Origin of the sequence: Paenibacillus sedimenti, from assembly GCF_014534655.1 — a bacterium.
Lineage (GTDB): Bacteria > Bacillota > Bacilli > Paenibacillales > NBRC-103111 > Paenibacillus_E > Paenibacillus_E sedimenti.
This window is the reverse complement of the sequence record NZ_JACVVD010000017.1, coordinates 1-57,671: the sequence shown is the minus strand read 5'-3', so window position 1 is coordinate 57,671 and position 57,671 is coordinate 1. Positions and strand designations below refer to the sequence as shown.

At 48.4% G+C, this 57,671-nt stretch carries 52 protein-coding genes, 1 pseudogene and 1 riboswitch (1 of these 54 running past the window's edge); of the genes and pseudogenes, 20 read left to right on the top strand and 33 right to left on the bottom strand.

The genetic code is table 11. The features are described 5' to 3' along the window. Nucleotides 1-60, top strand: the 3' end of a protein-coding gene (cysC, locus tag ICC18_RS29615) for an adenylyl-sulfate kinase (RefSeq protein ID WP_188178026.1). Its footprint begins 555 nt before the window's first position; 60 of the gene's 615 nt are visible here — the last part of the coding sequence; its start codon lies off the left edge, out of view; its stop codon occupies nt 58-60. Between the two features lie 45 nt (nt 61-105). On the opposite strand, the gene fsa is transcribed toward cysC, so the two are convergent. Next, nucleotides 106-762, bottom strand: coding sequence for a fructose-6-phosphate aldolase (fsa, locus tag ICC18_RS29610; RefSeq protein ID WP_188178025.1), 657 nt, complete (start codon nt 760-762; stop codon nt 106-108). A gap of 34 nt (nt 763-796) precedes the next feature. Then, nucleotides 797-2,824, bottom strand: a complete 2,028-nt coding sequence (gene tkt / locus ICC18_RS29605; protein ID WP_188178024.1) for a transketolase — start codon at nt 2,822-2,824, stop codon at nt 797-799. Nucleotides 2,825-2,939: 115 nt separating this feature from the next. Here tkt and ICC18_RS29600 point away from each other — a divergent pair, with 115 nt between their 5' ends. Continuing rightward, nucleotides 2,940-3,827, top strand: coding sequence for a LysR family transcriptional regulator (locus ICC18_RS29600; RefSeq protein ID WP_188178023.1), 888 nt, complete (start codon nt 2,940-2,942; stop codon nt 3,825-3,827). Nucleotides 3,828-3,926: 99 nt separating this feature from the next. On the opposite strand, the gene ICC18_RS29595 is transcribed toward ICC18_RS29600, so the two are convergent. From ICC18_RS29595 to ICC18_RS29580, 4 genes are all read right to left on the bottom strand, one after another. Further along, complete coding sequence (locus tag ICC18_RS29595) at nt 3,927-5,177, bottom strand: ATP-binding protein (RefSeq protein WP_188178022.1); 1,251 nt, start codon at nt 5,175-5,177, stop codon at nt 3,927-3,929. 154 nt (nt 5,178-5,331) lie between these two features. Beyond that, nucleotides 5,332-7,473 carry a polyphosphate kinase 1 gene (ppk1, locus tag ICC18_RS29590; protein ID WP_188178021.1) on the bottom strand — a complete coding sequence of 714 codons (2,142 nt, stop codon included), beginning with the start codon at nt 7,471-7,473 and terminating at the stop codon, nt 5,332-5,334. Nucleotides 7,474-7,563: 90 nt separating this feature from the next. After that, nucleotides 7,564-7,926 (bottom strand): glycine zipper domain-containing protein, encoded by a 363-nt coding sequence (locus ICC18_RS29585; protein WP_188178020.1) that lies wholly within the window; start codon nt 7,924-7,926, stop codon nt 7,564-7,566. 116 nt (nt 7,927-8,042) lie between these two features. Continuing rightward, nucleotides 8,043-8,228, bottom strand: a complete 186-nt coding sequence (locus ICC18_RS29580; protein WP_188178019.1) for a hypothetical protein — start codon at nt 8,226-8,228, stop codon at nt 8,043-8,045. Between the two features lie 171 nt (nt 8,229-8,399). Between ICC18_RS29580 and ICC18_RS29575 the strand changes: the two genes are divergently transcribed. From ICC18_RS29575 to ICC18_RS29565, 3 genes are read left to right on the top strand one after another with little or no spacing between them, the layout of a single operon-like run. Further along, nucleotides 8,400-13,079, top strand: a complete 4,680-nt coding sequence (locus ICC18_RS29575; protein ID WP_188178018.1) for a cation-translocating P-type ATPase — start codon at nt 8,400-8,402, stop codon at nt 13,077-13,079. Between the two features lie 45 nt (nt 13,080-13,124). Beyond that, a complete protein-coding gene (locus tag ICC18_RS29570) occupies nt 13,125-13,385 on the top strand; it encodes a DUF5132 domain-containing protein (protein WP_188178017.1) in 261 nt (86 codons plus the stop codon). 28 nt (nt 13,386-13,413) lie between these two features. Then, nucleotides 13,414-13,635: a hypothetical protein gene (locus ICC18_RS29565; protein ID WP_223192983.1), complete on the top strand. Its 222-nt coding sequence runs from the start codon at nt 13,414-13,416 to the stop codon at nt 13,633-13,635. A 299-nt stretch (nt 13,636-13,934) separates the two neighbouring features. Here ICC18_RS29565 and ICC18_RS29560 read toward each other — a convergent pair whose 3' ends face one another. The 9 genes from ICC18_RS29560 to ICC18_RS29520 all read right to left on the bottom strand — a co-directional run bounded on the left by ICC18_RS29560 (nt 13,935) and on the right by ICC18_RS29520 (nt 22,814). Beyond that, complete coding sequence (locus tag ICC18_RS29560; RefSeq protein ID WP_188178015.1) at nt 13,935-15,332, bottom strand: WG repeat-containing protein; 1,398 nt, start codon at nt 15,330-15,332, stop codon at nt 13,935-13,937. 119 nt (nt 15,333-15,451) lie between these two features. Further along, the gene (locus ICC18_RS29555; protein WP_188178014.1) at nt 15,452-16,255 is read right to left on the bottom strand and encodes an ABC transporter ATP-binding protein; all 804 of its coding nucleotides are present in this window, start codon (nt 16,253-16,255) and stop codon (nt 15,452-15,454) included. After that, entirely contained in the window at nt 16,252-17,088 is an 837-nt protein-coding gene (locus ICC18_RS29550; protein WP_188178013.1) for an ABC transporter ATP-binding protein, read from the bottom strand. Before ICC18_RS29550 ends, ICC18_RS29555 begins: the two co-directional genes overlap by 4 nt. Continuing rightward, complete coding sequence (locus ICC18_RS29545; RefSeq protein ID WP_188178012.1) at nt 17,006-17,884, bottom strand: ABC transporter permease; 879 nt, start codon at nt 17,882-17,884, stop codon at nt 17,006-17,008. The genes ICC18_RS29550 and ICC18_RS29545 overlap by 83 nt, the downstream gene beginning before the upstream one ends. Nucleotide 17,885: 1 nt before the next feature. Further along, entirely contained in the window at nt 17,886-18,839 is a 954-nt protein-coding gene (gene nikB / locus ICC18_RS29540; RefSeq protein WP_188178011.1) for a nickel ABC transporter permease, read from the bottom strand. Further along, nucleotides 18,836-20,443, bottom strand: coding sequence for a nickel ABC transporter substrate-binding protein (gene nikA, locus ICC18_RS29535; protein WP_188178010.1), 1,608 nt, complete (start codon nt 20,441-20,443; stop codon nt 18,836-18,838). The genes nikB and nikA overlap by 4 nt, the downstream gene beginning before the upstream one ends. Before the next feature lie 22 nt (nt 20,444-20,465). Then, nucleotides 20,466-21,158 carry a class I SAM-dependent methyltransferase gene (locus tag ICC18_RS29530; protein WP_188178009.1) on the bottom strand — a complete coding sequence of 231 codons (693 nt, stop codon included), beginning with the start codon at nt 21,156-21,158 and terminating at the stop codon, nt 20,466-20,468. Nucleotides 21,159-21,301: 143 nt separating this feature from the next. Beyond that, nucleotides 21,302-22,186 carry a DMT family transporter gene (locus ICC18_RS29525; protein ID WP_223192991.1) on the bottom strand — a complete coding sequence of 295 codons (885 nt, stop codon included), beginning with the start codon at nt 22,184-22,186 and terminating at the stop codon, nt 21,302-21,304. Between the two features lie 49 nt (nt 22,187-22,235). Further along, a complete protein-coding gene (locus tag ICC18_RS29520; RefSeq protein WP_188178008.1) occupies nt 22,236-22,814 on the bottom strand; it encodes a thioredoxin family protein in 579 nt (192 codons plus the stop codon). A gap of 136 nt (nt 22,815-22,950) precedes the next feature. Between ICC18_RS29520 and ICC18_RS29515 the strand changes: the two genes are divergently transcribed. Next, on the top strand, nt 22,951-23,475 hold the full coding sequence (locus ICC18_RS29515) for a hypothetical protein (RefSeq protein WP_188178007.1): 525 nt from the start codon (nt 22,951-22,953) through the stop codon (nt 23,473-23,475). Nucleotides 23,476-23,531: 56 nt separating this feature from the next. On the opposite strand, the gene ICC18_RS29510 is transcribed toward ICC18_RS29515, so the two are convergent. Further along, complete coding sequence (locus tag ICC18_RS29510; RefSeq protein ID WP_188178006.1) at nt 23,532-26,891, bottom strand: OmpL47-type beta-barrel domain-containing protein; 3,360 nt, start codon at nt 26,889-26,891, stop codon at nt 23,532-23,534. Between the two features lie 354 nt (nt 26,892-27,245). On the opposite strand from ICC18_RS29510, the gene ICC18_RS29505 reads away from it, so the two are divergent. Continuing rightward, nucleotides 27,246-27,980 (top strand): hypothetical protein, encoded by a 735-nt coding sequence (locus ICC18_RS29505; protein WP_188178005.1) that lies wholly within the window; start codon nt 27,246-27,248, stop codon nt 27,978-27,980. Between the two features lie 105 nt (nt 27,981-28,085). Here ICC18_RS29505 and ICC18_RS29500 read toward each other — a convergent pair whose 3' ends face one another. Both ICC18_RS29500 and ICC18_RS29495 read right to left on the bottom strand, forming a co-directional pair. Further along, entirely contained in the window at nt 28,086-28,682 is a 597-nt protein-coding gene (locus ICC18_RS29500) for an SRPBCC domain-containing protein (protein ID WP_223192990.1), read from the bottom strand. 62 nt (nt 28,683-28,744) lie between these two features. Further along, complete coding sequence (locus ICC18_RS29495) at nt 28,745-29,332, bottom strand: TetR/AcrR family transcriptional regulator (RefSeq protein WP_188178004.1); 588 nt, start codon at nt 29,330-29,332, stop codon at nt 28,745-28,747. Nucleotides 29,333-29,514: 182 nt separating this feature from the next. Between ICC18_RS29495 and ICC18_RS29490 the strand changes: the two genes are divergently transcribed. After that, a complete protein-coding gene (locus tag ICC18_RS29490) occupies nt 29,515-30,390 on the top strand; it encodes a hypothetical protein (protein ID WP_188178003.1) in 876 nt (291 codons plus the stop codon). Here ICC18_RS29490 and ICC18_RS29485 read toward each other — a convergent pair. The 5 genes from ICC18_RS29485 to ICC18_RS29465 form a co-directional block, all read right to left on the bottom strand. Then, nucleotides 30,387-32,651, bottom strand: a complete 2,265-nt coding sequence (locus ICC18_RS29485) for a hypothetical protein (protein ID WP_188178002.1) — start codon at nt 32,649-32,651, stop codon at nt 30,387-30,389. The two genes, ICC18_RS29490 and ICC18_RS29485, sit on opposite strands and share 4 nt — an antisense overlap. A 15-nt stretch (nt 32,652-32,666) precedes the next feature. After that, nucleotides 32,667-34,343: a hypothetical protein gene (locus tag ICC18_RS29480; RefSeq protein ID WP_188178001.1), complete on the bottom strand. Its 1,677-nt coding sequence runs from the start codon at nt 34,341-34,343 to the stop codon at nt 32,667-32,669. Nucleotides 34,344-34,416: 73 nt separating this feature from the next. After that, nucleotides 34,417-34,848, bottom strand: a complete 432-nt coding sequence (locus ICC18_RS29475) for a divergent PAP2 family protein (protein WP_188178000.1) — start codon at nt 34,846-34,848, stop codon at nt 34,417-34,419. A gap of 18 nt (nt 34,849-34,866) precedes the next feature. Next, nucleotides 34,867-35,220, bottom strand: a complete 354-nt coding sequence (locus tag ICC18_RS29470; protein ID WP_188177999.1) for an SMR family transporter — start codon at nt 35,218-35,220, stop codon at nt 34,867-34,869. A 19-nt stretch (nt 35,221-35,239) separates the two neighbouring features. Beyond that, entirely contained in the window at nt 35,240-36,151 is a 912-nt protein-coding gene (locus ICC18_RS29465; RefSeq protein WP_188177998.1) for a decaprenyl-phosphate phosphoribosyltransferase, read from the bottom strand. Nucleotides 36,152-36,302: 151 nt separating this feature from the next. Here ICC18_RS29465 and ICC18_RS29460 point away from each other — a divergent pair, with 151 nt between their 5' ends. Beyond that, the gene (locus ICC18_RS29460) at nt 36,303-36,647 is read left to right on the top strand and encodes a hypothetical protein (protein WP_188177997.1); all 345 of its coding nucleotides are present in this window, start codon (nt 36,303-36,305) and stop codon (nt 36,645-36,647) included. Nucleotides 36,648-36,649: 2 nt separating this feature from the next. Beyond that, nucleotides 36,650-38,479, top strand: coding sequence for a glutamine--fructose-6-phosphate transaminase (isomerizing) (glmS, locus tag ICC18_RS29455; protein ID WP_188177996.1), 1,830 nt, complete (start codon nt 36,650-36,652; stop codon nt 38,477-38,479). Nucleotide 38,480: 1 nt separating this feature from the next. Here glmS and ICC18_RS29450 read toward each other — a convergent pair whose 3' ends face one another. Next, nucleotides 38,481-39,272, bottom strand: coding sequence for a nucleotidyltransferase domain-containing protein (locus ICC18_RS29450; protein ID WP_188177995.1), 792 nt, complete (start codon nt 39,270-39,272; stop codon nt 38,481-38,483). Nucleotides 39,273-39,418: 146 nt separating this feature from the next. Between ICC18_RS29450 and ICC18_RS29445 the strand changes: the two genes are divergently transcribed. From ICC18_RS29445 to ICC18_RS29430, 4 genes are read left to right on the top strand one after another with little or no spacing between them, the layout of a single operon-like run. Next, complete coding sequence (locus ICC18_RS29445; RefSeq protein WP_188177994.1) at nt 39,419-40,615, top strand: HEAT repeat domain-containing protein; 1,197 nt, start codon at nt 39,419-39,421, stop codon at nt 40,613-40,615. Nucleotides 40,616-40,628: 13 nt separating this feature from the next. Beyond that, complete coding sequence (locus ICC18_RS29440; protein ID WP_188177993.1) at nt 40,629-42,083, top strand: glycosyltransferase family 2 protein; 1,455 nt, start codon at nt 40,629-40,631, stop codon at nt 42,081-42,083. A 43-nt stretch (nt 42,084-42,126) separates the two neighbouring features. Beyond that, the gene (locus tag ICC18_RS29435; protein ID WP_188177992.1) at nt 42,127-42,924 is read left to right on the top strand and encodes a response regulator transcription factor; all 798 of its coding nucleotides are present in this window, start codon (nt 42,127-42,129) and stop codon (nt 42,922-42,924) included. Nucleotides 42,925-42,955: 31 nt separating this feature from the next. Next, nucleotides 42,956-45,181 carry a hypothetical protein gene (locus ICC18_RS29430; RefSeq protein WP_223192982.1) on the top strand — a complete coding sequence of 742 codons (2,226 nt, stop codon included), beginning with the start codon at nt 42,956-42,958 and terminating at the stop codon, nt 45,179-45,181. 69 nt (nt 45,182-45,250) lie between these two features. On the opposite strand, the gene ICC18_RS29425 is transcribed toward ICC18_RS29430, so the two are convergent. From ICC18_RS29425 to ICC18_RS29400, 6 genes are all read right to left on the bottom strand, one after another. Then, on the bottom strand, nt 45,251-45,586 hold the full coding sequence (locus tag ICC18_RS29425; protein ID WP_188177991.1) for a helix-turn-helix domain-containing protein: 336 nt from the start codon (nt 45,584-45,586) through the stop codon (nt 45,251-45,253). A gap of 269 nt (nt 45,587-45,855) precedes the next feature. Continuing rightward, entirely contained in the window at nt 45,856-46,008 is a 153-nt protein-coding gene (locus ICC18_RS29420; RefSeq protein ID WP_188177990.1) for an anti-repressor SinI family protein, read from the bottom strand. A 385-nt stretch (nt 46,009-46,393) separates the two neighbouring features. Further along, nucleotides 46,394-47,761, bottom strand: coding sequence for a phosphoglucosamine mutase (glmM, locus tag ICC18_RS29415; protein ID WP_188177989.1), 1,368 nt, complete (start codon nt 47,759-47,761; stop codon nt 46,394-46,396). Further along, the gene (gene glmU / locus ICC18_RS29410) at nt 47,761-49,164 is read right to left on the bottom strand and encodes a bifunctional UDP-N-acetylglucosamine diphosphorylase/glucosamine-1-phosphate N-acetyltransferase GlmU (protein WP_188177988.1); all 1,404 of its coding nucleotides are present in this window, start codon (nt 49,162-49,164) and stop codon (nt 47,761-47,763) included. Before glmU ends, glmM begins: the two co-directional genes overlap by 1 nt. Nucleotides 49,165-49,224: 60 nt before the next feature. Further along, nucleotides 49,225-50,154, bottom strand: coding sequence for a hypothetical protein (locus ICC18_RS29405; protein ID WP_188177987.1), 930 nt, complete (start codon nt 50,152-50,154; stop codon nt 49,225-49,227). A gap of 271 nt (nt 50,155-50,425) precedes the next feature. Beyond that, nucleotides 50,426-51,241, bottom strand: coding sequence for an SDR family oxidoreductase (locus ICC18_RS29400; protein WP_188177986.1), 816 nt, complete (start codon nt 51,239-51,241; stop codon nt 50,426-50,428). A 214-nt stretch (nt 51,242-51,455) separates the two neighbouring features. Here ICC18_RS29400 and ICC18_RS29395 point away from each other — a divergent pair, with 214 nt between their 5' ends. After that, complete coding sequence (locus ICC18_RS29395; protein ID WP_188177985.1) at nt 51,456-52,403, top strand: FkbM family methyltransferase; 948 nt, start codon at nt 51,456-51,458, stop codon at nt 52,401-52,403. Between the two features lie 100 nt (nt 52,404-52,503). Further along, nucleotides 52,504-52,587, top strand: a riboswitch (cyclic di-GMP riboswitch). Between the two features lie 75 nt (nt 52,588-52,662). Then, nucleotides 52,663-52,833 (top strand): hypothetical protein, encoded by a 171-nt coding sequence (locus ICC18_RS29390; RefSeq protein WP_188177984.1) that lies wholly within the window; start codon nt 52,663-52,665, stop codon nt 52,831-52,833. Between the two features lie 107 nt (nt 52,834-52,940). Here the strand turns inward: ICC18_RS29390 and ICC18_RS29385 are convergent, their stop codons facing one another. Then, nucleotides 52,941-53,267, bottom strand: coding sequence for a hypothetical protein (locus ICC18_RS29385; protein WP_188177983.1), 327 nt, complete (start codon nt 53,265-53,267; stop codon nt 52,941-52,943). A gap of 65 nt (nt 53,268-53,332) precedes the next feature. Beyond that, on the bottom strand, nt 53,333-53,464 hold the full coding sequence (locus ICC18_RS34420; RefSeq protein ID WP_262495905.1) for a hypothetical protein: 132 nt from the start codon (nt 53,462-53,464) through the stop codon (nt 53,333-53,335). Nucleotides 53,465-53,537: 73 nt separating this feature from the next. Between ICC18_RS34420 and ICC18_RS29380 the strand changes: the two are divergent. Beyond that, nucleotides 53,538-54,459 (top strand): annotated as a pseudogene (locus ICC18_RS29380) (aldo/keto reductase). A gap of 120 nt (nt 54,460-54,579) precedes the next feature. Continuing rightward, on the top strand, nt 54,580-55,242 hold the full coding sequence (locus tag ICC18_RS29375) for an oxidoreductase (RefSeq protein WP_188177982.1): 663 nt from the start codon (nt 54,580-54,582) through the stop codon (nt 55,240-55,242). 60 nt (nt 55,243-55,302) lie between these two features. Here ICC18_RS29375 and ICC18_RS29370 read toward each other — a convergent pair whose 3' ends face one another. Further along, nucleotides 55,303-55,647 (bottom strand): hypothetical protein, encoded by a 345-nt coding sequence (locus ICC18_RS29370; RefSeq protein ID WP_188177981.1) that lies wholly within the window; start codon nt 55,645-55,647, stop codon nt 55,303-55,305. Nucleotides 55,648-56,252: 605 nt separating this feature from the next. Here ICC18_RS29370 and ICC18_RS29365 point away from each other — a divergent pair. Further along, nucleotides 56,253-56,726: a hypothetical protein gene (locus tag ICC18_RS29365; protein WP_188177980.1), complete on the top strand. Its 474-nt coding sequence runs from the start codon at nt 56,253-56,255 to the stop codon at nt 56,724-56,726. Then, complete coding sequence (locus tag ICC18_RS29360) at nt 56,723-57,259, top strand: hypothetical protein (protein WP_188177979.1); 537 nt, start codon at nt 56,723-56,725, stop codon at nt 57,257-57,259. The genes ICC18_RS29365 and ICC18_RS29360 overlap by 4 nt, the downstream gene beginning before the upstream one ends. Nucleotides 57,260-57,671: the final 412 nt, after the last annotated feature.

The window sequence follows — 57,671 nt, the reverse complement described above, 5'->3', positions numbered from 1 at the left end:
ATAGAATCCGCTGAACAGATCATGCAGTATTTACGAACTTATCAATATTTACAGGATTAGCGCGTGAAAAAAAGACCCGCCTTTTACAGGCGAGCCCTCATTCTTTTAAAAACTATTTTGCTTCGCGCCTTCCCAATCCGCCAAAAATCTTTCGATTCCGGCATCGGTTAATGGGTGCTTAATCATGGATTCAATAACTTTATAAGGTACCGTTGCAATATGAGACCCGGCCAGAGCCGCTTCAATCACGTGAGCTGAATGACGCACGCTTGCTGCAATAATTTCTGACTTAATGCCATGTACTTGGAAAATCTGGCTGATTTCTTTGATCAAATTCATGCCGATCTGGTTGATATCATCGAGACGGCCGATGAATGGGGACACGTATGTCGCTCCTGCACGGGCAGCCAGCAGTGCCTGCGTAGAGCTGAAAATCAAGGTCACATTCGTCGGGATACCCAGTTTGCTAAATACGTTAGTTGCCTTCAAACCGTCAGCCGTCATCGGAAGCTTGATCACGATGCTTGAACCAAGTTCAGCAAGCTTCTTACCCTGCTCGATCATTTCATCGGCTTTTAAAGAAATGACTTCCGCACTGATCGGCACTTCACCGACAATGGAGACAATCTCCTTCACGGTTTCGAAGAAGTCTCTTCCCTCTTTCGCGATCAGCGAGGGGTTAGTTGTAACGCCAGCAACAACGCCAAGCTCGTGCGCTTTGCGGATTTCCTCTACATTAGCTGTGTCGATAAACAATTTCATTTCGTATCCCTGCCTTTTCTCCCGTTATGGGCCGTTATTGGAAATACTTCTGTCTGATTTGTTGTACGATCGCTTCTGCTGTAAAACCATACTCGCGAATCACTTTATCGGCTTTCGCTGATGCTCCGAATTTACGGATTCCGACGACGAAGCCCTCGCCGCCTGTGATATCATCCCATCCGGCAGGGTAAGCCATCTCCAGCACCACGTTCGCTTTCACGTGCGGCAAAAGGATGGATTGCTGTACATCAGGTGGCTGCTGCTCGAACAGTTCACGGCTTGGCATCGAGATCACGCGAGCTCTAATTCCATCTTGAGCCAATTGTTTCTGAACGTCAAGCGCCAAACTGACTTCAGAGCCGGTTGCGATCAGCTGAACGTCAGGCTGAGCGCCTTCGGCAGCATCGGACAAGACGTATGCGCCGTACTTGATGTTGGCAAAAGCGAGCGTATCCGTGCCCGGAAGCACCGGCAAGTTCTGGCGGGAGAGCGCGAACACAAACGGACCTTCCTTCGCTTGCATCACGTACTCCCAAGCTGCCGCCGTTTCGTTGGCATCCGCCGGACGGAACAACGTCAGATCCGGGATCATCCGCAAGGAGGGGATCTGCTCGATCGGCTGGTGCGTCGGTCCGTCTTCGCCGACTGCGATGCTGTCGTGCGTGAACACATACGCGACAGGCTGCTTCATCAGTGCGGACAAGCGAATCGCGCCGCGCAGGTAGTCGCTGAACACGAGGAACGTGCCGCCGAAGGCGCGCAAACCGCCGTGCAGCAGCATGCCGTTCAACGCTGCGCCCATCGCGAATTCGCGAACGCCGAACCAGAAGTTGCGGCCGCTATAGTTGGCGGCGCTGAAGTTCCCGGCGTCGTTCAGCATCGTCATGTTGGAGCTCGCCAAGTCGGCGGAGCCTCCAACGAGATAAGGCACGCGCCGAGCCAGCGCGTTCAGCACTTTCCCGGACGCGGTGCGCGTCGAGACCGCGCCGCTATCAGCGCCGAAGCGTGGCACATCGGCGTTCCAATCCGCAGGCAGCTCGCCGCGCGCAGCGAGCTCGAACTGCTTGGCTAGCTCAGGATAAGCTTGCCCGTACTCATTCCACAGCTGCTCCCAGCTATGTTCGGCTTCCGCGCCCTGCTGCTTATAGCGGGCGAAGTGCTCTACAACCTCAGCCGGCACGTAGAAATCCGGCTCCGTCGGCCAACCGAGCGCCTGCTTGGTCAGCAGCAGCTCTTCCTTGCCGAGCGGACTGCCGTGCGTGCCGCCGTGACCGCCTTTGCCGGCTTTGTTCGGACTGCCGTAGCCGATCGTTGTTTTGATCTCGATCAGGGTCGGACGGCCCGGATCCGCCTTCCCTTCCGCGATCGCTGCGGAGATCGCGTCGACGTTGTTTTGCTCCTCAACGCGTAAATACTGCCACCCGTACGATTCAAAGCGTGTCCGTACATTCTCGGAAAACGACATGTTCAGCTCGCCATCCAGCGAGATGTCATTCGAATCGTAGAGCACGATAAGCTTGCCGAGCTTCAGATGGCCTGCAAGCGAAGCGGCTTCGCTCGATACGCCTTCCATCAAGTCGCCGTCACCGCAGATCGAATACGTATAGTGATCGACGATCGGGAAGCCTTCCCGGTTGTACACCGAAGCCTGATGCGCTTCGGCCATCGCCATGCCGACTGCCATCGCTACGCCTTGACCGAGAGGTCCAGTCGTCGCTTCTACGCCCGCCGTGTGACCATACTCGGGATGTCCCGGCGTACGGCTGCCCCACTGGCGGAACTCCTTGATATCGTCCAGCGATACGTCGTACCCGCTTAAGTGCAGCAAGCTGTAAAGCAGCATCGAGCCATGCCCGGCCGAGAGGACAAAACGGTCGCGGTCTGCCCACTTTGGGTTGACCGGGTTATGTTTAAGATGCCGCGTCCAGAGCGCGTACGCCATCGGTGCCGCCCCCATCGGCATGCCCGGATGACCCATCTGCGCCTTCTCGACCGCATCGATTGTAAGCGTTCTAATCGTATTAATGCTCAGTTCTTCAATAGAAACCGTCGTCTGATTCAAAATAAGTTCGCCTCCATCAATTCGTTTGTGTTCGCCCTATCTACCCTTTATTATAAGGATAGCCAGTGCATTCAAATAATTGATAGTTTCGATACTCGCTATAGAAGGTGTCTATATGATTAACTTTGAGCTTTATAAAGTTTTTTACCTGACCGCTAAATCCGGCAGCTTGTCCAAAGCTGCAAAAGAACTCTTCATCACCCAACCGAGCGTATCCCACTCCATTAAGCTGCTTGAGGACAATCTTGGACTTCAGCTGTTCGCCCGGACGTCCAAAGGCGTTGAACTCACGAAGGAAGGCGCTGTCCTGTATTCCTATATCGAACAAGCTTACAATTTCATCTCTCTAGCGGAGGTGAAATTGAGCGAGCTCCGTAATTTCTCCAGCGGAGAAATTAAAATCGGCGGCAGCGACTCCCTTTGCAAACATTACTTATTGCCGTTCTTGGAATCGTTCCACGAACAATTCCCGCATGTGCAAATCAACCTCGTGAACGGCACAACGCCGGAAATCGTGAAGCAGCTGAAGGAAGGCAAGATCGATATGGGCATCGTACGGACGCCGATACTTGATGATCAGCTGCAAGTCCGCGAAGGCATCACGATTCAGGATTGCTTTGTCACGGGGCCAAAGTATCGTGAGCTCAGTAAACATCGCGTATCACTCTCCAAGCTGTTGAGCTACCCGATCATTCTGTTTTCGCGGAACAGCAGCTCGCGTAAATTCATCACCCGCTTATTCCAGGAGCACGGGCTCATCCTGGAGCCCGAAATCGAGCTCGGCAGCGTCGATCTCCTCATCGAATTTGCCAAAATCGGCTTCGGCGTCTCTTTCGTTACCAAAGAATTCGTCGCCAAGGAGCTGGAAGAAGGCACCTTATTTGAAGTGAAGCTGGATGTCGTTATTCCCTCTACCAAAATCGGCATTATTACGCTGAAAAATATGCCGCTCTCTAATAGCGCGGCGGCTTTTGTAGCGAAGCTGGAGAAACCGGCAGATTGAAACTGTCATGCCTCGCGGGTTGAGGCAGGCGTCAGCCAGCTTTCGAACCGCTCGATCAGCTCCTCCCGACGGCTCATAGAAAATCGGTAATCTTGGAGGTCAGACCATCATTTCCAGGGAAATCTCGTGCGTCGTCCCTTTTCCTTTTTCACTTGTGACCTCGATCTTTCCGTGCATCTTGCGAATGATACTGAAGGAAACCATCGTACCCAGGCCTGTCCCCTTATCTTTGGTCGAATAATAGGGAGTCCCCAGCCGATTGATTTGTTCCGCGGTCATGCCCACACCCGTATCGGCTATCGATATCAAGACGTACTTGTTTATTTTACGAAGCGTGAAAGTTAAATGCCCTCCGTCCGGCATGGCTTCAATGCTGTTTTTTCCAATATTGATGAGTGCCTGACGCAGTTTAAATTTGTCGCCGAGAATATAAAGCTGTTCCTCAGGCATTTGTTTGATGATTTGCACATTTTGATAGTTGGCATAGGAGATCAGGACGTTCGTCACATAATCGATTTCTTGGGCCACATGAATTTCTTCTATTTTTTCGGGATCCGGTTTGGCGAAGGTTAAATAATCAGAAATGATTTGCTGCGCCCGATCCAGCTCATCCAAACATATTTTTTGGTAGTAGCGCCTGTTCTCTTTCGATAGATCGTCCTTGCCCATTAATTGAATGAAGCCTCTGACCGAAGTTAACGGATTCCTGACCTCATGAGCGACGGATGCGGCAATTTCGCTGACGATTTTGATCTTCTCGCTCTTCATAATTTCTTCGCGCAAGCGGGAGTTTTTCTTGAAAACCTCCAAAATATAAACAAAAATGCCTGATACGAAGCATTGAAACAATATGATTTCAATCAATGTGTTCCTTGCCATAGAGCCTAGGTTATTGGTCAGGTACGAATATGTAATGAACGAACCTACACGAATAATGAAATAGACGAGTACTGATGAAAATATTTTTTGATACAAAGTAAAAGCCGGAAACTTTCTTATAAACCAGAGGATCGCAATAAAAGTAGGAACGATCGAGAAGAAATATTCCACGGAATTAAGACTTCCAAGGATGAAACGGTAGACCATTAAACAGGCATATAGCAAAATCGAGACATAAACGCCCCCGTATAATGACCCGATAGCCAGCGGAACAGCGCGGAAATCAAACGTAGATTGATTAATAACAACAGGAAAAGACATCGTCAAAATGAGCGCAGCACAAAAAAGGACAAACGTGAAAGCCCGATTATATAGTTGCGTTCGATCTGCTTTGATTACATTCGCATACAAAGTTATCGGTAGGAAAACTAGGAATAAATTCAGCAGTAAATCTCTGTAGTCGTTGATCATTTCTCCATAAATCCCCCTGCTCGATACCTTTATTACACCTACAGTACCATTAAATAATAAAAGTCTGCCAGATAAAATTTTATTTGGCAGACTAATTTCCAATTACTGGAAGCTAAATTTCTTCTTGACTTCGGAATCGACATCTTTAATTCCTTCAATGATAAATAACCGGCTTATGATTGTCATGTTCTATATAATTTTCTAGAGGTACGGCAATTTCCTCATCTTTCATTGGAATAGCAGAACTACTATATTTCACCATAACTAGATCCTTGGCCTCCAACTGGCTGCGGCAAGATAGCTTTTGATTGTCTACCCTTATATAGCTGCCATCGGGCAGTAGTTGCCGAGCCTTTACATTATCATCAAGCAGCAGCATTAAATAGTGAATGAGAATTGATTTTTGCCGATGATCTAAAATCGGGCACATCAATTCAATTCGGTGATCCAGATTTCTTGTCATCCAGTCGCTGCTTGATACCCATACTTGAGGGGAACCCGCATTCTTAAAATAAAAAACGCGGGAATGTTCCAAAAAACGATCTACAATGCTGCGAACGGCAATATTATCGCTTAAACCTGGGATCCCGGGACGTAAAGTGCATATGCCGCGAACAATCAGATCAATGCGAACTCCTGCTTGGGAAGCAGCATATAGCTGATCCGTAACCTCTTGATTAGCCAGAGCGTTCACTTTGACAATAATTCTTGCCGCTTTTCCTAAAGAAGCATTCTCTGATTCGCGCCTAATTAAACTAAATAACCGCTGTTTTAAGTGTGTCGGAGCAACGTCCAGGTAGTGCCAACTTCTCGGGATGTAAAATCCTGTTATCTTGTTGAATACATTAGCAACATCTTCACATATATCCGGATCGGATGTGAAAAGCCCTATATCTGTGAACAATCGTGCGGATACTTCATTATAATTTCCTGATGCTACGTGAATATATCGATTCAAAGAATCCGCTTCCCTGCGTACAACCAACGTCATTTTGCAATGAATTTTCAAACCTGCTAACCCATACACAACATGACATCCGGCTCTCTCCAATTCTTTAGCCCATTCAATATTTCTCGCTTCATCAAAACGGGCTTTCAATTCAACAATCACGGTAACTTGTTTACCCGCTTCTGCTGCACGGATAAGTGCCTGAATAATCCTCGAATCGCCATTTACCCGGTATAAAGTCATTTTAATGGCCAAAACATCCGGATCGGCGGCCGATTGCCCGATAAAATCAGTTACGGCTTCAAATGATTCGTACGGATGATAAACAACAACATCCCTCTTCCGGAGTACGGAAAAAAAATCGTCTGTATGTGAAAATTCCCGGGGATACATCGGCTCAAATTTCGGATACTTGAGATGTTCATAACCCGTTATCGAGCTTGCAAATTGCATGTAGAAACTCAAATCCACTGGTCCTTCAGCTGTAATCAGCAGATGATGATCGATTTCCAGTTCGTTTTTAATAAGCTCTAGCGCAGCAAGATCAAAACCCTTTTCGATCTCCAATCGAACCGGAGTCCCCCGCTTTCTCTTTCGTAGCACCTTTTCCATTTCATCAAGAAGATCATCCGATCCTTCCTCATCCACCACCAAATCGGCATTGCGGGTTAAGCGAAATGAATGGAAAGCAACAGGCGAATACAGATTAAATAAGGTATGCATATGTCCCTTTATCAAATCTTCGAGCAGAATAAAGTATCGCTTTTTACTGTCTATTTGGGAAGAGACTTCGATAAATCGCGATAAATTAGCTGGAATTTCAACCAGGGCAACATGTGTTTCCATATCCGATATATCGGCAGATTGCTTAAGAACAACAGCTAAATAAACGCTTTTGGAGCGAACCAAGGGAAAAGGGCGGCTTTTATCAACGGCTAAAGGTGTTAATACAGGGAAAACCCATTGAAAATAATAGGCTTCCATTTCCTTTTTTTGATCGTCATCCAATTCGCCATAAGTTGTAAAAGCAATACCTTCATTCTTAAGCAATCTGATTATACGGTCATGTGCTTGATACTGGTCCTTAATCAGTTGATCTATCATTCTTTCTATTTCATTAAGCAATTCCGGGGGCGTGAACCCTGTAAAATCCGATTCAACATTCCCCGCTTTGATTTTATCCATAATTCCGGCAACTCTAACGCTTACAAATTCATCCAGATTGGTCGATACGATCGATAAAAATTTGGCTCGTTCGAGCAGTGGAGTATTGTTATCTTGAGCTTCTTCAAGAACGCGTCTGTTGAATTGAAGCCAGCTTAAATCGCGATTGATGTATTTGTTCATATCTTACCTTTCTTATGAAAATAGAGAAAAACCCGCTATAGTTGTAGAGTTAGCGAGTGATAGAAGATGCTTCCTTATTAGGAATCATGCTTATACTTGATGTGCTGACCCATTCTCTGAAGATGGCATTACCGACTTCGTTACATTATTCAATAAACGATTATTAACAAGCGCATTGCCGGCTTGCGTTCCGAGCGAATGACCCAAACTGTTACCCACTAACCCACCGACAATCGACCCAACAACTGTCCCTACTCCAGGTAATACCGTCGTTCCAAGCATCGCTCCATATTCAATACCTGCCATTACGCCAAGAGCTCCGGTCACGTTACCCGTCGTTTTGACCGTATATTCTTTTGCATTCATGTGTCCGGTCGTTAAATCTCTCGTATCCTGGAATTGAGATAACCCTCCGGAAATAAGACCTGCCCATAAAGAACCGCCCTGTAACATGTTCATCGCTCCTTTTTTTGTATCTCACAGTAAGATTGTGCCCGATTGTCCAGAAAATCTTTGGTTTGTGTGTTGAAAATATTTTCCATTAACTAACATTAGACAATCGGCTTCTCTCATTCTCTCTTGCTGTCTCTAAGCACGGATTGAAGCTGAGCGGCCTCTTTGATTTGATCCTTCATATCGAGGAATGCCCCTGTTCCTTTAACCGCAAGTTTGCGTGCGGCTTTTCTCCCTTTCGGGGACATAGCAAGAGCAATTGCCGCAGAACCCAGAATAATGCCGAATAGTGATTTATTCATTTACAATCCCTCCACAAGTTAATGAATTAAATAATTCCAATAATTGAAAATTTTATACGTTAAGATATTGTAAAAAAATTCATGAAACGATGGAATATTTCAATTTCGGTTGTGAATAATAACCAGACCAAATTATCCGGGTTGAGTTTAGCACGGGGATAGGAGAGAAGGATGTCTTCATCACGAAACAAGGATCGGTTTGTCCGCGTCTTACCCGGGAGAATACGCATGGAAATCTGCGGCCTGCAAGGAAACAAACAAACGGCTGAACTTCTTGTTCAAACATTCCGGGCATGTAAAGGGATTTACAAAGCAGAGCCTTGTCTTCTTACAGGCAGACTTTTGCTTCTTTACGACGAAATGCGGATGACAAGCCAAGACATTTTCGGGATGATCCGAAAGATTGAAGAGCAAGTCATCATACAGAATGCCCCAGTCCATGCTTGTGACAAGGGTGTTTCCGTTAGGGAAGAGGTCAAGCAGGAAGTAGCCGCTGCAAGCGATGTTGACCTTGAGCTGCCTGATGATATCAGAGTTCTCCCTCAGTTGCCAAACCCGGATATGAAGAAATCCGCAGAAAAAATCCCCCTCCCGTTAGCATTATCCATGGGTGGACTGGCTGTTCTGGGAGCGAAGCAATTATTCATGGGACGTTCGGCGTTAGCCAGAAGCCCAGCGCCTTTTTACTTGTCAGCTCTTGTGTCAGTAGTCACGGGTTACCCCTTCTTAAAGCGGGGAATTCAAAATTTCTCGGAAAAGAAACAACTCAATTCCGACCTCATTTTAGGAACAAGTGCGCTGGCACTCGCCCTTGTACGTGAGAATTTGGTGGTGCTAGCCGGACTTAGCATTTTGCAATACGTGAACTGGAAACGAAGTCATTCTGTCCTAAAAGGGCAGCAAGACATTTCTTTATCGCCGGATATTCAAGCATACAGTGAGAAGGCCGGCAAAATAGGGATCGTTGCGGCCGGAGTTACGTGGGCTGTTACCCGAAATCCGCTGCGTGCTATCGCTGTTCTTTTGGCTGCAAACCCGCGGCCTATGACCATACCTGCCAAATGTGCATGGAATCAAGCTGAACTTGTTTCCGATGAAAGACATTACGCAATTCCGGCAAAAGGATCGTTATCTCAGCTTGCACGTACGAAAACGATCTTGATCGAAGATTCTTCACTTCTTTTTGACCCTCCGGAAATTGAAGAAATAGAATGTATGACATCGAATGAAGAAGATGCGGATAAAATCGTTTGTTATGCAGCGTCATTAATGGCAAAAAGCAGCCATCCCTGGAAAGAAGATATATGGAACAAGGCAAAACAAACGTGCCGTACGATTCGCACCGCTTTTCATGTGGAGGAAGAAGAGCAAGGTATCATAGGAAAAATAAACGATAACCGTGTTATGCTCGGCAGCTTCAAATATCTTCAGGAACATGGCATTGATTGCACGCCATACGAACTAAAAGCAAAAAGACTATTGAAAAAGGGCAGCACTGTCCTGTTTGTAGGAAAACATGGAGCTAAGGGCGGCGAATGCTTGGGTCTGCTAGTCAGACATCAAGAAACCGCTATGAATGAGCATGGCCTAACGGCAGCTTCCTTTATCGAAAAAGGTTGGCGCGTTCAGTTATTACATAATAGTTTGCAAATAAGCAATGACCTGCTCTTGAAACATGATATGGACATAAGCTGGTTACTACTTGAGCAAGGTGAAGTGATTGAAAAAATCGCCGTTATGCAGCAGCATGGCGAGGAAGTATTATTTGTCGCAAGTACAGAGTCAACTCCGGTTAATTCCTTTTTTAAAGAAGCCGGGTTACCGTCCATTTCCGTCGATGAGCTGAAAAGTATTCAGGAAAGCGCCGAATACGCCGGGATCATCGATCAAACCGTAAATGAACATGCTTCCGTCACTAAAAAATGGAATTTACTAGGAAGCGCTTTGGCGACGTTTGGCATGATAAGCGCACCGGTTGTCAATTTGGCTGCGGATGCGTTATCGCTTGTCTTTATGTCCCGATCGAAAAAAATAAGCGAAGCATTCCCGCCTGCATCAGCCAATATGTATCATCCGGAAATTGCGGCTGCTTCAGAAGCCCCAGTATGGCACGCCCTTTCGTGTGAGCAAGTTACCGGAAAATTCCACGTCAAAGAGCGGCTTGGTCTGACATCGGATCAGGTTATTTCGCTTCGAAACCGTTATGGTGCAAATCGGCTTGACATTAAAAAGGGGACCCCCTGGCTCATCTCCTATTTGGGACAGTTCAAGGAATTTACAACGCTGATCCTGCTCGGCACATCCGTGCTTGCGCTGTTTACTGGAGGCGTATTCGATGGCGTGGCGATGGGGGCCATCCTGCTCGCAAATGCTGCCATTGGGACGATTCAGGAGCGAAAAGCCGAAAAGGTTGTCGAGACGCTGAATCAATTTCAACCGCCGGCTTGCAAAACAATCAGAGACGGGGAGCAAGCGGAAATGTCGGCTGCGGAATTGGTTCCGGGAGATATCGTATGCCTGGAAGCCGGGGATCGAGTCCCTGCCGATATCCGTTTGATAAACTCATGGAACATGCGTGTCAACGAGGCCGCTCTAACAGGCGAATCACTGCCTGTCGAAAAAAACGAATCACCTTTGGCGGAACATTGTTCCTTGTCCGAGCAAAGAAATATGCTGTTCATGGGAACCGATGTGTGCGGTGGCAAAGGGATTGGCATTGTTGTGCGAACAGGCATGCAAACCGAAATGGGCCATTTAATGTCCCTTATAAAAAATCATGAAAAAGAGGTCACGCCTTTACAGGCGAAGGTAACTTCTATAAGTAAAAAGTTTGTCAAAGGCGCTCTTGTGGCCGGGGGGCTTGTCTTCTTAACCGGACTGCTGCGAGGCATCCCGATTACGCAGATGATTACAACTTCCATTACACTAGCGGCTTCAGCGATTCCGGAAGGGCTGCCTGTAACCATTACCATCGCACTCAGCGCAGGCATTTTCCGCATGGCGAAGAAAAATGCGTTGATTCGGAAGCTCTCTTCTTTGGAAACATTGGGAAGAACAACGATTATTTGCACGGATAAGACCGGCACTTTAACCAAAAATGAAATGACGGTCAAGGCACTTGCAACGGTTAACCGGTCATGGACCATCAACGGCGAAGGGTATGAACCTATAGGCTCGTTTGAGGAAGTCATTCCCGAGGTGGCAGCCGCTTCCGCCAACCTGCCGAGAACGCAAGATCAGCACAATATCGGGGATGATCCTGATTTGAAACGGATCTTTCAGATCTGTCTGCTATGCAATAACAGTAAGCTCGAACAGGAAAATGAGCGATGGATCACCAAAGGCGATCCGACCGAAGGAGCCCTTCTCTCCCTGGCAGCAAAAACCGGTCTGTGGGAGAAGGATATGTCCCACTGGCATCGCGGATTGGAAATCCCGTTCGACTCGGGTACTGCCAAAATGAGCGTTGTTTGTAAAGACTCGCAGTCCGAGCAGGAATGTTATGTGTTCTCTAAAGGTGCAGTAGAAACCATTCTTCGCCACAGTAACCGATATCAAAAAAATGGTGAAATTTATCCTTTATCGGAAGAGCACAAACAGCTGATTTTGCAGCAGAATGACAAGCTGTCATCGGATGCTTTACGTGTCCTTGCTTTCGCCTACCGGAAAATCGATGAACATGCCAATGAAGAGGGAATGGACGAAAAGGAACTGATTTATGTAGGCATGGCAGGGATGATGGATCCTCCAAAACCCGAAGTCGAGCATAACATCCGCGAGGCTTTGGAGTTAGGCGTGAAGCCCGTCATGATTACCGGCGATCACCCGATTACGGCTATTGCTATCGCGAAGCAGCTTGGCATTTATACGGGTAGTGAGAACGTCTTAACCGGACATGAACTTGAACGTATATCGGACGATGAGCTGGTGCGAATCGTGGATCAAATATCTATTTTTGCCAGAGTTACGCCGGAACATAAGCTTCGCATCGTGACTGCCTTTCAGAAACGCGGGCACATTGTCGCCATGACCGGCGACGGCGTCAACGATACCCCTGCCATCAAGCAAGCCAATGTAGGGATTGCGATGGGGCGAACGGGAACTGAGGTTACGAAAGAAACGGCAGATATGGTTTTGACCGAAGATCATTTTGGAACGATTGTGGAAGGCGTCAAAGAAGGCCGCACGATTATAGGCAATATCCGCAAAGCGCTGGGCTGCTTATTGACCGGGAATTTAGCCGAGATTATTGTAACCAGCGCCGCTGTCATGGTCGGGTTGCCGATTCCGTTAGTTCCCATTCAAATCTTGCTGATGAATTTGCTGACGGATGCTTTGCCCGCAATGATTCTGGCAGTCAATCCGGGAAATAAGACGAAACAAACGAAGCGGACCGACATCGTCGATAAGGAATTGTATCGCAAAGTAATCACCAGAGGAGTTCTTCTGGGATTAGGTTCAATAGGCTTATTTGCGGCAAGTATTGCTGCCGGGGCACCTGTTCCGGTTGCGCAAAGCATGGCGTTCGCGACGCTGGTGGCTGGTCAATTGATTCAAACCTTCTCATGGCGTCAAGAGGGATCGGAAGAAACGATTCGCGATTGGACCAAGGATCGGTTTTTGCTTGGTGCACTGGGCATCTCCTGGCTAGCTTTGCTTGCAGCCTTGTACGTACCGCCGTTAGCCGGGTTCTTCCATACCGCACCACTCTCGATCGGGCATTGGGTTCCAATCCTAGGGGTAGCCGGATCTGTATCGTTGTTGTCCAAACCGGTTCTTTCCCTCATTTCAAGAACGAAAGAACACAAGTTACAGCCGTCCATGGGCGAGTATGTGAGTGCTGCGGCTTAACAACCGCAGCACTCGAAATAAACTTTTTTCGAAGGGTGAATAACGTTGATACAAAAAAATATAGACAAAATTATTATCGGTACTGCACTCACCGTTGCGGCCTCCGCCTTGCTCCCCATTGCCAAATCCACCTTGAAGCCTATTGCCGAAGCCGGCATGCAGGGTGGCGCCGGCTTGTTCCAGCGCGCCAGATCCATGCTGCAAATCGCCCGGGAAGAAGTGGAAGATATTGTGGCTGAAGCCCAGTTTGAAAGAATGAAACGGCAGCTGGATAAAGAAATCGCATTGCTGGATGGCGAAAAGTGATCTGATAGGTGAGGAGCCAATAATTGTAATGGAACAGAATATAGATTTTCATCTTAAGGAAGCATTAGCTCATTTGGAAACAGCATTAAACCAGAGTGTAAGAACCGTACTTGAGAACGATGGCGCCAAAAAAGAGATTGGTTTAAAATGGGAGCAATTTCTAGGTGAATTTATCGGCCAAGTCAGAGAAAAGGGGAAAAAGTCACGGCTCAACCTTCTAGGTTGGATTAATTTTCCACGAATCAGATGAAAAGCAAGAACGCCTCTGAACGCATGAATATGCGAACAGAGACGTTCTTTGGGTTGATACTCGAGCCCGTTTACCTCGAACTCGTAAATGAGGGCCGCCGAATCGCCGCCCTCAGTTGCTTTCAAGACCGTCAGCTTCACGTATCTTGCTTTGGTTAGCGTTATAGCATCCTTCGCCTAGCCTAGCGTATTGCCTGTTAGGAAGACAACATCAGCGTTAAAGCCGGGGATGGAAGTCGAAAAAAAAGCACCACACACTCATCGAATTTGAGTTGTTGTGTTTTTAACTTTAAGAAACGTCTATCGGCTAGGGGTCCATATGTAATTTCCATTTATGTCAATGTACCCAGAATCCGGTCCTTCCCCTTCCCAGCCCACACGAACATTCGCGATTCCCGCTGCAAAAGGTTCCGCTAAATAATAAGTCGGTTTTATCTTGACCTCTCCTCTTTTGTTGATATAGCCCCATTCCCAATCACCGATTTGAACCGCTGCGAGACCGCTGGCGAATGGCTTGGTATTTTCAAAAGCAGGCTGTATGACAAGCTTACCTTTGCTGTCAATATAACCCCACTTATTCCCTGTTCGAATGGCAGCGAGACCTTCCGAGAACGCTTGTGCATTCTCGTATTGCAGCGGAATCGACCAATTTCCTTGTTTGTCGATATACCCCCATTTCTCTCCGATTTTAACCGGAGCTAATCCGTTATGGAAGTCCCAGGCATCGTCGAATTTTGTTTCAATCACCAATGTTCCCGTTATATCGATAAAGCCAAATTTATCGCCATTCTTTACTCTTCCGAGACCTTCAGAAAAATCGTAGCCGAAATCAAAATGAGGGGAGATTGCAAATTCTCCTTTTACATTCAGGTAGCCATAGGTATACCCGTTATCATTGTGAGCAGCAACGGCAACGGCGGCCAATCCCTCATGAAATTGACTTCCGAACAAAATATCCGGCTCCATGACTACCTTGCCGGTAGTATCAATATATTGGTGCTTCTTCACATCTTGCTTGATTAATACGGTGACGTAGGCCAATCCCTCTGAAAAGGGAGCCGTCTCGTAGTATTGGCGCGGAATGACTAATTGGCCTTTATCATCGATGTAACCCGAGCCATTGCCGTCTTCTGCAGCATTCCAGACCTGCGCCAAGCCTTCGGAGAAAGGTAACACCGACGAATATGGGACATCCATTACCCTTTGACCATGGTGATCGACTAATCCATATTTCCCATGATGCTGGATGGGATAAAGTTTAGGCTCGCCGATCGTTACCGTATGCAATCGTTCGATCCAGGTAACCTTTCTTCCACTGGCTTCTCCAACAAACCGCAGCGGAACGAAGACCGTTCCGTTCACAATTGCAGGAGCTTTATCCAGTACTGCGTCTTCCCCGTTCACATCAACGGCATTCACGCCCGGCGTCATTTCAACCTTTAAACCGTCTCCTGCCGCAATGACTTTCCTCGTTTGGGGATCCCAATCAACTTGCCAACCCATCTTTTCAAACAAGGGACGAAAGGGGACAAGCGTGGTCCCGTCTTCAATAAACGGCTTCTGGGCAAAAGTGACGGGCTCCCCATCCACCCGAATAGTAAGAGCATTATTACTGGCCTCAATCGGGATCGTCCCTGTTAAACATGCCATTAGGGAAAGTATTAAATGTAGCGCCACCCGTTTTTTTCTCACCATCATAATTCGTCGCCTCCACACACTCTTATCCCCCTCAGAACGTATTATGGATTGAGGGCTACAACTTCATAAATATTTTACCATGTGTTTCCAACTATGTCTCTTAGTGCTTGTAAACTTGCCTATCCTTGCATCCTATCTCCGGGATGCTCTGCCAATCGTGAATCGAGCAGTCTGCGTGATGCGGGGTGACGCAGTTCCTCAATGTGCGCCATGTTATCCAGCCTCTCGACTATTCTGCCTTGATCCATAACGATTAATCGGTCGGATATAAAGCAGGCCGCCTTGATATCATGCGTGACGAATATATAAGCAAGTCCGTAATTGTCCGCCAAATCCTGGAGCAGCTCCAAAATTTGCGCTTGAATCAGCACATCGAGACTGCTGACGGCTTCATCAAACACGATGAGCTTGGGGCGAAGTGCCAATGCCCTTGCGATGTTTAACCGCTGCTGCTGTCCCCCGCTAAACTGATGCGGGAATTTGTTCAAGTCTTCTTCGCCCAAACCTACAGCCTCAAGCAGTTCAACTTGCCTGATCTTCATCTCCCTGGCAGATAAACGCTCATAGTTGCGAATCGGCTCGCTGATGATTTGACCCGCTTTCATACGCGGATTGAGCGCATGATAACTATCCTGAAATACGGCCTGAAGATTTCTACGCAGCGTATGTTGTTGCTTTGGCGAAGTTTGATGCCAATCTGCGCCATGGAAACGGATCATTCCTCCACTAGGCTTCTCCAAGCCTAGAATTAGCTTGCATAACGTGCTTTTTCCCGAGCCGCTTTCACCAACGATGCCCAAACATTCCCCTTCTTCCAGCTCAAATGAAATGTCCTCCAGGACCTGAAGGGCTTCATTTTTTTTCCATAAACCCGTTTGCTTCGGATAGGACTTGCTAATATTTCGGAGCTGCAGCAAGCTCACACGATTAGCCCCCTTCTTACTTCATCACTTGCGGAGTTAGGCATCGATAAACGCGATTGCAGCAGCAGTCGTGTATATGCATGTGCCGGAGCATCAAATAGCTGCTTCACCGGAGCATTCTCAACCGATTCTCCGCGATACATCACCGTCACTTGATCCGCCAGCTCGGCAATGACTCCCAAATCGTGCGTGATGACGATGATGGCAGCTCCTGTCATTTCCCGGATCCGATTCAGTTCGCGCAATATATGCTTTTGGTTGCCTGTATCCAACGCCGTTGTAGGTTCATCGGCAATGATTAGTTCCGCATTGGTTGCGAGTGCAATTGCAATCATGATCCGCTGCAGCATACCGCCGCTCAATTCAAACGGATATTGTCGCATTAGCTCTTGAGGACGCGGCAGGTTCACTTGGCCTAAATCATGTATCGCCCTTTCTCTTGCTTCTTTTGCGGTTAGGTTTGTATGCACTCCTAGAGTCTCCAGAAAGTGGGAACCGATCGTACGAACCGGGTTAAAGCATGTCATCGGGTTTTGCATGATCATAGAAATCCGGCTCCCCCTTAACTTTCTGCGCTCCTCGACGGATAAAGACGTAAGCTCCTCGCCATCCAAAAGGATACTCCCTTCCGTCACGCGAGCCCCGCGTGGAAGCAGCCCCATTGCAGCCATGCAAGTCATTGTTTTACCGCTTCCGCTTTCACCAATAATGCCTAGTACCTCTCCCCGGTTAACGTTTAAGCTTACCTTGTTAACAAGGCGAGTCTTCCGAGTCGCGGTTTCGAGATCGACGGAAATATTTGTCATAGAGAGAACCGTTTGATTTCGTTTCATAGGATACCTCCCTTCCGGGTTCATAAAGACTGCGCATCGACTCCCCCAGCAAATTGCAAGCGATTACGATCAGCATAATAGCGATACCGGGATATATCATCAACTCGGGATGCTGTCTGATGTAAGATTTGCCGTCATTGATCATCATCCCCCATTCTGCGGTTGGGGCTTGAACCCCTAATCCCAAGAATGAGAAGCCGGTGATTTCCAGCATGATGCCTCCAAATTCCAGCGTAGACAGTACAAGAAGCGGCAACATCATATTAGGAACCATATGCTTGAAGATGAGCCCCCATTGCCTGGTACCACTGACGATTGCTGCTTTCATAAAAGGCTTTTCCCTTAAGCTGAGCACCATGCTTCTGATGATTCTCGCATAATAGACCCACATGGAAAGTACGAGCGCCAAAATGAGATTGCTAAAGCCTGAACCGAACATGCCCAACAGGACGAATGCCAGCACCAGCGTCGGAAATGCCAGCAAGATATCGCATATCCGCATAAATATGGCGTCAAACCAACCTCCCTTTAACGCAGTAAACGAACCGACAATGATGCCGATTGATACCGTAAGAACAAGTACGAGTAAGGCGCCGCCGAACGAATAGCGGATGGCTGACAATAACCTGGAGAAGACGCACCTGCCCAAATGATCCGTACCGAGCGGATACTCCCAGGAAGGCTTTTGAAACTTGAGCAGTACATCCATTTGATCCGGAGGATGAGGAACAAGCCATGGAGACAATATGCCAACGAGCATAACGGCTATGAGAAAGAGGGCGCAAATTTTCCACATATCAGCTACCTCCTTTCATCATCGTGCGGGGATCCAGCATCCTTTGCAGGATATCGACAATCAAGTTAGCGAACACGAAAATAAGCGCCATGAGCAGCGCGTAACATTGAATGACCGGATAATCCCGGTTGATGATCGATTCGATCAAATAACGGCCCAGCCCCGGCCATCCGAATATTTGCTCAACCATCACTGTGCCCGCCAGCAAATGACCCATGCTGATTGCAAGTGCAGTCACAACAGGCAGCATCGCGATTTTGAGAATATGACGCACGATAATGATGCTTTCTCGTAATCCTCTGGCTCTTGCATAAAGGACATAAGGCTCTTTCAGTTGATCCAGGATACCGCTGCGCAGCAGTCTCGTGAAAACAGCCATTTGGGTAAATGCAAGCGTAAAAGAAGGTAAAATAAGATGAAGCAGTGTTCCTGTCCCCTGAACGGGAAACCAATCCAACTTCATCGAAAACAAATAAAGGAGTATAAAGCTGAGCCAGAACCGGGGAACGGAAGCACCGACAAAAGCAAGTAAGCGGCTCAATTGATCGATCGGCTTGTTAGGATAAAGCGCTGACAGAATGCCAAGCGGTACGCTTAGCAGCAAGGTCAGCAGCAGCGCGCCTGCCGTCAACTGCAACGTCACGGGGAATTTCTCCGCAATCTCATGTGCAACCGGCAATTTGCTCACATAGGATACGCCGAAGTTGAAGCGGCACATCTCAGAGAGCCAATACCCGAACTGCAAGATAAGCGACCGATCCATACCGAGCTCGGTTCGCATCTGAGCTATCGCTTCATCGGTTGGCGGCGTATTGGATAGATGCAGAATGACTTCTGCAGGCTCTACAGGAACGAGACGGAGCAGCAGAAAGGTAAGGACGGATACCCCTAATAAAATTAGGGGCAGTCCGGCCAGTCTTTTCATGATAAATCCGAGCGTATGAACAGATATCATGGCGAAACTTCCAATGTAGAAAATGGAAAATCATATTTAGAGGCTTTAGGTACAATGCCAGAAACATTTTTTTGATATACGGCAATAAACGTTTCATAGGAAATCGGATAGAATGCAACCTGCTCGTGGAATGACGTTAGAATTGATTTGTACAGTCCTTTACGTTCGTTCTCATCATGACTTGCCAGCACCTTCCTAATCTTATCGTCGATCTCCTTCTTATTAGGCAATCCGGATTGAGCTTCGTAAACGCCGGTAGATCCCGGTTGGGAGCTGATGATGGCGAAATTATGCGGATCGTTAGGGGGACCCAGAGAGCTCCAGAAGTTCATGTTGCTCTCGCCGTTTTTCAGCTGCTGGAGGCCGACCATCACATCCACGCCTTGAATATCTGCCCGAATGCCGATTTTTGCAAGTTCGCCTTGCATTATTTCAGCAATGGCCTTTTGTACGGCTTCCGTTGCGATATAGGTAAACTTGACTGTCAGCGGCTGCCCGTTCTTTTCCCTGACGGTTTTCCCGGCGGGAAGCTTCCATCCGGCTTCCTCCAGGAGCTGCTTGGCTTTGTCGGGGTTATATCCTATTGGCGTCAAACCAACATCGGCGTAAGGAATTTCTTTGGCCAGAATGGTGTCAGCCATGAGCTCCGTTCCATAAGCTACGCTTTCGACCATTTTCTTTTTGTCGATTCCGTATTCAATCGCTTTTCGTACATTCAGATCAGCAGTAGGTCCTTTTTGCGTGTTCAGCACAACTAACCTTGTTGTCAGCGGATCAGATTGGCTAATGCCATACTTACCGGACTCCTTCAGATGCTTGAAACTATCAAGACTGATCACGCCTCTGCCATAAATGAAATCAATCTCCTTCTTCTCAAAAGCAAGCAAGATGGATTCGGAATCCGGCATGATCTTTACTTTGATCTGATCAAGCTTCGGTTTTACTCCCCAATAATTTTCGTTCCTCGCAAAAAGGGCGTAATCGTCTTTCTTGTACTCTTTCAAGACCCATGGACCGGTACCGACCGGTGCTTTGATCGCTGTTGATGTTTGGCCGTTGTCAGGGAATCCGGTATTCCCCAGAAAGCGAAACGGACGAACAAATGCAAGCTCCTGCAGCACAGGATAATAAAATTTATTCAGCTTCAGCCTTACTGTGTAATCATCCACTTTCTCGACGGATTCCAGTGCACCGACAATCCCCATCCACGTGTGTCGCTGTTTGTTGGCCATAACGGCGTCTATGTTCCGCTTTACATTGTCTGCATCAAAGACGGAACCGTCGGAGTATTTAACATTTTTACGCAAGAAAAACGTATAAATCATGCCATCGTCAGATACCGTCCAACGTTCGGCTAAACCCGGCACGATTTGTCCGCCGTTCGAATAATTGACTAGCGACTCGTAGACCATGGCCTGCGCAAACATCTGGTTGGGGTCATACAAATGCGGATTCAATGGACCAATGTCCGTTCTCCAAGGCATCGTAATCGTTTTGATTTTCGCTGATGTATCTGCTTTGTTACCCGTTGAACAAGCCGTTGTTAACAGCGCCATAACGAGTATGCTTATTACAAAAGAATAAAGGCTTTTTCGTCTATTCATGAACATTCTTTCCTCCTTCATGCTAGGCCTGATCCGGTGCAACAAAACGGAATATGTATGCCTGCTCATACTCATACTGTATACGGTCGGCCACCTGCAAAAACCAACGTTCATTCGGCGAAATGGCAATGAAGCTCTCCGGCTTCATTCTTTGAATTCCGACTTGAAAGCCTGCCTGCATAAATGGCTTAGAAATGTCATCCAATGTATGCAGATTCATCGGAAGCGCTCCATTCTCGTTGATCTTTGCCTGAATATGAGGAAGGCTAGGATTGTCTCTATAATCCGTATAAGTCGCATAATACACGCCTCCAGGCTTTAAAGCCTGCCTGATTTTCCGGGTATGCTCTTCTAAATCGGCAATCAAATACATGACAGAAATGCTGAATGCTAAGTCAAAACGATGCGGGAACTCTTCGGGAGATCCCGTCGCTTCATAATAAAGCGGAGCATCGCCCTTTCGTTCATTAGCGACTGCAATGGATTGACGGGCGAGATCTATGCCTATGCCTTCCCGAAAGGGCCTTTTTCCGTACAAATATCGTAAAAACCCGCCCTGGTTGCATCCGAAATCAAGCACGGCACAATTCTGAATATCCTCTTCGACGATCGTGCCAAGCACTTTTTCCCAGTGCCTTACATGCTCATCTTCCATGCGTTGCTCTCCTTCGTAACGTTCCTTCCACCAAACGTCATATAACTGATCCTGTTTCACTTCAGCCATCCTCCCTCATTTAATTGTAATTATTACGATTTTAAGACTTGAAAAAAACGAGCACAGAGCTCGTTTTAAATGTAACAATTACTATTAAGAGTACACGTGACTTCATTCTGCTGTCAAGGCTTCTTTTAATCATACTATTGAAGAGTGGGTTTGTTTCGAACTCTGGGCTGCACGGCCTTCGGATGCGATCTGCCCGCCAGGAACACGCCTGCAAGAATGAGAGCCAATCCGATCAACAAGCTCCAATAGATCTTCTCGCCCAGCATCGTATACCCCCAGATCATTGCGCTTGCCGGTATCAGATAGGTGACCGTTGTGGCAAACTCCGGGCTCCCTTTTTGAACGATATAATAAAAAAGAATATACGCGATACCCGAGCCAAATATGCCTAAGCCCGCTAATGCTGCTATATTCGGAAGCGAAGTCAGCTGCGTGAAAGCGATGGGTTCCGTTAAAAAGGCAGCGCTGCCGCTGCCAAGCATGGCACAAAGCAAGGTGCCGAAAGTAATTTGATACATCGACAGCCCATTGAGAAGACGCTTAGACAGCTGGGAGCCGATCGCATAACATAACGATGACGCTATCATGCAAATAAATCCCAACAGATCAACGGATATGAGCGAATCCGTATTCACGCCCAGCAGGATGACCAGGCCGACGATGGCAATCCCCATGCCAAGCCACTGCAGACGGTGGGACACAACCTGGAAAAATAAGATGCCTACAACCATTGTCCATAATGGTGTCGTAGCGTTCAGTACAGAGGCCATAGTGCTTGTTAATCTGGTTTCACTGAATCCGATGATCGCCCATGGAATGGCTGTATTAATCAGGGCCATAATCGCCATCGGCATCCAAGGGATCTTCTTGAGGGCAAAAGGCACCCGTAAAATCAGCATGATAATGATAATGGCAGCCAAACCCAAGGTAGATCGGAGAAAGGCAATCGTCCATGGTCCAAAATCATGGAGCAGTATTTTTATAAAGAAGTAAGACCCTCCCCAAATAAGGCTGAGCAAAAATAATGCGAAAAATAGCGATCGCTGCAGATGGATCCCTTCTTTCTGCTTAATGACTCCTTGATGAAAGCAACTGATGCAATTCTTGAACAATAACGTCTTGATACTCTGTTCCGGAATTGTAAATATGAGCAATCTCTTGACGCACTTTGGAAACTTTATCCTGATAATCCGGCGATTCCCGATTCGGATTATGCTTGCGGAATTCATTCATCACAGCCTGAATATATTGAGGGCGGGCACCCCATTTTCCGATAACGTCGCCTTGGGCATTCATAAAAACTGCAACCGGCTGCGCGCGTCCTCCATCCGTTAAGAACAAATCCATCGTCTCTAAATGCTGCTCCATAAGCAAAACTTCCATCGGAATTTGGCCGTGTTCCATAACCCGAAACAGGACCGGCACATTCCATATTACATCAGGACACCAATCGGTGCAAAGAATCATGCAATGTAGATCTTCTCTTGTGCCCAGAGAATCAAAAAAGGCTTTTTCTTCCTTGCCGTCCCATGTAAAACGGTTGTACCAATGGATAAATGTATCCTGGTTTTTCGTCATCCCGTCAATAAATTGTTGAGGGGTAATCCCCGTCCCTATTTTGTGCTTTAAATTCAATACAGATTTCATTGGAACACATCCTCTTGTCGTTATCGTGAATGGATATTGATGGAACCATGGATACATCCTATAATGAAATTGACCCTTGATAAATGGTCAGATTTGGAATCAATCAAAAGACAGTTTAACAACCGAAGGAGTAACTATGGCAAACATTGATAAGTTTTTAGGCATTGATATAGTAACCAAACAATATCCCTTGTTTCGGGATTTCTTGTTTAGTTATGCAACCTACAATGAATTAAAGCCTATTCAAACCGAACTGTTAGGCTCAAAAGATTTTTGGATAAATACGCTAAGTTTACACTTATCACAAGCAATAATAAAATGGTGTGGTGCATTGGAAGTAATTGAAGCACAACATAAACAAGCGTGGGATTCATACAGAGCAGGACTAGTTCAATCCCTTGGGATTAGTGAAGATGAATGGACTGATTACTGGAATCAGATGATAGATTTTAGAAATAAGTATTCTTTATTCATAGGATTAATTGTTGTCAGACGATTTATCCCTGACCTGGAATTAGCTTATAAATCAGCGCTTTTTTACGATAATTGGATGCGTGAGTTTATCTCCCCGGATATTTTCGAAGGTCCTTATTTAAAAGATGAGATAAATGATTATTATTTGAAAATTAAGAGTACAATTCCCTTACTTTCAAAAATTTAAGGGGTCTTCTATATAACAGAACCCCCGGGAATCGTCACCCGGGGGTTTCTACTTTTTTATTTATCGACCTTCACTTGAACGGAACTGATGGTTTCAAGGCCTGCATGATCCGTTACTTTATAAGTAATCGTGTACACTCTGCCGCTGCCTATGCCTGACCGTTCCGCCCGCAAACTAAAGTCAGTATCGCTCGTGCCATATTCGGCATCTTGAATATCTTGCTCCGTATTGCCGTCACCCTTGACGTTATCCGGCTCATCGCTGGTAATGGATACCAACTCGAAGGCTGCAATGCCGGATGCCGCATCATCCGTATTCACCGCTACATGAATCGGTACCATTTTATGATTTGGCGGGCCTATGACCTGTTTATCTACCGATAACTGTAGTTGCGGCGCCGTTTTATCTATCAGAATGGCCAATGACTTGAAGTCTTCCGTATTGCCCGCAAGGTCCGTGCTTCTGTAATCGACGGTCAAGCTTCCCTCATCGGACAGAAGAACCGGGTTCGTATACGGCTGCCACGCCCCTCCATTTACGCGGTACTCGGAATTCGCGATGCCTGCACCTTCATCAGCTCCCGTCAGGGTAAGCGTGACATCCGAAGTATACCAACCGTTCAGCCCTCCCGGCTGCTCTGGGTTAAGAGCTGCCGTAGTGACCGGAGCAGCATCGTCGATGATCATAATCCAGCTGATCTGCGGATCGGAGTTCGTAGCAGGTGCGGACGCAGATCGATGCACCGTAAGCTCGAGCTTCCCGTTCGTCACTTCTACATTCGAGTATCCAAGCACGTCATAGGCGTCCGTAAAGACGTAACCGCTTCTCTTCGTTTCCCCGTTGATCCTGATATCCGCGATCCGGTTTCCTTTGGACCATTGGTACCACGGATCATGCAGGCCGACATAGACAGTGTAACGCCCTTTATTAAGATCAAAAGCATAGGTCAGATCGTTGCCCGAATTTCCTTTGAGATATCGCAGCGACGTGAACAGATTTCCGGTTGCGTTGCCGGAAGCATTCGTACTATTCCCTACGTAACCCCAAGTTTGCCCCTTGGTCGGATCGTACTGCTGATCAATTGTATTTGGGTTAAGGAGCGTTTCCTGCATATAAGAAGACCATGTGACGTAATCGCTTGTAGCTGCTCCCCCGGCATGTACGAAATAGATGACATGCTCCGGGATCACGCTGATTTTCGCTTGGATCGCCTTGCCGCCAAACTCCGGTAATGTCCCGCCCACCGTAACGGTTCCCGGTTTAGCAAAATCAGAAGCATTGACGGACCAAACGACCGGCGTGTTTAAGGAGGTCCCGTCTCCCGTCGTGACATGAATGATTCCCGGCATATCCGGCAATTGCCCCACCGTAACTTTGGTAGGCAGTACAGTGTCAACCGTGACTCTTCCCATCCGGTTCAGCAGTTCCAGGTTCCACTGATCGTACCATTTGAGCGTAATTTCATCGTTTTGTCCGAATTCGAGCGGCAGCCAAATATACCTGGAATCCTTCAGATTGCTGGAGTTCCATCTATCCCCCATGTAAATGAATTTGCCCTTGGCAGGATCGACGGGAATGACATACGTGCTTTGCGAATCGAAGGTTGTGGATGCTTTTGTTCCGACAGACAAATCTCTCATCGGTTTCCACTCGCCGAAAATTTGATCCGCCACCGTATACAACGCTTTGTTCGGTGCCCATCCGGTTGCGCCTGAGGTAATCAAATAGTACTTGCCGGCATATTTGAACATCGCAGGGGCTTCCCGCTGCGCGCCGGGGAACACCCGGATGTAATCCTTGCCATACTCGGCCTTATAGGTCGTATCGCGCGTGATTTGGCCGTCTTTATGCCAGCCGACGATATCCGTGTACGAATCGTTCAGCTTCGAAATATAGATGGTCATGTTTTCTTCGCTGGAATAGATCAGGTACGCCGTTCCATCGTCATCTTTGAACAAATTCATGTCCCGCGCCATGCCCGGTTGATTTGGCTGACCGTCATAGGTTGCGCCCGGAGGAACTCGATCCATCCGATTGCTGACCTGGTAGACAAAAGGCCCCGTCGGTGAATCGCTTAAAGCATACCCCGCTTCCGCTTTGGCGTAATTCGCGTTGGATGTGGCGGACGGTCCGTCGGTGTGCATCCACATAACGTATTTATGCGTTTTGTCATTGTAGATCACCTTCGGTCTTTCGATGATTCTTTGCGTGCCGATATCGTTAAAAATATCCGCTTTATCCGTTCTGCCGGCATACAGCTGTGAAATCAACGGATCGGTATCAAATTGATCCATCGTCTCTATCGCGGTTAAAGCGAGCCCTTCGTCCTGCCAATTGTACAGATCGCTGGAAGAATAGACTCTTACGCCTCTTGTAGGGAGATAGCCGAACGTTTTGTCTTCGCCGTACCAATAATATTTGCCCGTGCGCTCGTCATGCAGGATGCCTCCGCCATGCGCCTGAATCGGAGCGCCGTTCGTATCTTTCCATGATATTCCCGGCTCATAGGAGCTATAAGGGACGTAGATGGCGAGGTCCGCTATGGCTTGCTTCAATTGATTGATCGAAGCGCGAACTTCATCCTGCACGGCCGTAATGTCCACGCCGCCTTGCGTGACGCTGGCTGCCAAAGCTTCAGCCTGAACGATCGCCTGCTTCAGTGTTTCTATGCTGTATTTCGTGTAAATGGTCTTCCCGGCTTCCACCTTTGCCGCCGCTATTTGAGCTTGCAAATCGGTGATCGGAATCGTGACGTGCAGTCTGACGATGATATAGTTGACGAGCGGATCGTTGTAGTTGGTCAGCGTCCCGGACGACGGCCCTTGTATGCTGACATTCAACTGTCCGTCACTTGTATGAAACTTTTTATAGACAACTTCTTTTTCAGCACCGTAGCTTCCTATATCGTAATCGCCGTTCGATACATTCGTGCCTTCCATGATCAGATTAACGCTTCGCCCGCTCCATGGATTTTTAAAACCGAACGTTACATCATAATCGCCTTCCGGCAGCTCAAAATTGTAGGTTAGCGCCTTATTGCGAACCTGAGTACCGTTGTAGTAGCGCAAAGAACCGTACTTGTCCGCCGCATTGGATACATTCGTTCCACTGGTGCCCGTAGCCAATCCCCACGCTTTGCCCGTTACCGGATCCAGGCCATAGACCTGTTCCGTTACGCTGGCAAACAGCCCCATTTTGTCGGTGCTCTCCACGGTACGCGGAGTCGGATCGCCTGCGTTCACAAAATATAAGATATAATCGTTATCCTTCAGCTGCTGCTCCGTAAATGGGATTAACGTTGTCCCTGCTTGGCCGCTTGTTTCAGCGGCGTACGCAGCTTTCTGTGGCATAAAGACGGAAGACAGAACGAATAAAGAAAGCATAAGAAGCGAAACAACTTTCATCGGCTTGTGCATGAAATCCCTCCTTAACGAGTTTGGAATACATGTTGCTAATATCCGTTCAATATGCCTATGTACAGTGGGAACTGCCGTCGAGCTTCATTTAACCACCCCCTCAGGTGTTTAAAGTTACCTCATGAAAGGGCTTTCAACAACTGGAAAATATGGATCATTATGAACTTTTCCGCTATTTTCATATGAACTATCTCAATGACGGCACCATTGTAGAGTGTTCAGTTCAATTGCATGATAATGAAAATGCAAGTAGGCAAAGAACTGCGAACATTGGGATAATCATTGGAGATTCAAATCCGCGAAAAAATGGTAAAATAGTATCATATAAATAGAAAGGCGGAAAAAGAAAAAGATATGGTACATGCATTTATCGAACCCAAGACGTACAACGCCTTCGAGAACGAGGCTGCACAAATTGAAAAATGCAAAGAATGGGGCTTGTTGTCAGAGAAAGCATCCAAGACAAAGGCGTTTTTCTATAAAGGAAGCGGCACGAATCTGGCCTGCAACATCATCGGTTTCGTCGATAAGATGACCGCTGTCATTGAATTCGAAAACAAACAACAACACTGTATTCACCCCTCCTACCTCAAGGAGATGCAGGCATCGAACTATGGGCAAAAACCTGTGGCATCAGCGGAAGAAGCGGTTGAGTCAGAGGTTGTAGTTGAACAAGAAATACAGCAGGAATCACAACAAGTAGTTGAGACAGCGTCGGTAGAGGAAACCAAAATTGAAGAACCAAAAGCCCCGTCCGCTTCAAAAGGGAGCACTAAAAAAGAAAAGGCACCTAAACTTGAGCTTCCGGAAGATAAAGTCAAAATGAACGCTACCGTCAAAGAGTTCACAACGGTTCCGAACAATTTCTCCGATACGGAAGATGAAGTCGTCATCTACGAGGCGGTTTCCATCGCGGACCCCGCAACTGAAGTCGGCGCAGCCTGGTCCAGCCACAGCACGACGCTAAAAAAATTGGAGCTAGCGATTGGGGATACCATCACATTTGAGGGTAAAATCGTAGCTAAGAAGCTCACTAAGCACCCCGTACCTTACAAAATCAACAATCCTTCGAAAATACAAAAAGAATAATGCTGAACAGCAAGAAAAGAGGAGTGTGTATTTTTACATGCTCCTCTTTATCTTAATGAGAGCCCAGAACCCGATTAAATTACTGTTCGGCTTATGGTTAGGGTCTCACTCATCTCCTTTTGATTGTTCCAATATTTGGGCCGCTGCTTCTTCCCAGTGCAGCTTCATTTGTTCTCTGACGAACAGATCTTCCAGTTTCTCCTGATGAATGCTGATGGTTGTCTTATCGGGATGGGCCGACAGCAAACGAATTTGCAGCGTCGATGCTCGTTCCCAGTCCTTTCTCTGCCATGTCATACGAAGTTGTTCTAATGGTTTCACGACTCGCAATTCACCGGATGTGCCGTCTTTGGTTATAAACTTGTGTCCAACTTTGAGCTCCAGGAATGGCATATCGCCTATCCATAATTGAATGCCGGCCGTTGAGGTCAAATAAGCCCATAATTGCTCCTTAGACAGCGGTAACGTCCTTCGAACTCCGATCTGAAAACCGGACGATGCCGTGAGGCCAACGGGTTTACGTCCGAGCTTTTGTCCGTATGCCCTAGCAATCAGTTCACTCCATTCCGGAGGTGTGTCATACGCCTCGTTCAAATACGTAACAATCTCATCGTGTGACCATGTTTTAGCTGCCTCCTGTTCCAGAATCATCATCCAATCTTCAGAGCTTTTGCCGGTTGATACAGCCACATTGGCGTTCATCACATCGCCGCCTCCTTGATAATTGTTAGTTAGTGCAAACTAACATATTGATGGTAAAAAAACTAGGGGGTTAAAGCCCTAGCGAATAACTCAATACTCGACTCCATAAACTCTTGCATGGTCACGCTTGTGATCGATTCGCCGCTGAGCAGTTTCGACATGAACGCCCCATAGTTCATCCACATGAAAGTGATCGCCTGCGCCTCGGCGTTAGTCGGAATCAACTTGCTTTGCTGCTGCATGGTCTTAAAATAGTTCGTCAACATTTCCTGCAATTGCCGCGGATGTTTCTGCGACTTGTCGCGTAAGCCGGACAATTCATGATCCTTGAGGACGATGAGGATCATCTTGCGGTTGCGGTTCATGATCTCATGATAAGCCTGACCGATGAGCAGCAAGTCTGTCCGCAAGTCCCAAACGATCTTCTCATTAAAAATCATTTGCATTTCCCCGCTATAGTGATAACGGTCAACGGCTGCTTCCAGCAAATTGAGCTTGCTGCCGAAATTACGGAACAATGTCATCTCGCTGACACCGGCCGCAGCGGCAATTTCCTTCGTAGATACCCCTTTGTAGCCCTTTTCCGCCATTAGATCGATGGCTGCCAGCAGCAATTTGTCTCTGTTGTTCAGCGTGTCGCTGGTCTCCACGTATTCAGCCCTTTCTCGCTGTTAGTGATCACTAACATTTAAAGAAAATTATAACTTTCGTCTCACCCGTTGTCAATATTAACATGAGCCCCAGATGAGAAAAACCGACTGCAGGATCAGTCGGTCCGAGGAATCTTTTGGTATAATAAAAGCATCAAATCGTACGGAGGGAAAAAATAGAAATGCTTATCATGGTGATGCTCATGTGGTTGTCGGCAGGCTTTACGCCTTCGTCCCTTCCCTCGGCGGACTCTTTGGCGTCCAACAAGCCAAAGGCGACTTGGCTATGGGATACTTCGCTCATCAACACAAGCGCAGGACGGAACGACATTTTGCAATTTGCCAAAAGTCAACGGATAGGACGCATTTTCTTACAGGTTAACCCGGCTGTTGCCCAAAGCGCTTACCGTAGCTTCATCAAAAAGGCTTCAGGCTACGGTATTCAGGTCAACGCGCTGGATGGCGCTCCTAATTGGGCGCTTCCGGAAAACCGGCACAAAATTACGGATCTGGTCCATTGGGTGAAAACCTACAACGCGTCTGCGCTTGTTAACGAGCGGTTTGCGGGGATTCAAGTGGATATCGAACCTTACCTGCTGCCGGAATGGACCGCTGACCAAAACGCGGTTGCCGTGAATTGGCAGCAATCTCTTGCCTATTTTAATGAGCTGGTGAAAATGGATTCCACTTTAACGACAGCCGCAGCCGTGCCGTTCTGGCTCGATAGCATTCAGCTTCCCGATGGAAGCGGCTCTCTCAGCGAAGCCATTATGGCCGTGCTGGATGAAACGGCCTTGATGTCCTATCGAGATCAGGCGCAGGACGTGGTTGCCTTAGCGGCGGAGGAAATTGCCACGGGCGACCGTCTGGGGAAAAAGGTATGGATCAGCGTGGAAACGAACCCGGCGCCGGATACCCCATACATCACATTCTATGAAGAAGGCAAGGCGGAATTGGAGCGCCAGCTGGCTCTCATCGACAGCATGCTGCAAGGTCACCCTTCTTATTCGGGCATTGCCGTTCATGATTATGCCGGCTGGCGTGCATTAAGCAACTAAGGCTTCGTTGCGGCCGCTTCACTTGACAGCGCCGCTTTAGGCGGCTGCTTCCCGAGCTTGCCGAACGCTTCCTTCAGGATCGGATAGCTCATTTTAAGACGTTCATGCGATGCCGGCTTGTTCCAGTTATCCCACTTGTAGATCGCCGGCTCCGCCGGTTCCGGATTTCCGGAGAGATGCGGTTCGACACGGACCGCCTTGCTTTCCGTCATCTTGAACGCGCCTGCTTCATAAGGATAGCGCCATACCTGATGCGTGCTTGGATCTGTAAATCCGAGCAGCAGCCATGGCAGCCGAACCTCAATCACAGGCCCTGCAATTGTCCAATCGGCCAAATTGTTGAACTCGGCGTTTGCTGGGTCTGTCGTGCCCGGATGCAGCTGACCGATCTCGACATCCTCGAAAGGCACTTTCGTCTTGCTTAGCGGCAGCACCAGCGGTTTGCTGACCGGCAATCGCCACGGCAGAAAGAGACCGCTTCCCGCACGCGACCAGGCTTGCTGCCAAGGCATCATTTTGCTCACGAAGCCGTACTGCCAGGTATGGTAATCGTACGAACTTTCCACATAGATGGAAGAATCCTTCTCCCCGCCAAGCTTCATGACGAACTCCTGCCCACTGCTAAAGCTCACGCCAGGCGCTTTGTCCGCTTTCGCACTCCCGCCTTCCAGCGTATCAAAGCCGATATATAGCGGCTGTTCCCCCGGCTTCCAATCGCCGTTCTTATTTTTCAGCAACAGATAAAGGTAAGCTTCGTCGTGCGAGACCGTAAGACTGTAGCCCGGATAATCCCGGCTCACGTTGTTTTTACGGCGGTCCCAGTCTTCGGTTTTCCCGTCAAGCACGATCGTATCATCCTTGGATTTTCCCGGTTCTACCGCAAGGAGGCCAAAATGCTCCTCGTTCGTCAACATGTTGCGCCACATCGGTCGGCGGGCAGCAGGGGAATCCAGCTCCATGGTATTCCAAGTGATTTTGAACCATTCATCCTGCCAGGCGAACAGGACCGCTCCGTCAAAATTCTCGTTATAAATGCTGCGGTATAGATCGGCGTTGATCTGCCCCTGTTCCTTTTCCGTATGCATACCCTGATTGCGGTTTAAAGGACCGTAGTGCGCCATTCCGCGCGAGCTCGGCACGCCATACTCTGCCACGATCAGCGGAATGCCTCGATGATGCTCCCTCATATCGTGCAGATACCCTGCGTACGGATTGATATTGCCTTCACTGTCTTTGTAAGTCTGATACTTGTCCTCATAGCGCAGCAGATCCGGATAATACGGATAAATATGATACGAGGCAAAATATCCGGCCTTCCAGCCTGCTGATGGCTGAACATGCATCGGATCAACCGATACCAAATCTTCGTTGTCCGCAGGCTCGTTCGGGTGTGTCAGCGGATCTGTAGTCACCCAGTTGGTAAACGAAACCGGATGCTGCCAGCCGAACTTCATATCTTCCTGAGCGAGCGTATCCATCATCTGGGTCAGCCAGCTTTCAAACGGCGAAGCGCCGGAAACGGCCTGAAAATAGGTGCCTTGGAACGGATTCATGCCGGGATGCGCATCGTTCGTCGCTTTCACGGCGTAAGGATCCCACTCGGTGCCGATTACCCAACCGAGCACGTAAGGCGACACATCCGCGTTGAAGCTGCCCGATGCATGACCGGGCTCCGATTTTCTTTTCAGCTTTCCGTGGATAACTTGAACGGCATCTCGAATTTCTTGCTTGAACAGATCGATCGTGTCCGGCTGCAGCGCATCCAAGCCCTGACCATTCGGCCCGACGAGATGTTCATCCGGCGCCCATACGCCTTGCAGGATATAGAGCGGGTCCTTGCGGCCGCCGTTGAATTCCGCCAGCGCTTCATAGAAATGAGGCGGCAGAATCGTATAAATCCGGATGACATCTGCATTCATTTCCTTGATCTGTCCGAACCAACGCAAGTAATCTTCCTTGCTCGGACTGAGTTCCCCGGGTGCGTGCCCCGGAGTCGTAGCCCCCAGGTTCACCCCGGACCAGAACTTCGGCTTCCACGCCGTCCCGTCGTAAACCGCCAAATGCCCATCCATGGAAGCTGAAGTTTGCTTCACGCCTCCCACTTCGAACACTGGAAGAGTTGAGGCAGGAATCTCCTTTTTAGCGCTGCTAAACAAGCTGCTTGGCAGCCCGCCCTCAGCCCATAATGCGATGCCTACTGCCGTTAAGGCCAGAACGATCAGCCCAAACACAATTCTTCTGTTAACCGAAATGACGTGCATGATGTCCTCCCCCGCTTACTGCGCTTTAGCTTGCATACCTTGCTGATCCGTACAGACCGTAGTGCCTGATTTAAACAACGTCACTTTTTCGCTGTTGCAGGCAAGCGGCGTTTCCTCTATAAATGCGATGCCGTACGCTTTGAGCCGTTCCCGGTTGGACCAGCTGTATGTAAATTCTGCTTTCACCGGCTGTGATACCGTTTGCAGCTGCGAGAGCTGGCTTCGCAGTTCCTGACTCCAGGCCCATTGTTTGGTTGTGTAGGAGCCGCTGACCAACAGCGAATTCGCGGCGATCACAACGGTCAGCGCGATACCGACACCTTTGAGGAGCTTGTTGCCCTTCAGGTACAAAGCTAGCCAGACGCAGATCAGGGGTACGGCCCAAAGCTGCGGCACGTAACGTGCCCACCAGGCCGCCGGATTGATAAAGGATGATGCAGCCAGCAGCGCAATGACCCCGATGGCGGCCAAGGTAATGCCCGGGCGCTTACGGAAGGCTAGCATCAATGCGATGATGGCGAGAACCAGCGCACCGCTGAACAAAGGCCCGAAGCCGGCGACCGCCACATCCGTCTCGGCAAAGGTCGGAAGCTGCTGAGCTTCAAAGGTAAACGGCCATTGGAACTGGGTCGGCTTCTTGTCCGTGCTGTTGCCCATAGGTTCAGCGAAGTATGAGGCTGCGACCTGCTCGAAGCGGTTCATCCGCTCCAAATTTCGCGGCGTAAAATTTTTCACTACATCAATGGCATTCTCCCCGGCAAGCGGGTAAAAAGGATGCCCTTTATGCAGCGTGTTGGTGACGTACGGGTTGTAGCCGACGATCAGGACGCCAATCATCCCTCCAAGGGCTGCAACGCGAAACAGTTGCTTAAGCCTGACGAACTGTTCGCTCATGTATAGAGCAATAAGCAGTCCTACGGTCAGCACGCCCGCATAACCGATCGCGGTGAATTTGATATTCATCGTCAAAATCATCGCGAGCGTATATACCGTAAGCAGCAGCCACCCCGGGCGGGTACAAATCAAACATCCGAGCGCAATCAGACATAGCAGCAGCGAACCCAGCAGCCCGTCCACATAAAAGGTGAACGACTGGTACATGCTGACCGGATTAAGCGCAAGCAGCAATGCCACCACCCAAGCGGTGACCCGGTTCTCAGGCTTTAAGGTCAGCAGCGCTCCCAAGCTGAGAAGGCCGGAAGCTGCCATTGCCATCAAGTTGATGACCTTGCTATGCTCGATCAAACCGGTGGCCGCATAGATGGAAGCAGCTGCAATCTCGGCAGCCTTCGCATAGTGGTTAATCCAGATGCTATTTCCCGTCGGCTGAGAGATTTCCTTGTCGTATACGGGATTCCATCCTTCCGCCAAGTGAATGATCGCTTCCTGATGATAGGCCTGTCCGTCGTAGGATAAGTCGTAGAAATACCCGGATACAATAAAGCCGCAAATAAACAGCAAAGCGCTTAAGCCCACAGAAACGGCGAAAACCGTCACTTGCCGCTCCTCCGCCAGCTTCTTCGATGCGATCCAGGCAAGCAAGATAGCGAGCGCTGCAGAGAGCCAAAAGTCCGCCTTCAACATTGGCACTCCGGCAAGAAACAACAGCGCCGGCACCATAAATGCGGCGACAATAAGCGTCAGGAGCGTCATTCCGGTGACCAAACTTATGGATACAATTCGGTTTCTCATCGTCCAACTCCCCATATCCTTCTTCTATATAGGAGACGCTGATCATTACGTCTCTCTGAAATATGTATTGGTTCTATCCAAGCATCAACGAACCGAGCCAGCCGAGCAGCGAGCCTAAGGCCAGACCGCCAAACACCTCAAACCGGGTATGTCCCTGCCTTTCTCTCAGCATGGCACCCTCGCTTGCGGCAGCGATTTCGAGGGTCAGCGCATTGATTCGTCTGGCATTCTCTCCGACGGCACGGCGGATGCCCACAGCATCAATCATGACGATATAGGCGACGGCGGCGGCGAGGCCGAACAGCGGCGTCCCCCAGCCTTGATCGAAGCCGATCAGCATCGCAACCGAGGATACGACCGACGTATGCGTACTCGGAAAGCCGCCGTTGCCGATCAGCTTCCCGGCGTCACTGCCGTGACGCACCCTGTTCACCGCATACTTGAGCGTCCCGGACACGAGCCAGGCGATGAAAGGCAGCGCCGGATACAACAAGCTGGCGTTCATACATTCAACCCCCTTCCGCTACGCACGTGCAATAAGCAGCACGCCAAGAGAGATGAAGGCGGCGCCGAACCATTTTTGCATCGATAACGTTTCTTGAAACAAATAAAATCCGAGCAGCATAACCAGAATATAGCCCATACTGACCATCGGATAGACGGTGCTAAGCGGGAATTTCTTAAGCGCAAATAGCCAGAACACCGAGCTTAACCCATAGCAAGCCAGCCCCGCCGCAATGGGCCAGGAGGCTGCAAAGCTGGACCAGGACAACAACCCGGCGCCCGCAAGTTTGGGAGTGCTGACCCCCCACTTCATTAATACCTGCCCTGCTGCGCCAAGCAGGACGGAAACGATTAGCCAGACATAATGGATCATCGGAGAGTCTTCCTCCTTATTAATTGAGAAACAACAAAATACATACGACTGAGAATCCATAGAGCACGACCGTCAACAAAATATGCTTATCCTCGAGCAGCAGCTTTTCCGGGCGGCCGCCCTTGCCCTCCATATGAATCAAATACAAGTAGCGAAACACGCCGTACAGTACGAAGATCAACGTCCACATCAGTTGGATCGTGTGCCCTGAAGTAAAGGTAAACAGCGCATAGCTCATAATCGTCGCCGTCGTCACAATCCCCGACATTTGGTTCAGCATTTCCATCGAATACGAATCCAGTACTTTACGGTGAGAACCCGAACCGCTTTGCATCAGAGCCAGCTCATGCCTCCGTTTGCCGATCGCCAGGAATAAAGCCAGCAGCATCGTACATAACAGGAACCAAGGCGTTAACGGCACGCTGATCACAAGACCGCCGCCTACTGCGCGAAGCACGAACCCGGAAGCCACAATTAGCAAGTCGACGATGACAACATGCTTGAGCCGCAAGGAGTACAACACATTCATGCAAAAATAAGCGGATAGCACGAAGCCGAAAGCAAACTGAAAGCGGAAAGCAAGCACCAAACAGGAAGTCAAAAGGACGAAGCCGAACAGCAGCGCCGTCTGCGGATGAATCGCGCCGGAAGCTAACGGCCGGTATTTTTTCTCCGGATGCAGCCGGTCCCGTTCGCGGTCGACGTAATCGTTCAGCACGTACACGCAGCTGGAGACAAGACAGAACAGGACAATGCCGACCAATGCTTGACCGAGCATATTCATATCCGCCTGCCGAACGGAAAAAATCAGGGCAGCGAAGACGAGCAGGTTTTTCGTCCACTGCCGGGGCCGCATCAAGGCCAAATAACGAATGGGAACCGGTCGGCTTTCCCAGCCTTCCAGCTTGACTTGCGCTTTGGTTTGGGACATAACCAAACCTCCTTTAATGAATTAGGTTCGGTTAAAGTCAGTTTGTGAAGGGACTCATCCGTTCCGTCATTCATTATAACGAACAATAAATTCTTTATAAAGAACGATATTTGGTTGAATTATGGCGCATGAGGGAGGAAATTCGGGAATTTTGTTCGTTAAAACGAAATTATCCGAGTTATCCGATTTTTGTTTTGGCGATTTTTGCGTTATACTTCAATTGTTCGTTCGTTATAATGAACAACATGTCGAACGGGACATTCATTCAAATCCGTCCGTCCACTTGCTGGGCAAAATTGCTGTCGCGCTGGACGTTTCTTTGAAACAGCTGGTAGGGCCGGATACGCCGGAGCCGAAGCCCGATCCCGCCGTGGTGCAGGAGTGGTATGACCTGTTTCAGGATGCCGTGAAGTACGGCATCAGCAGAAAGGAATTAAAAAGCATCATTGAATTTCGAAAATGGCAAGTAGGCCATAGCGAGAAAGAGGAGGAGTAAGCATGTGCGGCATTGTCGGCTATATCGGCAAAAGGGATTCACAGAACATATTATTGGAAGGTTTAAAAAAACTGGAGTACCGCGGATACGATTCCGCCGGGTTGGCGATTCACACAAGCTCCGGACTTGAGCTCCGTAAATCGAAAGGACGCATCAGCGAGCTGGAAAACCGTTTGGAAGCGCAGCCGCTTGCCGGTTCCGCCGGCATCGGTCATACCCGCTGGGCGACACACGGTAAGCCTTCGGATGCCAATTCGCATCCGCATACCGATAACGATATGAAAATCTCCGTTGTACATAACGGTATCATTGAGAATCACCTGCAGTTAAAAGAAGAGTTGGAGCTGTGCGGCTACCAGTTCATTTCGGAGACCGATACCGAGGTCATCTCTCATCTGATCGCCCATCACTATGAAGGCGATTTGACGGAAGCCGTGCGGAAGGCCGTTAGCCAAGTACGGGGCGCCTACGCTATTGCGGTGCTCTCCGAGCACGAACCGGACAAGCTGGTTGCCGTTCGCTGGGCAAGCCCGCTTATTATCGGCGTCGGCGAAGGCGAAAATTTCATCGGCTCCGATATTCCGGCCATTCTGGAGCATACGCGCAATGTGTACATATTGAATGACGGCGAGATGGCCGTGCTGACCCGGGAAGGCGTCAAGTTAATGACGCTCGAGGGCAATTTCATCGCCAAGCAGTTGTTTCGCATCGACTGGGATCTCATGGTCGCAGAGAAGAATGGATTCGACAGCTTCATGCTCAAAGAAATTCACGATCAACCGCGCGCTTACGAAGATACAATGCGCGGAAGAATCGAAGCAAGGAGTACCATTGTTCTCCCCGGCATCGAACTCTCCGAAGTGCAAATCCGCGGACTGAAGCAGATTCATATGGTCGCTTGCGGAACGGCCTATCATGCGGCTCTCGTCGGGAAAACCGTTATCGAGCGGCTAACCCGCATTCCGGTTGAAGTCGACCTTGCTTCCGAGTATAGGTATCGGATGCCTGTAATCCGCAAGAATACACTCGTTATCGCTGTGAGCCAATCGGGGGAAACCGCCGATACGCTGGCCGCCATGCGCGAGGCCAAACAATGGGGCGCACGCGTCATGGCCATCACGAATGTGATCGGCAGCTCCGTCGCCCGCGAAGCGGACGATTGTCTCTTTACGCTGGCCGGACCCGAGATTGCAGTCGCTTCGACCAAAGCATACAGCTCGCAACTTATTGCTTTTTATTTGCTTGGCATTTTCATGGCCCAATCACTGGAGACTTTAGATCAGGCGACACAGATCGAGCTGATTACGATGCTCGAACGGCTGCCTGCACAAGTGGAAGACATGCTGAAAGGCAACATGGAAGCGGTCCGGCAAATCGCCGAACAGATCGCCGGCCACAATCACTTGTTCTTTATCGGTCGCGGACTCGATTACAGTCTGGCGATGGAAGCTTCACTGAAGCTGAAAGAAATTTCCTATCTTCATTCGGAAGCGTACGCTGCCGGTGAATTGAAGCACGGGTCTTTGGCGCTGGTTGAAGACGGCACACCTGTCATCGCACTTGCAACCCAGGAGCTGCTGCTTGAGAAAACCGTAAGCAACATCAAGGAAGTCAAAGCGCGAGGCGCATATGTGATCGCGTTTGCCCTGGAAGGCAATACGGAGCTTGAGAAGACTGCGGATCAAGTCATCTACGTGCCTCGCACCTTTTCCCTGTTCACGCCTGCCCTTGCGGTTGTGCCGCTGCAGCTGCTCGCTTATTACACGGCCTCCATCCGGGGTAATGACGTGGACAAACCGCGAAATTTGGCAAAAAGCGTAACAGTCGAGTAGATTACCTCTTCAACGAGGAAAATACTTCGTTGAGATAATCGACGGCAACGGACTCCGCTTCTCTTCTTAAGTGCAGGTCTTGGAAGTCGCTTCGTAATCGCTTGTAGATTTGAATACTTGTCAGAAGAGATTGGTAACAACTTTCAGCATGATGCAGTGGGATTGTTTTTACCAGCTCTTCTGTTACTTTAGCAGCAAAAAATTCAAGTTTTCTAACTCCATTAGGCTGTTGACCATGTATCGTTGCTATCATCGGACCTAGTACTGCTCTACGAATGTACGTGATAAGATCGATAAATTCGAATAGCTCACCGCGTCCTAATTTGGTAGCGCCATAGTGAACCCAGACCCAGAAGCGATCTTCGATCCACTGAACATTCAACTCCGGATATGAGGGTTGCGTATTTCTCATTCGTCGTACCGCTTCCGAACCTCTCTCCCACAAGATAAGAGGATTTTCAATCCTTTGTTCAAGCTCGGACGGGGTGACAAACTTCAGATCTACATGAAGAGGCGGAGGGCCATATAAGCAAATGACAAGACGCGGCTCACCAACATGTTCACCGGTAAATCCGGACAACAGGCTGCCTAGTCGCTCGGCTATTTGGATTCGTTCTGTCATGATGGTTTCACGGTATTCGGGTTCATATACCAAGACGAGATCCAAGTCGCTGTATTCGTCCATGGTTCCCTTCAACATGGAACCTCCCGCAAGTAGAGCGATAAATCGATCATCTTGACTAAGCTTCATTTTGGTTTCTTCGATGAAATGCTCATAAAGTGACAATGTCATTGGTCATCACTCCTAAAAGTTAGCCGCATTAAAAAATGGGCATTACGCCAGAATATCATTACGTAAAAATAGTGTCAACATGCAACCAGTCATACAACATAGTTCTATTAAAGAGAGAGCCAGTCAGATTAAGGAGGAGAAATCGGATGTGGATAGAGCCTTATGACCAGGCCGCTTCAGTGCTGAACGTCCTCAGCTTGACGATCGCCGGCGGATTCACCGCGTTGTTCCTGCTGCGGGCCAAGCACGGGGCTATGGAGAAACAGATGAAACAAAGCCTGGACAAGCATCAGGATTATTTTACCTACCTTAGCGCCAATATTGATGGAGCGGATGCGCTGCTCCCGCCTCCCGGCCATTTAAGCCCTATAGAGCTTAAAGCCATTCAGTCCAAGCTGCTGGAGTGGATCGAAACGATCGGCGGAGAGTACAGGGACAAGCTGACTGCCCTGTGCCGGGAGCTCGGACTCGTGGAGCTGGAACGCCAGCGGCTTCGCAGCTCCAGACATGGGATACGCATGGAAGCCGCTTATCATTTGGGTGTTATGCGTGCGGCCGAATGCACCGGTGAGCTGCTTAAGCTCCTGGAGCGGGAAGGCAGCGAATCGACCGCTTTTGTCGTCGGGCGAGCGGCCGCCAAGTGCGCAGGGGCGCCTGAAGATTTGCACAGCTTGCTGCAGCTGCTTACGAAATATCATCCCGAAGCTCATCAGTTGATCGCCGATATCATCGCTTCATCTTCTTTGGACACGGCCCCGCTCTTCGCCAAGTTGCTTCATCAAGAAAATGACGAAGCGCTGCTTAACGTGGCCTTGATCCGTTTATCCAAAAGCAATGAACCTGAAATGTTCGGCGCCCTTGACCGCTTGATCGTATCCGAATCCAAAGAAATCCGGATCAAAGCGGCAAAACTGCTGCTGCAGTATACCCACCTGCTGCCGCTTGAGCGAATCGGCGAGCTGATCCGTCACCCGGATTGGGAGATTCGTGCGGTTGCCGCAAAGGCCGTCGGCGAACATCAGCTGGAATTTTATCTGGATGCGCTCGCCGATTGCATGGCTGATGAGGAATGGTGGGTCCGTTATTATAGCGCCAAAAGCTTGTCGCGGCTCGGATCTGCCGGTTTCCGGGTGCTTTGCGAAGCAGCAGCCGGTTCCTGGAACAGCGCTTCACGCGAATCCGCTTGGGAGGCTGTCCATGAGGAATTGGACCGGGCTGAGACTTCCGCTTCTCAGGGGATACAACAAATTCCTTACTACAATCGGCTGAATTTCATTTACCGGCGCATATTGGGAGAATCCGGCGCAGGCCGGCATGCCCATAAAACCCGGATCAGCTCGTAGAAAGGGGACCCGGATGAGAGCTTTTTTGCTAGATTACGGAATTGTCGTCACTTATCTGATTATCGGAGCCAGTTTACTGTATTTATTCATTCTTGCCGTTTCTCATCAGAAGATGCTGTCTATTGTCAAAAGCTCGATGAACTCTCGTTTCCGGGAGCTGGCAGGCTCAGAGTACGTGCCGCCCGTGTCGGTACTGGTTCCCTCCTATAATGAGGAGCTAACCATCATCGAGAGCGTGTATTCCTTAATGACTCTGGAATTTCCCGCATACGAGGTTGTCGTCATTAATGACGGTTCGGCCGACCGGACGCTGCAAGTGCTGATCGAAACGTTTGATTTGAAACCGTGCCGTCTGACCGGATTCCGTCTTTTGGTCGATTCCAAGGCAATCCGCAATGTGTATCACAATCCCCTCTATCCTCGGTTAGTCGTGATCGATAAGGAAAACGGCGGTAAAGCGGATGCTTTGAATGCCGGTATCAACGTGGCCAAATATCCGCTCGTCGCTACGATCGATGCCGACAGTCTGTTGGAAAAAGACGCTTTGATCCGTTTGGTCAAAGTGTATATGGAAAATCCCGAGCAGCATATCGCCGTCGGGGGCAACGTACGCATCGCGAACGGAAGCACGATTGAAGACGGCCGTGTGCTATCGGCGCGGTTATCGAACAAATGGCTTCCCGCCATGCAATATGTCGAGTATGTGAAAGCCTTCCTCGGCGGCCGCATCGGCTGGAGCGCCATGAACGGACTGCTTATCGTATCCGGCGCCTTCGGCTTATTCCGCAAGGATTACCTGGTGAAGGTAGGCGGCTACGAAGAGGGATGTCCCGGAGAGGACATGAATATCGTCATCAAGCTTCATAAATATATGTTGGCACGCAATTTGCCGTATCGGATCGTGTTCTGCCCTGACGCCGTCTGCTGGACGCAGGCGCCGGATACGCTCAAAGTGCTCGGCGCCCAGCGCCGCCGCTGGATTCGCGGCAGTCTGTGGAATGTAAGCAAGTTCCGTGCGATGCTGTTTATTCCCAAATATAAGGTGATCGGCTGGCTGGCCTTGCCGTACACCATTATGTATGAACTTTTCAGTCCTTTTGTGCGGCTATCCGGTTTGGCGGCGCTAATCGCCTATGTCACGATGGACATGACGCAGCTGCCGATTCTGCTGATCTTCCTGCTTGTTAACCTGCTCATCGGCATGGTCTTTACTTGCGGATCGCTGTTGATTGAAGAATTTGCTTTCCGCCGCCCCCTTTCAACGCATGACCTGCTGCGAGTCATCGGCTTATCGGTTGTGATGACTTTGGGTTACGACCAAATCAATGCTCTTTGGAAGCTCCTCGGGCAATGGGATTACCTCCGCCGCAATAATGCGTGGGGCAACATGGTACGGCGCAGCTGGCAGGATGAAGCGGCGAAGCCGGCCGGATCCTCTGCTTCGAAGGCGAAAGCACAGGCTGTTTAGGACGGCCTTAACCCTATACGAATAGAAATGGAGTGAAAGAACCATGAATACTGCCTTATTAGCCAAGTCTGTCCTGTCTCAACGACTATATATTATGCTTCAGTCGGCCGCCCCGTGGACGGAGTACGGCGGTGTGATCGTTGCCGCAACTCATGATATCAGCCGGATGGTGCTGCAAGATTTGGAAACGCGTCTCAGCATGGAAAGCGATAACCTGATCGTCAAGGCCGCTTATGAAACAGCGGAAAGTTCCTTGATCATCCTGCTGCCGGGGCAATCTCTGGCTTTCACCCATTTCATCGCCCTGTCAGCCAAAGCCTTCCTCCAGGACGCAGGCTTACTGGATGGCGGCATGGCGGTTGCCGGTTTCTCCGAGACCGTTCCTGCTTCGGAAGAAGCGCTGACCGACTTCGTTGCTTTACTTAACGAGCGGCAGCAAGAAGAGATTGCCGTTTATCACGGACAATCGTCATTATCGGAAGCGCCGACGGTTGTCATGATCGATCCGAACGCCGATTTGCTCGATTTTCTCGGCGTCCGGCTCGGCTTGCAAGGTTATGCCGTCAGGCCGGCGCAGGACGGCATAGAAGGGCTCCGGCTCGTAGAATCGGTCCGGCCGGACCTTGTGATCACCGAGCTGGCGCTGCCTGCGCTTGACGGCTACCAGGTGATCAGGCGCATTCGCCAATCCCAAAGCCGATCTTGCCAAGTCGTCGTCCTGACCGACCTGACGGTCGAGCAGGACATTTGCAAATGCTTCGATCTGGGGGCGGCCGACGTGATCAAGAAACCGTTCTCGCCGATGGAGCTTGAAGCGCGTCTCAGACGGCTGCTGGCCTAACCTACTTTAAAGGATTAAAGGAGTCGTGCCCATGAAGCGGAACACTTCACCGGCCGCCTGGCTGCTGCGCATTGCTTTGCTGGCCGCTGCAATGATCCTGGTATGGCATTACTGGCCAGCCAAGAAAGTGGAGAGTGTCCAAAGCGCGGACGGATCGCAAATCAAATTCCGTACGCAAGGTGACCGCATCGAGATTTACTACAAACAACAATGGACTCCATTTTTTGTCAAAGGGGTTAATGTGGGTGCTGCGCTTCCGGGGCATGATCCGGGCGAGCTGCCGATCAGCAGGGAACAGTATTTGGCATGGTTCAAGCAAATCCAGGAGCTCGGCGCCAATATGATTCGGGTGTATACGATTCTATCGCCGGCTTTTTATCAAGCGCTTGTGGAATACAATCAGCAGCATGCGGATTCTCCGCTCTATTTCATTCAGGGCGTATGGACGCCAGAAGATGAGCTGATCGAACAAAAAGACGCCTACCTCGATTCCATCTACGCCGAGTTTCAAAGCGAGATCACTTATGCCGTCGGAGCGGTATACGGAGCCGCCGATATTCCCGAGCGGTTCGGCAAGGCAAGCGGCTCTTACCGTTACAATGCCGGACCTTATTTGCTGGCGTGGCATATCGGGACGGAGTGGGATCCGGAGATGGTTCAGAGCACCAACGATAAGCACAAAGACAAGACCGGGTTCCAAGGCACTCACGTCACTACTAAACAGAACGCCTCCCCCTTTGAAAACTGGCTCGCCGAAATGCTTGATCATCTGGCGGTGCTGGAGTCACAAAACGGATGGAAGCATCCTCTGACCTTTACCAATTGGGTAACAACCGATCCGCTCAAGCATCCCGGCGAAGTCCTCATTCAAGAGGATATGGTCAGCGTCGATGCGACCCATCTGGAAGTAATCAACTGGCCAGCCGGATATTTTGCTTCCTTTCATGCTTATCCTTACTATCCCGACTTTTTTGGATTGGATCAAACGCTGATGGATATGAAGGACAAGGATGGAAGCGCCAACACGTACCTCAGCTATTTGACCAAGTTGAAGGCCTTCCATAAGGACATCCCTGTCATGATTACGGAATTCGGCGTTCCTTCCTCTCTGGGCATCGGACATCTGGCCAATAAAGACCGGAATCAAGGCGGTCATAACGAGACTGAGCAGGGTCAAATCAACGCCTCACTTATGCAAGATATCGCAAGTGCCGGCATGGCGGGAGGAATCGTCTTCTCCTGGCAGGACGAGTGGTTTAAGCGCACCTGGAACACCATGCATTTCGAAATTCCGCAAAGCCGCCGTAAACTATGGACCAACGTATTGACGAACGAACAATACTTTGGTTTGGTAGCCGAGTTGTCCGGCAAGAACGGGCCGCTCAAAATCGATGGAGGCGCGAGTGATTGGCAAGCGCTCCAGGAGGGCGATAAGCAGCGGATCTCCAGCTCCCATCCGGGATGGAAATCGCTATGGATGACCCATGACGAAGCCTACGTATACGTTATGGGGGAGCTGGAGCAGCCGTTTGATCCGGAGCGTGAGCAGCTCATCTTTGGCGTCGATACGATACCCGGCGGCAACCGGCATGCGAAGGAGCTGGGGGATGCTAAGCTCGACGAAGGGCTGGAAACGCTCGTCGTGCTTGGGAAAGACGAGGAAAGCCAAGTGAAAATCGCTTCCAACTATGATTTTCACGCCCGCTTATACGGCAATCAGTACGGCATGTTGAAGGTGAAGCCGGAGGACATGAAGGACGATTCCGGACAGTTCGCCCCGTGGAAGCTGGCCGTCGGTCTTGAGCAGAGTCCTCCTGACTCTACTAAATACAGTCCGTTCCTGGATGTCCCTGCGGGCATGCTGAAGCGCGGTACGACCGATCCGGCCTCTCCGGATTTCAATTCGTTAGCCATGTGGCAAGCCGAAGGCAGCGTTGTAGAAATGCGTATCCCGTGGATGCTGCTCGGCTTCACAGACCCCAGCTCCCTGCAGGTCATGAGCTACGGCGAGAAGGATGGCAAGCTGACAGCTACGACGACCAAAGGGATTCGCATGCTCCCTTGGATCGTTCAGCGCTCAAACGGCGGCATCCTCGGTTTGGATCGTACTGAAAGCGTCTACCCGGTATCCAAGCTGCCGACATATAAATGGCCCGCTTGGGACAAGGTCCAGTACGTCGAGCGGCCCAAAAAAAGCTACGACCTCATGAAGAATGCTTTTGATAAGATCGATGACGGGTTCGCTCCCGGACGATAGCCAGCGCGCAAAAAATAGCCCCTATAGCCGATGAAAGGAAACTCATTGGATATAGGGGCTTCTATGACTTCATTCTTCTGAACGCTTTTGTTTGATGCGCCATTTATTGTATTCCAAAAATTCCACAAACTGCTCTTTGCTAATGCCGGAATCCATGGCCTCTCTTACCAAACTAAGCCATTCCTCATCCAACTGCTCCTGCGGCTGGTTTTGATGATGAATAATCGTTTCCAGCTGAACGCCCAGCACCGCGCTAATCTTTTCCAGAAAGTGGATCGAGGGATTGGACTGAACCTCACGTTCGATCGAGCTCAGATAGGATTTGGCTACCCCGGCTTTCTCCGCCAGTTCGGTAAGGGTAAAACCTTGTTCCAAGCGCAGCTGCTTGACTTTCTTGCCAATCATGGTAGCGACCCCTTTAACTTCCATATGTATAAGAAAAACTTCTATCGAAGTCCATTCAAAGTAGCCAGACCGCTTTTAGAGGAAGTTTTTCATGCCAATAAGAATTTCGAAACCCGACTAGTCGGTATCTTATTCATTCTTATGTGGTAAAAATAGTTTAACAAAAAATGCATGATCTGTGGATGTTTATTTTTTATTATAACAAATGGAAGCGCTAACATAATCAATTAAAAAAAATGTTGTCTTTTTCGCACTTCTTTCTCTTTGTATTAGTGTTTCGGCTCATCTTCGTTTTCTTTGCACTCGCGAAAAAATTGCCTTACTTCCTCTATGGAAAGCCCCGAATCGCGAGCTGCGATCATCAGGTTAACCCAGTTCTCATCCAGGTTCTTGTTGGGTACAAGCGTTTGTTTTACGGACATAGCCCGATCCCTCCAGATTTCTGGTAACTTGGTAGCTCAATATACGATTCGTGCCCTAGCTCTTTTTTATGCGGGTAGTACTTCATTTGGTTAATCTCCCAATTGGGGCGAATACCTTCGGCCTCCAATGTGGTTATGAGAGCTGTAGTACGATTTCACCCATTTATGTATAGTTGCTTAAGGAAATTAGCTGATGCAGTCCCATTTTTCCCACTTACGATGACTATATCGAACATGCGGTCGTACAAACCATTTTACAATTAAGTAAAATCGGACTGCGGACATTTTGGTTGATACACATTTCCCCGCAATTAGGCGTTTTCGGATTACAGATATTCTGTCTGACGCAGCAAAAAAGGGGACCCCATCGGCCCCCTAAAGTTGTTTACACAGACACAGCTTCATTGCTTATTACGCCTATTTCCGAACGGATGACAGCAGCAATTCGCTCTGCATATTCCTCCAACTGTCCAGCATCGGGTCCCTCAACCATGACACGAATTAACGGCTCTGTTCCAGAGGGACGTACAAGCACGCGCCCTTCGTCCCCAAGGCTTGCCTGAACGCCTTCAATCGCCAGCTTAATGTTCGCATTGGAATCCCAATCTTGTTTGCTTTCTACCGGCACATTCACCAGCAGCTGCGGGTAAGAACGCATGATTGTGCGCAATTCACTCAAGGGTTGTCCGGTCTTGACCAGCGCACCTGCCAATTGTACAGCAGTTAGGATACCGTCCCCGGTCGTATTATGATGCAGCATAATAATATGTCCCGACTGCTCACCGCCCAGCACATAGCCTCCATCACGCATGGCTTCCATCACATAACGATCTCCAACAGCTGTCTGAACCAAATTGATGTTTAATGACTTCATCGCTTTAAAGAAGCCTACATTGGACATTACAGTTGTTACTACTGTACTGTGGTCAAGCTTTCCATCATCAAGCAAACTACGCGCTAAAATAGCTGCAATATAGTCGCCATCCACAAGCTCCCCCTTCTCATCCACCGCAATCAACCGATCTGCGTCACCGTCAAAAGCAAGGCCTAGTTGCGCCCCTTCCCGGACAACCGCATCCTGCAATGCATTAGGATGTGTAGACCCGCATTCCGCATTTATATTAATCCCATTCGGCTCTGCCGCCAATGGAATGACATTCGCTCCAATTGCTTGAAACACGGCTGGTGCAATCGCTGCTGCGGCCCCGTTTGCACAATCCAAAACAACCTTCATCCCGTTCAGACGTTCACGGGTTGTTGTTTGCAGAAATTTCACATACAATTCAGACGCATCCTCACGAACGAAAACACGGCCTACCTCAGCTCCTACAGGTCTCGGCAGTTGATCTTCCGGCTGATCCATCAAGTCCTCAATCTGCTCTTCAATCTCATCAATCAGTTTAAAACCGTCACCGCCAAAGAACTTAATTCCATTATCGGCGACCGGATTATGCGAAGCGGAAATCATCACGCCGGCATCCGCTAATAACGTACGAGTTAAGTACGCCACACCTGGCGTCGAAATCACGCCAACCCGAATTACATTGGCCCCTACCGAAAGGATTCCGGCAATCAAAGCAGTCTCTAACAAATCACCCGAAATACGAGTATCCTTACCGACGACAATCGCTGCCCGAGCTTTCTTTTTCGTTAATAAATAAGCACCTGCACGCCCTAATTTATATGCTAATTCCGGGGTAAGCTCCTGATTGGCTATACCTCTCACTCCATCTGTACCAAAATAACGTCCCATTACGAATTCCCCTTTCCACTGCTTGCATAACCCAAGCGCGACCGTAAATGTTCGGCATAATTCGCTTTATTAACTTGACGTTCACGGGCAATGGCAAACGCCCCGTCCGGAATATCATTAGTTATCGTAGACCCGGTGGCTATGTAAGCTGCATTCCCAATCGATACCGGCGCAATCAAATTCGAATTGCTTCCAACAAAGCAATGGTCCCCAACGATTGTTCGATGTTTATTGGCACCATCGTAGTTAACCGTAATCACTCCGCAGCCGATATTCGTGTTTTGACCAATATCGGAGTCGCCGACATAGGCGAGGTGAGGAATTTTAGAACCCTCGCCAACGGTGGAATTTTTCACTTCAACAAAATCGCCCACTTTTACACGTTTCCCAATAACTGAACCGGGTCTAATAAATGCAAACGGACCGATGGAGGCTTCATCCGCAATAACCGAGTCCCTTACGATCGAATTGTGAACGCTGATCCCATTCCCGAGGGTACTCGTCTCAATCTCACTGCCTGCCCCTATGCAGCATCCTTTTCCAATCGATGTAAAACCCGAGAGCGTCACACCAGGCCCGATCACCGTATCCTCACCGATGGAAACGGTACAATCGATATAAGTTGTGCTCGGATCTACAAGGGTAACACCATTTTTCATATGCGATTCGTTGATCTTGTCACGCAGAATTTTACTTATTTGAGCAAGTTGAATCCGATCATTGATTCCTAATACCTCATGCGCGTTCGAAACTGCAAGGGATTGGACGGAAAGTCCCATGTTTTTAATAATTTGAATGCAATCCGTAAGGTAATACTCCCCTTGTGCGTTATCATTGCGCACTTGGTCCAATGCTCTAAATAATACCGAGTTTGTAAAACAGTAAAGGCCCGGGTTGATCTCGCGGATACGCTTTTCATCCTCAGACGCATCTTTTTGCTCAACAATCCGAAGCACTTCACCAGTTTCATCACGAACAATGCGTCCAAATCCGGTCGGATTATCAACAAATGCTGTAATCATAGTAACCGCCGAACCGGATTCTTGGTGTGCGGACAGTAACGATTTATACGTTTCTGTTGTCACAAGCGGAGTATCTCCGTAGCAGACAAGGGTATAACCCTCCAGGTTCCCGATAACCTTACGAGCTTGCATGACCGCGTGCCCAGTACCAAGCTGCTGATTTTGCCTGACATATTCCACTTCATTACCAAGTTCTTGCTCGATTTGTTCGGCGTAAGCACCCACTACCATTAGCAAGCGTCCTACTCCAGTACCTCTAAGGGAGTCTGTTACGTGACGAATCATCGGTTTACCACAAAGCGGATGTAGAACTTTATGTAATGTAGACTTCATACGGGTTCCTAATCCAGCTGCAAGTACGATTGCGAATGTCTCGTTCACTGCCTATCTCTCCTTTTGATTGCCATTTGGTTGAGTGTACATAGCCGGTTTGACTTTACCCTACTCCTTTAAACGGATCCAGCCGTCATAATCATGAACGGCATACCCGGCAAAAGACGCGCGGTTGCCAAGGCTTTCTCCCACAGTGCTCAGATCGCGCATCATTTGAAACTTCCCTTTTTCAAAATAAGAAATGGTTGCATCCGAACTCGGCAATGTCTCCACAGCAACGATGGCAGGCTTGCCGTTACGCTCTGCTTCTTCCATCTCAGTTGCAATGCTGCTAATGATATCCGATGCATGATCGCGGTAAGCCATAAGGGTTACTTGGTCAAGTTTGCGTATCATCCAATTGGACAATGTTGTCCGACCACCCAACCCGTCCGGTACATTGAACTTCTCCAGCCAAACCGGCATATCCGCGCCGGCAATTAAACCTGGGGTTTCTATTTCCATTTCTTCGACAAACCCGCTAACCGTATCCCGCCAAAGCCCGAGCATCGTATCCGTGTCCGCATACCATGACTTCATGACGTACGGCTCGACATCCAGATGAATGCCACGAAACTGTTCTGCGGCAGTAACGCTGTTGTTGTATGTTTTCACCCAATTAATCAGCTTGTACAGCTTCATCTGTTGTTCCGGAAGTATCCAGTCGGGGGCTCCGCCTAAAGCATGAACCTCCATACCTCGAGCGGAAGCTTCTTGTATAAAACTTTTGTAATCATTCGCGGAAACATCCGGATCGACTTGCAAAAATAAAAGATTAACCTCATTCTGCTGCAGAAATTGGAATGTGCTCACCTTGTTTACCAGCAGCGACCCCGTATTCCATAGCCAAGTAGCTTTATACAACGGACGCTCGGCGGTTGCGGCAAAAACCTGATTCGTGCCGTCGTCTTGTACGGAGTGGTAAAAAAGAACTTGAGTAAAAGCTAGACAGAGAACCATTACTTTTCCGACAAATCGGAATTTTTGTTGTCTTTTCACTTGAAACTCCTTTGATCATGTGTTTGGGCAAGTGGGAACCCAACCGGCTATGTACATGCTCAATCTATATTGTTCGCGTTCGTTATAAAGAATGAAGTGGTACGATATTTATTATTTTGTAAAAGTTTATTGAAACTTTGTTCGTTAAAACGAATCCCGTTTGTGTTCCAGTCCATACAAGAAACCAGCAAACGGAAGGGTCTGCTGGTTTAAAATATAGACAAAAACCAGCAAACTTTGGCGGTTTGCTGGTTTTTATTGGCTAATGTCGCTATAGCAGCGATTCGGCGCCGTCTATGAATAGCTCCGTGCCGGTGATATGGCTCGAGGCTGTAGAAGCCAGGAACGCCACCAGATCGGCCACCTGCTCCGGTTGGCCCGCCGCGTGTTCCAGCGGTTGGCTGCCTTGCGGATACTCGACCGGAATTTTGATTTTCTCGAGCTCCGGGGTCGGTTGCGTATTTTCTCCGATGTTGGTCTTGATGGACCCCGGACAGATGGCGTTGACGCGTATCTTGTACCTTGCCAGCTCCAGTGCAGCCATCTTGGCTAATGCCACTTGGCCCGCCTTGGACGTGCTGTAGGCTGTCATCCCGAATCCGGAGAAGGCGCGGCAGCCGTTAATAGAGCTCGTAATGATGATGCTGCCTCCGTTCGCTTTCATGTAAGGAATCGCATTTTTGACGCACAGGAACGTTCCCTTCAGATTAACAAATAGCGTTCGATCCCAATCCTCAGGTTTCATGTCTTCAATCGGCGCCAAAACACCATTGATGCCCGCATTGGCAAAGACGACGTCCAACCGGTTAAAGGTTTTCACCGTCTCTTCGAATGCGAGTGCCACCCGGTTCGGATCGGAGACGTCGACATCGATCGTAATAGCCTGACCGCCTGCTGCGACTATATCCTGTTTCGTTTGTTCTCGCCTGTCGTCCTTTAAATCCGCAATGCAAACTTTCATCCCCTGTTGCGCCAGCATGATGGCAGCAGCCCTTCCGATACCGGACCCTGCCCCGGTGATCAATGCGACTTTATCCTTCAAATCCGGCAGCATCATACGCGGCTTTTGCATCGTTTGCACACTCATGAGAGTCACCCCTAACCGTATACATATGGCGGATTGAAAAAAAATCCATTATTGGTTTACCCGACCGGTATGGAAATTATGTACTAATTATATTTACAGAATTTTACGATTTCTTTACACAGTCATAACCCTTCTGACATCACACTTTGATAAAATAATAATAATTGTCTTTTCAATGATCCTAACCCAAAAGGTAAAAGAAAGGAGCCGCTTCATGACCTTAAGACAATCTTCTGAAGTTGCATTAAAAATCGAGTCATCCTTTCGTTATTGGGATATTTTAAAATCAACAGCCCGGTACGTGCTTTCAAGAACAATCATCAGAAAGTGGCGTACAGACCGGATCGTACTGCCTGGCTCTTCCCGTGTTCTATATGTCAATCCGACGGAAAATCGGGGCAGAATTTTGTATATGACCGGCGGAATGACGCAACCGAGGTTAAATCTGTTTTGGAATAAAGCGGTCGCCTCATTCCGACCGTCATTGGTTGTGGATGTAGGAGTCAATTATGGCGAATGCCTTTTTTCCGTGACCTATCCCAAGCATTGCAAGGTGATCGGCATTGAAGCCAATCCCAATCTGCAAACATATATTGAACGTTCCAAGAAAATCCATCCCAACCGCAAAAGAATCCAGACCGTTTATGCGATGGCATCGGATGAAGAACGCGAGAAGCGATCATTTTATATTCATGAATATTGGTCGGGACTTTCCTCTGCGGCCCTTGGCAAATCCAACGTTCCGAAGCACTACAAGCAGCATGAAATTACCAGCATTACGCTCGACTCCTTACTTAGCAGGCATCCGCTGGAAAAAGAAAGGCTATTATTTAAAATTGATGTGGAAGGACATGAAGAGAAGGTCATCAAAGGGATGCTTCAATCGATCGAACACTGTCCTCAAATGCTTGGATTTATCGAATTTGACAGTAAATATTTAGCCAAGAGCGATACCGATGCCGATGCGTTTTTGAAATTTTTGCAGGAACGATTCAATCTCTTTGTTTACTTGAACAATCAAGAACTGGTTCAGTTCGATCAGATTTCTTTAGAGAAATTGCAAAAGCTATTTAAAAAGCAAAACGTTCATACCGATATCATTTTGGCCAAACCCGACGTCACGATCCCTAAAATTTATTCGCAGCTTATAAAATTAGAGTAGAACTAAAAGTTGACAGACTGTTGAACTATCTGCCCGGTAGCTGAAGACAATCAAATACCTTGATACATTCAAAAATTGTTGTATAATTTTAGTTATTAGAACTAAATAAGGGAGCTATGAAGCCAGATCTTTACGTGGGCACTTTGATTTGGTGGAGCTAATAGTGCAACCGACCTTCTTCCATAAGAGAGAAGGTTTTTTTGTTCTCTCTTCCTATAGTCAAAATAAATAGGAATCTAGTATTAGGGAGAGGTATTTATTGAAACCTAAGGAATTAAAAAGGATCGTTTATCAAAATGTAACGGTTCCGGATCAGTTTAAAGAACGAATACAAAAAAACCTTGAATTTACCATTCAAGAAACAGATTTTTCCGAGGAGAGGCTAAATCAGCTGGTCTGTTGGATGTTAAGTGATGGGGAAGAAGAATAGAGAGTAATGTTCGGAAAAGAGAGATTATACCAATCCGATAAACCTAGCTCTACACTGCTACACATTAGTTATTGCATATAGAACTCGCCCATAATTATTGAAACCTTCTACCTTCTCATGGGTTTGCCCGAAGATCCGCTATTCCCGGAGGTCGTTTTCCCCGATTCATTTAACCAGGTAATCATATCCGTTATTTGAAAGCTTATCAACTTCGCGCCTCCTTGATTCGCTCCGCCATGATAGAAGCCATCGGTTGCATTTCCAGTGGAAGTCCCTCCCGTATACAGCGTATAGGAAGCATCTTTTTTCAGCTTTGGAGAACTGATCACTACATTTTGATAAGGCTTAATAGGAGCAAAAGTAGCGATGGTATTATCATTGCTATCTTTCAAGCTGACGATAGTGCCTGCCTGTTGAACTTTTGAGAAATTCATAGAGATGGTATATTGCTTAGTAGCAGCAGACGGGGATTGAGCCTTGCCTAGGTTGCTGGCCGAAACTAACGTCCCCCCCCCCCCGTGATTTCGAACACGCCGTCATAGTCGAGCGCACCAGTGCCTCTATTACCTATCGTAGGTCCGCTGATTACAACCGTACCGTCCGTCATATAAATGGAGCCGTTCGAATCCAACCCATCGCTTTCCTAATTTATCGCAACATAACCGCCCACTGGATTGGATGTCTCTCGGATTTGCCTCGGCTGTATGAGCTTTGGTGTACCGGAACGGGGATACCCTAAATGGACACTTGATGAGGAGAATAGTCGTCATATTATTAAGAAAGCCCTGAGTCAGGAATAATTTTTTTTGATACGGCGAATTTTTATTCAGACGGTGCGAGTGAGAAAAAATTGTTGGGCAGGCTCTAAAAGATTATGCCAATAGGGATGAAATTGTCATTGCAACGAAGGTTTATTTCCGTGTGCATGAAGGTCCCAATGGTGCCGGACTTTCTCGAAAAGCAATTATGAGCGAAGTTGATAAGAGCTTAAAGCGGTTGGGAACCGACTACGTCGATTTGTATCAAATCCATCGTTGGGACTATAATACACCCATTGAAGAAACCATGGAGGCACTTCACGACGTAGTAAAAGCTTGGAAAGCCAGATAAATCGGCGCTTGTAACATGTACGCATGGCAGTTTATGAAGGCGTTACATATAGCTGAAAAACATGGATGGACCCGATTTGTATCCATGCAAAATCACCTCAACCTTTTATATCGTGAGGAAGAGCGGGAGATGCTGCCGCTTTGTAAGGAAGAAAAAATCAGTGTTATTCCATGGAGCCCACTTGCCAAGGGAAGATTGACGCGTGATTGGGAGGAAACGACGCTACGTTTTCAAAACGATCCAGCTGCACAAGGTCTCTATATCGCCACAGCTGAGTCAAGTCGAAAAGTGGTTGAACGTGTAGCCGAAATTGCAAAAAAACGTGGTGTTCCTAGCGCTCAAATCGCTCTTGCCTGGGTGCTGCAAAAAGAGCCCGTTACTTCTCCGGTCATGGGGGTTACGAAAACTTCACATCTCGAAGATGCAGTGTCTGCGCTATCAGTTACATTAACGCCTGAAGAAGTCGCGTTCTTGGAAGAGCCGTATGTACCGCAGCGAGTAGTCGGTTTAGATTAAGAACAAAGGATATAAAGGTTGACCGGAACATGGAATATCCTGTTGATTGACTCAGAATGATTAGGTGAAATTCCCCAATGACTATACTGAGATCACCATCGCCGAATAGGAAGTGAAATTATGAAGACTCGAACCGCGCTTGTGCTTGGAGCGACCGGTCTGATCGGCGAACAGCTGGTCAAGCTTCTGCTGCAAAGTGAAGAGTACGAACGGGTGACCGTGCTCGTTCGTGCTTCACTCCCTTACTCCCATCCCAAGCTGCACATAGTGATCGTCGACTACGCACGGCTGGAGGACTTCGTGGAAGAGATCGTCGGGCAGGATGTTTTCTGCTGTCTGGGTACGACGATCAAAAAGGCGAAAACACAGGAAGCATTTCGCAAGGTTGATTTAGATTATCCGGTGCATATAGGGCAAATTGCCAAACGCAATGGAGCGGAAAAGTATTTACTCGTCAGTTCAATAGGAGCTAATAAGCACTCCCGTATCTTTTACAGCCGGATCAAAGGAGAAGCGGAGGAAGCATTGGCCGCCGTCGGTTTCGATCAGTACCACGTGTTCCGCCCTTCAGCCCTGCTGGGAAAGCGCAAAGATTTTCGGATTAGGGAAAAAGTGGGTATCCTCTTCTTCCCAGTAGTTTCCCTATTCATGGTCGGTCCTTTGCACAAATATAAGCCGATTCGAGCAGATCAGGTTGCCTATGCGATGTATCGGATCGCCGTGAGCAAGCAGGATAACGCCTACGCGATTTGGGAGTCTGATCAAATCGTTAATATTCATTGATCCACGAAACATTATTTTATATTAACTTGACTTTTGATCGGGAAGGGCTAAGATGTGGGCTTAGCGTGATGGGCCGTTGACGGGATTAATCATCTTTCTCATCAGAATCCCTGCCAAAAGATAGCCAAATGAAGTACCTATAAATAGCTTAAAAATACTGGGCGTCATAGCTATGTAGAGGCTTAAAGGAAGCGACCAAAAAAATGCGATGAACATAATAAATTGTTTCCTAATAATCAGTCCTATTACTGCTACAAGTGCTGGAGCTAAAAGAAATGCTCCTGTTCTTATAAGAACATCATTACTTGGTGACGCAGAATTATATGGGTTATAGAAGTTTAGAATTAACCAAAGCACTATCGTTCCTAAAGATGAAAGGATGCCTAGATACCTCCAATATATCATCCAGCCCCTCCTAATCAACAACAACTTTATACATCATATCGTACCACAAATTGGAATTTTCCTGCCCATTACTTCAATAAAACAAGGAACAGTGCCGTGGCGATCTGCTCCCTTTTATAGTTCAACTAACGTTATCCGTCCCTATGGGAAACGAACTCGGTCCTCCATTAAGACTAGCGTGGTATGATTGAGGCAAATCGGAAAGCATCCGTGAATAAACGAGCCGTAGCTCTCAGAGGGAAATCATCCCCAAGGGGCTAGCGGCTCGTTTTATGATTAGCTGCCCTCGCAGCAGCTCCTGACAGCTGTGAAATTTACTGTTATGACGAACCAAACGATCGAGGAGTTAGAAAAGGTGGGGCGCTTTTGAAAACTTGAAGCTTACGCCTGTAAAGCAGCGAATTATCGAAAAGAAAGAACCTTTTTGGAAAGACAATTCACCGATAATACGGCCAAACTCTTCGGCTTGTTGAATATTGCCTTAATCAGGGGATGATGTCCGACGGTATTTACATAAAAATCATCCCATCTGGAAAAAATGAACAAAGCAGTTAACCGAGTTGTTTTCAGTGGAATCGCTTAATGATAAGGGGGTCTATGCAAACATGGTCGTCGTCGTATTCGTACTGTTTGCATGGTTTTGTATCCATGTGTTGTTCAGTCTGCCCCATAAGCTGCCGCTAGCTGCCAACTTTCTATTGTTTATGGCTATAGAGATCATGCTCACTAACAAGCTGACTATCATCGGGTACGATCTTAAGTTATTTATTATGAATCAAAGCATACCCTATTTCATATCGTTGATCATTCACAATGATCTTACCATACCGTTCATTCTGCTTGCCTTCGCCAACGCCTTTCTCACAACCCGAAATGCCCACGTACGCTGGGGAATATCGGTTTACGCGGTCGTGCTGCAATTCGCAACCGGCTACGCACTGCGATGGAACAATGTCCTTACCGAAAACGGATGGAATTTCTTCTGCGAAACCGTGATGATTATTTTGTTGATGGCCTACACCTTGCTTGCAGGTAAAATTTTCCAATGGATGGCAACTAAAGAAGGATGGGTGCGATGAATGACAATATCGTTTACGACAATCAATTTAATGCGAATGAATGGTATTCCATCGCGCTGATGGTCATCGGACTCGCGGCAATCCGTTTTTTCCCCCGCAGCTTTTCGCCTTTGCAAACCACTTTTAATCTGCTCATCGGCATCACCTTCGGTCTGGTCTTCGACCATACAATCGCTATACCACCGTTTGATCTTTACGATTTCGGAGACCAGTCCAAATACCAGCTTTTTGATATCATTTCTTACGCGATGTATATGCCATTCGGGTATTGGTTTATTTACTGGCACGAGCGGATGCGGGTAGGCGGATTGCTGACGATCGTTTATATCTTCGTATGGGCGTGGCTCGGGGTAGCTGTCGAAACGGCGGGCGTCTATGTCGGAATGTTCCATTACAAAGCGGACTACCGGCTCGCTTATTCGTTTCCGATTTACTTGTTGTTACAGAGCATACATTTGGGACTGTACCGAATGGCTTTCTCACGGACACGTCTGAACAGAGCGCCCCCTAAATCCCCCACTGGTCCGCCCTAGAGATGGACTTGCTCGCTGCTAGTTCACGTTGTCTGCCGTCGTTTGCTAACGCAAACCTAAATCCGTCACGCTTGATTATCTGCAAAACAGCACAAGCTATGAAAAATATTACCAACTTTGATCGAATGTCCAACTTGGGGTGCCGTAGGAGCCCCGACAAGGAAAAGGAAGGGAAACGGTAGATCTCAGCATCACCCAAAACAATGGCCTGTAATGATGTCTCGGATCGACCAGAATACACCTGATAAATCTAACCGTATGGAATAGATGCCGATTAATCCGAGTCCCACTTGCAAAATCACAATAGATCACAAAAAAACCAACCTCGAGATCATATCCTTCATCGTTTTTTTCCGGATCGAGATGACTTCCTCTTCGGAGATATTCCCGTAAAACTTCCGAATCGCCTTGT

What these genes read in the sequence shown, in the direction of transcription:
- glmM (WP_188177989.1), bottom strand. Translation starts at nt 47,761, where the DNA reads ATGGGACGTTATTTTGGTACAGATGGAGTGAGAGGTATAGCCAATCAG.
- ICC18_RS29370 (WP_188177981.1), bottom strand. Translation starts at nt 55,647, where the DNA reads ATGATATATTGGAGGTATCTAGGCATCCTTTCATCTTTAGGAACGATA.
- ICC18_RS29360 (WP_188177979.1), top strand. Translation starts at nt 56,723, where the DNA reads ATGAATGACAATATCGTTTACGACAATCAATTTAATGCGAATGAATGG.
- ICC18_RS29575 (WP_188178018.1), top strand. Translation starts at nt 8,400, where the DNA reads ATGTCTTCATCACGAAACAAGGATCGGTTTGTCCGCGTCTTACCCGGG.
- ICC18_RS29435 (WP_188177992.1), top strand. Translation starts at nt 42,127, where the DNA reads ATGAATACTGCCTTATTAGCCAAGTCTGTCCTGTCTCAACGACTATAT.
- fsa (WP_188178025.1), bottom strand. Translation starts at nt 762, where the DNA reads ATGAAATTGTTTATCGACACAGCTAATGTAGAGGAAATCCGCAAAGCG.
- ICC18_RS29585 (WP_188178020.1), bottom strand. Translation starts at nt 7,926, where the DNA reads ATGTTACAGGGCGGTTCTTTATGGGCAGGTCTTATTTCCGGAGGGTTA.
- ICC18_RS29515 (WP_188178007.1), top strand. Translation starts at nt 22,951, where the DNA reads ATGGCAAACATTGATAAGTTTTTAGGCATTGATATAGTAACCAAACAA.
- ICC18_RS29505 (WP_188178005.1), top strand. Translation starts at nt 27,246, where the DNA reads ATGGTACATGCATTTATCGAACCCAAGACGTACAACGCCTTCGAGAAC.
- ICC18_RS29395 (WP_188177985.1), top strand. Translation starts at nt 51,456, where the DNA reads ATGACCTTAAGACAATCTTCTGAAGTTGCATTAAAAATCGAGTCATCC.
- ICC18_RS29600 (WP_188178023.1), top strand. Translation starts at nt 2,940, where the DNA reads ATGATTAACTTTGAGCTTTATAAAGTTTTTTACCTGACCGCTAAATCC.
- glmS (WP_188177996.1), top strand. Translation starts at nt 36,650, where the DNA reads ATGTGCGGCATTGTCGGCTATATCGGCAAAAGGGATTCACAGAACATA.
- ppk1 (WP_188178021.1), bottom strand. Translation starts at nt 7,473, where the DNA reads ATGAACAAATACATCAATCGCGATTTAAGCTGGCTTCAATTCAACAGA.
- ICC18_RS29420 (WP_188177990.1), bottom strand. Translation starts at nt 46,008, where the DNA reads ATGTCCGTAAAACAAACGCTTGTACCCAACAAGAACCTGGATGAGAAC.
- ICC18_RS29545 (WP_188178012.1), bottom strand. Translation starts at nt 17,884, where the DNA reads ATGTGGAAAATTTGCGCCCTCTTTCTCATAGCCGTTATGCTCGTTGGC.
- ICC18_RS29580 (WP_188178019.1), bottom strand. Translation starts at nt 8,228, where the DNA reads ATGAATAAATCACTATTCGGCATTATTCTGGGTTCTGCGGCAATTGCT.
- ICC18_RS29520 (WP_188178008.1), bottom strand. Translation starts at nt 22,814, where the DNA reads ATGAAATCTGTATTGAATTTAAAGCACAAAATAGGGACGGGGATTACC.
- ICC18_RS29500 (WP_223192990.1), bottom strand. Translation starts at nt 28,682, where the DNA reads ATGAACGCCAATGTGGCTGTATCAACCGGCAAAAGCTCTGAAGATTGG.
- ICC18_RS29465 (WP_188177998.1), bottom strand. Translation starts at nt 36,151, where the DNA reads ATGTCCCAAACCAAAGCGCAAGTCAAGCTGGAAGGCTGGGAAAGCCGA.
- nikB (WP_188178011.1), bottom strand. Translation starts at nt 18,839, where the DNA reads ATGATATCTGTTCATACGCTCGGATTTATCATGAAAAGACTGGCCGGA.
- ICC18_RS29565 (WP_223192983.1), top strand. Translation starts at nt 13,414, where the DNA reads ATGGAACAGAATATAGATTTTCATCTTAAGGAAGCATTAGCTCATTTG.
- ICC18_RS29470 (WP_188177999.1), bottom strand. Translation starts at nt 35,220, where the DNA reads ATGATCCATTATGTCTGGCTAATCGTTTCCGTCCTGCTTGGCGCAGCA.
- ICC18_RS29400 (WP_188177986.1), bottom strand. Translation starts at nt 51,241, where the DNA reads ATGAGTGTGCAAACGATGCAAAAGCCGCGTATGATGCTGCCGGATTTG.
- ICC18_RS29425 (WP_188177991.1), bottom strand. Translation starts at nt 45,586, where the DNA reads ATGATTGGCAAGAAAGTCAAGCAGCTGCGCTTGGAACAAGGTTTTACC.
- ICC18_RS29485 (WP_188178002.1), bottom strand. Translation starts at nt 32,651, where the DNA reads ATGCACGTCATTTCGGTTAACAGAAGAATTGTGTTTGGGCTGATCGTT.
- ICC18_RS29475 (WP_188178000.1), bottom strand. Translation starts at nt 34,848, where the DNA reads ATGAACGCCAGCTTGTTGTATCCGGCGCTGCCTTTCATCGCCTGGCTC.
- ICC18_RS29365 (WP_188177980.1), top strand. Translation starts at nt 56,253, where the DNA reads ATGGTCGTCGTCGTATTCGTACTGTTTGCATGGTTTTGTATCCATGTG.
- ICC18_RS29560 (WP_188178015.1), bottom strand. Translation starts at nt 15,332, where the DNA reads ATGATGGTGAGAAAAAAACGGGTGGCGCTACATTTAATACTTTCCCTA.
- ICC18_RS29445 (WP_188177994.1), top strand. Translation starts at nt 39,419, where the DNA reads ATGTGGATAGAGCCTTATGACCAGGCCGCTTCAGTGCTGAACGTCCTC.
- ICC18_RS29595 (WP_188178022.1), bottom strand. Translation starts at nt 5,177, where the DNA reads ATGATCAACGACTACAGAGATTTACTGCTGAATTTATTCCTAGTTTTC.
- nikA (WP_188178010.1), bottom strand. Translation starts at nt 20,443, where the DNA reads ATGAATAGACGAAAAAGCCTTTATTCTTTTGTAATAAGCATACTCGTT.
- ICC18_RS29510 (WP_188178006.1), bottom strand. Translation starts at nt 26,891, where the DNA reads ATGCACAAGCCGATGAAAGTTGTTTCGCTTCTTATGCTTTCTTTATTC.
- ICC18_RS29385 (WP_188177983.1), bottom strand. Translation starts at nt 53,267, where the DNA reads ATGAATTTCTCAAAAGTTCAACAGGCAGGCACTATCGTCAGCTTGAAA.
- ICC18_RS29450 (WP_188177995.1), bottom strand. Translation starts at nt 39,272, where the DNA reads ATGACATTGTCACTTTATGAGCATTTCATCGAAGAAACCAAAATGAAG.
- ICC18_RS29490 (WP_188178003.1), top strand. Translation starts at nt 29,515, where the DNA reads ATGCTTATCATGGTGATGCTCATGTGGTTGTCGGCAGGCTTTACGCCT.
- ICC18_RS29550 (WP_188178013.1), bottom strand. Translation starts at nt 17,088, where the DNA reads ATGAAACGAAATCAAACGGTTCTCTCTATGACAAATATTTCCGTCGAT.
- ICC18_RS29430 (WP_223192982.1), top strand. Translation starts at nt 42,956, where the DNA reads ATGAAGCGGAACACTTCACCGGCCGCCTGGCTGCTGCGCATTGCTTTG.
- ICC18_RS29375 (WP_188177982.1), top strand. Translation starts at nt 54,580, where the DNA reads ATGAAGACTCGAACCGCGCTTGTGCTTGGAGCGACCGGTCTGATCGGC.
- ICC18_RS29440 (WP_188177993.1), top strand. Translation starts at nt 40,629, where the DNA reads ATGAGAGCTTTTTTGCTAGATTACGGAATTGTCGTCACTTATCTGATT.
- ICC18_RS29480 (WP_188178001.1), bottom strand. Translation starts at nt 34,343, where the DNA reads ATGAGAAACCGAATTGTATCCATAAGTTTGGTCACCGGAATGACGCTC.